Raw genomic sequence first — 57,671 nt, 5'->3', positions numbered from 1 at the left:
ATCTAGCATTTTATCGTCACTCTGTGGTGAACAATAACGAGCGTAATACCAGCTTGATTCCATGAAGGTATCAAAAGTATCAGTTTCATGCGTAGCAGGTTGGCCGTTATAGGTTGTTTTTGCCCACTCTAAATCAGCTTTGATAGGGGAAGTTATGCCATTCATTGTTACATCTTCAGGAAGAACAACAGGTAATTGATCTTCTGGTACAGGTACAACCGTACCATCTTCTAATGTTAGCGTTGGGATTGGTGCACCCCAATAACGTTGACGAGAAACACCCCAGTCACGTAAGCGGAAATTAACTTGGCGTTTACCTTTATTTTCAGCAACTAATCTAGCTTCAACAGCATCAAATGCAGCATCAAACTCCAAACCTTCAAGTGCAACAAAGTTGCCTGAATTAAAACAAACCCCTTTTTCTGTATAAGCTTCTGCAGAAACATCTACGTCTGCATCAGTAGGTTTGATAACGGCTTTAATATGTAGGCCGTACTCTTTCGCAAATTCATAATCACGTTGGTCATGTGCAGGTACTGACATAACAGCACCAGAGCCGTAACCCATTAATACAAAGTTAGCTGTCCAAATAGGTACTTCTTCACCGGTAATTGGGTGGATAGCTTTAAGACCAGTATCAACACCTTCTTTTGCCATTGTTGCTAACTCAGCTTCAGCTAATTTAACATTTTTGCACTTTTCACAAAAAGCAGCGAGTGTAGGGTTAGATTTAGCGGCTTCTAATGCTAATGGATGTTGTGCTGCAACGGCAACATAAGTCACCCCCATTACTGTATCTGGACGAGTAGTATAAACAGAGAAAGTTTCATCACTGTTTGCTACTTTAAAGTCCATCTCAATACCTTCTGAGCGACCAATCCAATTACGCTGCATGGTACGTACTTGTTCAGGCCATTCATCTAACTGGTCTAAATCATCTAATAGTTCTTGAGCATAAGCAGATATTTTAATAAACCATTGTGGAATTTCTTTTTGCTCAACAACAGCACCTGAACGCCAACCGCGACCATCAATCACTTGCTCATTGGCTAATACTGTTTGATCTACAGGATCCCAGTTAACCGTCGCCATTTTTTTATAGACTAAATCTTTTTCTAATAGCTTAGTGAAGAACCATTGTTCCCAGCGGTAGTATTCAGGTTGGCAAGTCGCTAATTCGCGATCCCAATCGTAACCAAAACCTAATTGCTTAAGTTGGGTTTTCATATAAGCAATGTTTTCATAAGTCCAACCAGCAGGTGCGGTTTTGTTTTTAATCGCTGCATTTTCAGCGGGTAAACCAAATGCATCCCAACCCATTGGTTGCATTACGTTTTTACCTTGCATACGTTGGAAACGAGAAACCACATCACCGATGGTGTAATTTCTAACATGTCCCATGTGTAATTTACCGCTCGGATAAGGGAACATAGATAGGCAGTAATACTTTTCTTTTGTTGGATCTTCTGTGGCTTTAAATGATTGATTGTCATCCCAATGTTTTTGGAATTTAGCTTCAATTTCTTTAGGGTTGTATAACTCTTGCATATTCGGTCTGCCTGCAATGAAAAATAAAATAATAATAAGGCAGTAGGATACAGTAGCAGCTCCTTTGCAACAATATTTATGAGATATGAAGCGAAAGTTTATTGAATATTAAGGCACATTTTTATATGAAATAGATAAAAATGTTCATTAAAAGCGGGAAAATGAATAAATCATGCGTAACTGAGCTCTAAAATACTGTGACCTTTAATTTTTGTACGATAGAAAGTTTGAAAGTTATTTGCTCTATTTTCTTACCATAAGGGATACAAATGAGTAGTTCATTCTTTGCATCTAAGTTCAATCATTGAGAGATTATTTTATTCATTTAAGTAGTCTTATTAAATATAGTCTTAGCTACTTTAATAGAATCATAAAATTTTGGCGGTATACCTTAAGATTATTTAAGTAATTGTTTTGTTTGAAAGTTAATCTGAATGTTGTTTATTTAAACTGTTTGTTCGTTTATTCGGCATATGAATTTTTTTATTCAAAATAAACTTTACAATCGCGAGGGTGGTTCTGTATTATTCGCCTTGTTCTGCGGAGGGGTGGCAGAGCGGCTGAATGCACTGGTCTTGAAAACCAGCGAGGGTTAATAGCTCTCCGAGAGTTCAAATCTCTCCTCCTCCGCCACATTTGAAAGGCCTGAATATCTCATGATATTCAGGCCTTTTGCTTTCTAGAATACCAATTTAACATTCTCCTACTATCTTCCATCCATTATTGACTGTATTGCAATTTTTATTGCCTACTGCAGATATTAACTTTTACTCAAATTACACCTTAAGCTAAGTCATTTTTCAGTGTGAAATTTGGATAATTTATTTAATATAATCGCTATAAGCATATATATCAGGGCAGTAGTTATTAAGAAGATAAGGGTAATTGAATTATACCCTTATTTTATTGCTTGTAGGTGAGTTTGTGTTGGTAGATGAGTTCGGAAATTTAGTCATCGAGACAATAACAATCGTATTGAAGTTGCTTCAATCTTAGCTTGATGATAATAGCGTCGGGATCAATTCACTCAATTTATTAGCAAGCTTTTGATGTTGCTCCGCATGCCAATGTATTCCCTCTTTAGCGCAAGGTTCAATAAACTCAGCGGCATCTAAAAAATGACACTCAAGTTCTTGAGCACGTAATTCATAGTAATAAGCAAACTGTTCAGATTTAGCTTGAGCACCATCCCAACCTTCTTTGCCATTATCTAGCTCTAATACATGTGCAGGGGAAATCAATAATACTTCTGGAGGTTTTTCCATAAAATTATTTTTAAAGTTTTTCACAACTTCAACTAAACGTGCTGCACCCTTAGAGATATCGCTAGCGGTAACATGATATCTAGACTTTAAATCATTAGTACCAAGCATTATAAGTACTAAATCAGGGTGATGGCTTCCTAAACAAGGAAGTAAATAATCTAACCCATTTTTACCTGCTTCAAATGGGTCATCAAATACCGTAGTACGGCTATTTAATCCTTCTTCAATAATTCGATACTTATTCATTAGTTGAGACTGCAGCAGCATAGTCCAACGTTCATATTCATTATAACGTCGTTCTAAATCTGGAGAGTAACCCCAAGTATTAGAATCGCCAAAACATAGAATAGTTTTCATTTATCAATATTCCTTTAATAAAACAGATTAATCTATTTCAGAGTATCTATTAATTGACAATAAAACAATGTAAATCAAATTCTTATGGTTATTACATGAGATCAGATAAGAAGTGCTTTTTTAGTAAATAGTGATCAAAAATCACTCCAAATGTGTGCTCGAAATTACATTAATCGGTGAACGCTACCAATTATTTTAAAGCGTTCACCTTGTTTTATTTAAAGCTTATTAGCTGCAGCTTGCTTTAACTTTGCGCGGTTTGCATCGCTTGCTTTAGGCTCTGATTCTCCAAAAATACTTGCCATCCAATGCCCATCAGTTGGGTTAGGGAACAATACATATTTCTGACCATATAATGCACGATCTTCTTGCATTTTTGCTTTACGGCCTGCCACATCGCCTTTTACATAATATTTACGGCGGAAATCATTCAAACTATCCCCAAGAAAAACTACAACATTGTGATCTTTCATAATTTCATTTTGGCGTGTCTCTTTGTTTGATGTATCACGTAAAACAGTCAGGTGGCTTTTGTCCTTCAATGGAAAACCTAAATTTTTAATATTGCCTAGCGCATACTCATAGGTTTTTTCACCTTGCTCTCGGCTAGTGATATAAAAAATTTCAACGTTATTTTCTTGGCAGAATGCTAAAAACTCTTTTGCACCAGGTGATGGCACCATTTTATTTTTTGGTATCCAATCGTCCCAAATTGCATCATCAAAAAAGTCGATATTTTTATTAATTAATGTTGCCCAATAATCGAGTGGTAGTACTAGTGTGTCATCAAAGTCAGAAACAATAGCTAACGGTTTGTCGCCTTTTTTATGTTTTGCTAATGCCATTTCCACATGCATACGAGCAATATTGAAACCTTGATAATAAAGTGCTTCGTATTCAGCTGATGTTTGTTTCCAAGCAACTGCATAGGATAATGGATTTGTATTAACAGGTTCATTAGCGAAGGTGAGTGGACTCGTTAATACACTACATAGTGTTAATGTCGGTACTAATTTTTTAAAGAATGAAGTCATAAAATGATTAATCCATAAAGATGCGATGTTAATAAAAATGTTTGTTATCGTTAGTTCTATAACAACCCAGGAAAGTTTAAAAAAACTATCTAAATATTGGATGCAATAAGAAGACCAGAAAATAGTACTCGATTATTTAAAAAATTAATATGCTATTTATAGTGACCAGTACAAACAGGTGCTATATACAATTTTATTTTAAATTACGTATTTATAGCGTACTTAATCTTCCCTAAAAACCTCCAATAACTGCTTTATCATGGAATGGGCAGCCTAATGATGTCATTCATATCATCTTTATTAGCGCACTGAACAAACCTTATATATAGCTGGTTGGATAAAGCCATAAGGCTTTTTATATTATGTGCGAGGGCTTGATGGTATTTTTTATGTGGTAAATGCAATTTCATTTACATCATTGCACCAAAATTGGGCGAGGTTTACTTCTTTTTATGCAGTAATAGGTAGAAAAACTTCAAAATACGAGTAAATGATAATGAGTATCGATTTTATTGTTTGTTGCTGCTAAGTGTTATATTATAACAAAATGAAGTTTGGTGATTAGATCTTCGATTTGTTATTGAAGATAGACTTTATGTTTAATTATCAGCCACCCATCGGCATTAATAAATATTAGGAAAATAGAATGAAATCAATACAAGCCTTCACAGATAAACTATCTATCGGTTTATCCATGTTATGCGCCATCCACTGTTTGCTGTTACCTTTTTTGTTGGTTTTAGTGCCTAGTACGATAGCTGTCCAGTTAGGAAACGAGGCTTTCCATGCTTGGATGGTGTTTGCCGTGTTACCAACCAGTATTTATGCATTGACATTAGGTTGTAAAAAACACAAAAATTATCGTTTAATTGCTTTAGGGATCAGTGGGTTGTTATTATTAGTATTAGCTGTTGTGTTGGGGGAATATTTATTTGGCCATTTAGGTGAAAAAATAATGACTTTAGCTGGTGCAACGCTTTTAGCCATTGGGCATTGTTGGAATTTTCGTTTATGCCGTGAACATGAGGACAAACACAAAGATGATAGCTGTGATTGTTCAGAGCATTAATAATAAAGAAGATATAAATGAACAAAGAGATGATTCAAGGTGTGCCTACTAATATCATTACTGGCTTTTTAGGCTCAGGTAAAACATCGGCAATTTTACATCTATTAAAAAATAAACCTGCTGATGAAAGGTGGGCTGTTTTAGTTAATGAATTTGGCGAAATAGGTGTTGATGGTAGTTTTTTAACGGGCAAGCATACCAAAGAGCAGGGCATATTTATTCGAGAAGTGCCGGGGGGGTGTATGTGCTGTGCTGCTGGTTTGCCGATGCAAGTTGCGTTGAATCAGCTTTTGAAAAATGCAAAACCAGATCGTTTGTTAATTGAACCAACTGGGCTAGGTCACCCTAAAGAAATTTTACAGGTATTGTCAGCAGAGCATTATCAACAAACGCTTTCTTTACAAAAAACATTGACCTTAATAGATGCTCGGAATTTACATGATACTCGATATACCGAGCATGCTACATTTAATCAGCAAATAGCGATTGCTGATACGTTGGTGGGTAGTAAAGCAGATTTATATCAAGAAGCAGATAAAACATGCTTAATGGCCTATGCCAAGGCGCAAGGAAAAGAAAATGTGTCGGTTATTTTTGCAGAATATGGCAACATCGCGTATTCACAGTTAATAGGTAAAAGTGCCATTAAGGTTGCTGCTCCACATTCCCATCATCATGAAGTAAAAAAATCATTAGCAACAGAGATCGTTATCCCTGCATGTGGTTTTATTAAATCGGCCAATCAAGGTGAAGGATTTAATAGTGTGGGGTGGCGTTTTTCTCCGCAGATTGAGTTTAATTACAAAAAATTATTTATCTTTTTAAACTCTTTAAAAGTAGAACGCATGAAAGGTGTTTTTATTACTGATAAAGGTATGTTTGCTTACAACGCCACGCATGAATCTTTACAAGAAATGGCATTAGATAGCGTGAAAGAGAGTCGAATTGAGATTATCAGTCAACAATTAGATAATAAGCTTGAAGCACACTTGATGGCTTGTTATCTATCTCAGTAAAAAACTGCTAATTAGTTATTTAAATAAAGATGCATTTCGCGATACATTTATAATATAAATATCTAGCGAAGAAATTCTCTATAATATCTATTCTCTTTAACTTGCGGTTTAACAGTTACTCTGGGTAATATATTATTTAATTATTATGATAAGAAGGAATTAAACAATGAGTGATGATAAGCAAGCGATTCAAAGTGCAGATTTAATCGCATTAGCTAATGCACAGTTACCTGAGCATGAAGATTTTATCGAAGGTATTAAGGTAGAAAGTGTTGCTACTCAACATGGTGTAATTACCTTTAAAGGTGAATCATTTTTAGATGAAAATGGATTACCTACAGCAAGGAGTATGACTGCTTTCAATTTATATAAATGGCTTTGTCACCATTTTTCTAATAAATACACATTAATTGATTGAAAGTAGCCTTTATAAAATATTTTCTAATCAATCATCTTACCAATACTTCAATTAAACTCTATTCTAGTAACAACTAATAATAGAGTTTTTTATTCCAATTTAGATTTTTCTACTTTCAATCTGGAACTGGGTTACGGGGATTTAATATGAAAATGATATACACCAATGAAAATATCTTTATAACCAATAACTTAAAAAATATTCTCGAAGCACAAGGAATCAATACTTTTATCAAAAATGAGTTTTCACAAGGAGCCATAGGAGGAGTTTCTGTTTTTGATGCTTGGCCTGAAGTGTGGGTTTTTGATAATGCTGATTTTGAGCGAGCACAAGTCATTGCAAATTCATTACAAAGCAGTAAGGGAGACATTGATTGGGTTTGTGAGCATTGCTCTGAACATAATGAGTCTGTATTTGAAATCTGTTGGAATTGTCAGAGTGAAAACTAATGATTAACGTGATCATGGTTTTATATTGAAGCTTATTTCTGCTCTATTGGTGGTTTATTCGGCAGTTGAACTTTTTTCAGCGTGTATTGTTTTACACTCGAAATATTTTACTATATTATTCGTTTCGTTCTGCGGAGGGGTGGCAGAGCGGCTGAATGCACTGGTCTTGAAAACCAGCGAGGGTTAATAGCTCTCCGAGAGTTCAAATCTCTCCTCCTCCGCCACATTAAGAAAAAAGGCTTCTCATTTGAGAAGCCTTTTTTCGTTCAAGCTGTTTTATATGGTAACAGACGTAAATAAGTGGGTAGTTATGATTCAATTATTGATTGGTGGTGTTCGCAGTGGAAAAAGTGATGCTGCTGAAAATTTACTTATTCAACAACTTGCCGATAATCCTTCATTACATCCTGCTTATATAGCAACCAGTGTTGCCTTTGGCGAAGAAACTATTTCTCGAATACAGCAACATCAAAAAACTCGTCAGTCTCGTTTTCCTCAAGTTTTATCTACTTATGAGCTGGATTATAAAAATACTGACTTACTTTCTGTTTTAAACCTTCTAAATACACCCAACCATATTTTATTAATCGAATGCCTTTCAACTTGGGTTGGTTGGTATTTATCAGTTAATAAATCATTGCATGAGAATCTACTGTCTTTTGAGCAGCAAAAAGAATCTTTTCTCTCATTTTTACAAAGCGCTACATGTGATGTCATTATTGTCAGTGGGGAAGTCGGTTGTGGGTTGATCGGTGAAACACCTTTGCAGCGACGTTATGCAGATCAATTAGGTGAATTAAACCAACAAGTAGCCACTTTAGCGGATCGTGTTTTTGTTGTAACTGCTGGCATTAAGCAACTCATTAAATAACTTGCCCTTTAAGTCCAGCTTCATTATTTCAAAATAAGATTATTTGGTGACCTCATTCACAGTAAATGACCTGTTAAATTTTATTTCAATAAAATTTAATTTTTTCTAAATTATCCCTTTAAATTCTATTTTTGCTCCCCATATAAATAATTAACATAAGTGGGGAAACCCAAAATTCATTAGATTAAGAGAAAAAATATGTCTGAATATACTACTCAAGAGCAACAAGCAAGTTACGGTATTGGTTTACAAATGGGTGAGCAACTTGCTTCTAACCCGTTTGATGGTTTAGATATCTCTGCAGTATCTGCAGGTATTGCTGATGCATTTGCTGGTGCAGAAAGCAAAGTTTCTCAACAAGATCTACAAGCTGCATTCCAAGTTATCTCTGAGCGTATGCAAGCTGCGGCTGCTGAACAAGCTAAAATCTTAGGTGCTGCTGGCGAAGAGTTTTTAGCTGAAAATGCTAAAAAAGACGGCGTTGTTGTTACTGAGTCAGGTCTTCAATATGAAGTTATTACTGAAGGTTCTGGTGAAAAACCAACTGCTGAATCTACAGTAAGTGTTCATTACCACGGTTCTTTAATCGACGGTACTGTATTTGATAGTTCTGTTGAACGTGGTCAACCTGCTGAATTCCCAGTGGGTGGTGTTATCGCTGGTTGGACTGAAGCATTACAACTAATGTCTCCAGGCGGTAAAATGAAATTAGCTATTCCAGCTAACTTAGCATATGGCGAACGTGGTGCTGGCGCTGCAATTGGCCCGCACGCAACATTAGTATTTGAAGTTGAATTACTAGAAGTTAAATAATAATTAAAACTATTAATTAAAAAGGCCCTTATCTGTCATCAGGTAAGGGCCTTTTTTGCTTATCATTTAGTCATAAGATTAATACCCATCGCACTAATTAACTGATCTATTTTACTTATTAAAATCACTTATTTAATGCAATGGCTATAAAAATCTAAAAGCTAGTTTAATCGATCCACAATTGCTTCTACTAAAATAGATGCATTTTTCGCTGCAACAGGCAAAAACTCTTCAAATGAAAGTTCTGACTTCTTACCTGCAATATCTGATAACGAACGAATAATCACAAAAGGTACTGAAAATTGGAAACAAACTTGTGCAATCGCTGCTGCTTCCATTTCACAGGCTGCCATCTCAGGAAAGTTAGTACGTGCAATTTCAGTTTTAGCAGGATCTGCCATGAAAATATCACCTGTACAAATCAAACCTTTTACTATGTTTAAATTAGGTAATGTTTGCGCTGCTTGTTGTGCAATATCAATCAGTGCTGGTGTCGCTTCAAATGCCGCTGGTAATTGCGCCATTTGACCAATTTCATAACCAAATGCAGTTAAGTCAACGTCATGAAATCTCACTTCTGTTGAGATAACAATATCACCTACGTTGAGATCGCTATTAAAACCACCAGCAGAGCCGGTGTTAATAATGGTATCGGGAGTGAACTTTTCTAGTAAAAGCGTTGTTGCAACGGCTGCAGCGACTTTACCAATACCTGATTTAGTTAAAATAACTTGTTTATCATTAAGGTCACCTTGATAAAATTCACAACCTGCAATTTTAGTCGTAGTCACGTTATTCATCGCTGATTTTAGGATATTTACTTCTTCATCCATTGCACCAATAATGCCTATTTTCATATGATTTTCTCTTTGTTAACTTAATAAAGTCGCAATGCTAACATATTATGTCTTATATCTTCACTCTAAGGTTTTTTTGTGGCAATTTACTGTGTAAAATCGTGAATAATTATTACGTTATCGGTAGCAAACTAGGAACAAGCAAATGAATGCCTTACTTGAAGATTTAAAAGCGCGTGGTCTAATCGCCCAAACAACTGCAGATGAAGAGTTACATGAACATCTATCTAGTGCGAGCCGTACATTATATTGTGGTTTTGATCCAACGGCTGATAGTTTACATATCGGCAGCTTAGTGCCTCTATTAATTTTAAAACGTTTTCAAGAAGCGGGGCACAAGCCACTTGCTTTAGTTGGTGGTGCTACAGGTTTAATTGGCGATCCAAGTTTTAAAGCCGCTGAGCGTAAATTAAATAGCGATGATGTGGTTGCAAATTGGGTTGATTCAATTAAAAAGCAAGTGAGTGCTTTTGTTGAGTTTGGTGACCAAGAAAATGCAGCAGAAGTGGTTAATAACCTAGACTGGATTGGTCAAATGGATACCATTTCATTCTTACGTGATGTAGGTAAACATTTCAGTGTTAATGCCATGATCCAGAAAGAATCTGTAAAGCAGCGTATTGACCGTGAAGGTTCTGGTATTTCATTTACAGAATTTAGCTACATGCTATTACAATCTTACGACTTTGCTGCACTAAATAAAGAGAAAGCTTGTACGTTGCAAATTGGTGGCTCTGACCAGTGGGGAAATATTACAGGCGGTATCGATTTAACTCGTCGTATGAACCAAGAAAAAGTATTTGGTATTACTATGCCTTTGGTGACAAAAGCTGACGGTACTAAATTTGGTAAAACTGAATCAGGTACGATTTGGTTAGATCCTACTAAGACATCACCTTATGCCTTTTTCCAATTTTGGATCACGACTTTAGATGCAGATGTTTACAAATTCTTACGTTACTTTACTTTCTTATCAGTTGCAGAAATTGCAGAAATTGAAGAAACAGATAAAAACATTAAAGGCCGCCCTCAAGGACAGGCTATTCTTGCTCGTGAAGTAACACGTTTAGTACATGGTGAAGAAGGCTTAGCTTCTGCGGAACGTATTACAGAAGCGCTGTTTTCAGGAAACTTAAGTAGTTTAAGTGAGTCTGACTTAGCTCAGTTAGCACAAGATGGTCTACCAGCAACAGAAGTCACAACAGAAAGTGCTTCAATTGTTGAATTATTAACAAGTTGTGAATTAGCGGCTTCAAACAAAATGGCGCGTGAGTTTGTTAAGAATGGTGCTGTGATGGTTAATGGTGAGAAAGTTACTGAGTCTGAAGTGATTATTAATAAAGCAGATGCTTTATTCGCTCGTTACACATTAATTAAACGTGGTAAGCGTTTATTTAATCTATTTATTTGGAAGTAAATATGAAGAACACGATGTTCAAAAATTACATAATGAAAGCGTCTATTATCTCTTTACTAGGTTTGTTTACTGTTTCAGCCTTGGCTGCTGAAAGCGATGATAAAAAAGTAAGTACATGGAACGACATGAGTGATCCTACTGCTATCTACTCCAATGCAAGTATTGGTGGTGGAACAGAAGGCGTTGATCTATCTGGCACTTATGGCGGTTATTTAAGTGGCGTCTATAAACAGCGTTTCACTGTTGCTGCAAAACATGACTTAGATTATTACGAAGCTAATTACCTTTTATTAAATTCTGCATCTGAATCAGGCCTTACGTTTAATAGTACTTGGGATAGAGATTTACGTTTAGATCATGTTGACTATCGTGGTATTGACGACCTGAATGTTGGTTTTTTTGCTAAGTTAGGTTTTTTAGATAAACACCTTAACTTTTACCCGCAAGTGAGTATTGGTTATATGTGGGCTGATGAGATGAGTGATACCACTTATGTCAAATTGGACGCAACAACCAGATATACTTTTAATCATATGTTTTGGGTTGGTATCACACCAACTTTTAAACATAGTATGAAAGGTGTTGATATTGATGAATGGGCAACTTCAATTGACGCTGGTATGCAGTTGTCTGACGCATTTGGTCTTAGTGTAAGTGCTAATAATGATCATGAATATTGGGGGCAAATAACTTTTGCTTTCTAATGATACATAATTGAGTTCTAGCCTGGTTCAGTAGCAATATATAAACCGATGTTTAATCACATCGGTTTTTTTATGACTAATATTTCTTTGCTCAAAAATTTAACCTAAATTTTACTCTTCACTATTTTAATATTTCAACAAGTTCATTAATCCAACACTTATTCATCTTTTTATACTATTCAGTAAAAATAAATACCTCTAAGTAAATGGTAATGATAGTTATTATTGATTATATTGTTTTATTACTTTATGATGTGCAATGTTAATAAAGTTAACAAAATTAACAATTTTGACGAAGTTGATAGGGTAAACCTGTTTTTTTAATCAGATATGTGGATATTTTTAATGAAATTTTTACGTCATTTTTTCCTTTCTTCTTTTATCGCTGTTATGGCGGTTAATTCCTTTGCTTCAACAACTGAAGTTTCAACGAGTGCTCAAAAAGACACCGATGGTTTTAGCATGGAGTTTAAAGACCCTCGTTATAGCAAATTAAAAACCTACCTAGTTGAAATGAAAGATGGTGTTTTAATTCCTGCTGAATTGGTTGTACCAGAGAAAACAAAATTTCGTATTGTCATTCGCAATATTGGTAATAAACCCGCTGAATTTGAAAGTAATCAATTGCGCCAAGAAAAAGTATTGTTTATGGGGGCTGAAACGAGTGTTGTTATTATCCCTTTAGATGCTGGTACTTATGATTATTTTGATGACTTTGCACCAACAACACGTGGAAAGATTATCGTGAAGGGCAAGGAATAAAGTCATGGGACAAACTATTTTTGTTGTATGCAGAGAGAGTATCGAAGCTCTCTTAGTGCTCGGTATTTTGTATGCTTGGATGAATGATAGAGAAGATGCGCAAACAGGAAAAAAGTGGTTATTTGCAGGAATACTCGCAGGATTTGGCTTAGCAACATTATTAACGTTAACTTTGATTGGCGTAACAGATATTTTAGGTGGGGAAGCACGTACTTGGTTTGAAATTGGTATGTTGGCTTTTGCTAGTGCATTAATTGTGCAAATGGTTATGTGGATGCGTGTCCATGGGCGAACGTTAAAACAAGAAATTGAAAATGGATTAGCTACAAACCTCGCAGGTGAAAAGAATTGGTGGGGAGTCTTTTTTCTGGCCATGATTGCCGTTGGACGAGAAGGCTCTGAAACAGTGATGTTTCTTTATGGCTCACTATTACAACTTGATTCTTTTGCTTCTTACATGAGCTTTTTTATGGCTGCAGGTATTGGTTTAGCACTGGCGATGATTCTTTTTTATGCTTTGCAATTGGGTGGTCGTTTTATCTCATGGAAGTGGTTTTTCCGAGTCACTGAAATTATGTTGTTATTTTTAGGATCCGCCTTGTTTTTATCTGCATCTGAAAAATTACTAGGAGGGCCTTTAGCGGCTATTGATTTACCTGGTTGGCTTTATAGTAATGTGTGGGATATGACCAGTGTATTAAGTGATAGTTCGGTATTAGGTAATTTAATGGCTTCATTATTTGCCTATCGTTCACAGCCAATTGGCTGGGATTTAGCCGTTTTAAGTACTTTTTGGATTGCTGTAATAGTGTTACTTAAATGGCAGTCTACTAAAAAGAATGAGCAACTTGCTCGCACGGGTGTTAACAAAAATTAATTAAATTGCAGGAAGCAGAAAATACAAGTTTTCTTAATTTATTAATATAAAACTTATAATTTTTTATGTATCTAGGAGTAATGGAAGTGAATAAGACAATATTAAGCACGATGATTGCAGGAGCACTATTAGTTTCAGCTTGTAATTCAACAGGTGGAAAAACGGCTGTATCAAAAAATGAAGTTGCCGCTGTAGAAACTACATCAAATACTAATGTTACAGCAGGGATCTCTAAGGGTGATAAATTAGCCACTTTATCAACTTATGCAAGTATTGCTTCTGCCAACTATTCAGACACTTTAAAAGATGCAAAAGCGTTACAAGTCGCTATTACTGACTTTTCAAAAAATCCAACTGAAAAAACGTTACAAGTAGCTAAAGATGCTTGGTTAGTTTCTCGTGAGAGCTACGGTACAACAGAAATTTTCCGTCTTTCAAATGGCCCAATCGATGCTGAAGATGGTTGGGTTGCTGAAACTTACGGTGGTGTCGAAGGTGAACTTAATTCTTGGCCGCTAGACGAGAACATGATTGATTACACTATTGATGCAAATAATAAGCGCACTAGTGGCAATATTATCGATACAACTGGCATGTTTACACCTGGTGGTGAAGATGTGACTGCTGTTGATGTAACAACACTGACTCCTGAAGTACTGGGAGAGTTAAATACTAATGGTGGTGATGCAAACGTTGCGGCAGGTTATCATGCAATAGAGTTTATGCTGTGGGGACAAGATCAAGACTATAACAACATGATCGAAGATACTATTACTAACGGAGCAATGACAGCAGGTCAACGTCCAGTAACAGATTTTACTACGGATAAATTTGCCAAACGTCGTCTTGATTACCTAAATGCAGTGGCAGATAAAATGGTTGAAGATTTAACCGTTGTTGCCAGTGCTTGGGATGATAAAGTGAATGGAGATAAAGGCCTTTATCGTGCGGCATTATTAGATCAACTAACGGGTGAGCAAGCATCTAAAAATATTGATCCTGCTGTTTCTCTAAAACAAATTTTTGCTGGTGTTGGTGTATTCTCTAAATCAGAATTAGCTAACGAACGAATTGCTGTTGCAGTATTAACGCCAAGTGAAGAAGATGAGCATTCATGTTTCTCTGATAATACGCACCGTGATATTGCCTTAAACTATCAAGGTATTAAAAACGTATTATTAGGTGAATATAAAGGTAAAAAAGTCGGTCCTGCTTTCATTGACAATTTATCAACAGAAGAACAGGCTGCAATCAGCAAATTAATGGCAGATATCGAAACTCGCATCGAAAAAATCAATACATTAGCAACGACAACAATGCATTTTGATTATCAAATTCGCCCAGAAAACAAAGACAGTGTACAAAATATCGTCACACTTAAAAATCAATTACGCCGCTTAGGTGATCAAATGGTCATTGTTTCTAAAGCTTACGGTATTTCATTAACAACAAATGATGTGACTGACGCTGAAGAAACACAAATCTAACGCGGTTTAAAGTGATAAGACTTTAATATAATAAAGGTCATTGTTATAAACGCCATTAGCCAAATTAGGCTGGTGGCGTTTCTCGTTCCATATGACGGTTATCACTAAAGTATAAAGTTTAGCCAGTTGTGAAGTAATAGACTTTAGGCAGAAAGATAAATATCTAATGGATATAGGTGTAATTTATTTTGAAAATGATTTATGAAAAACAATTGTAATCAGGCGACAAAGCATCTTTTTAGTGGGATTTTTTTATTGTTAGCCTCTAGTCATTTTGTCCATAGTAAAACAAATGATGTTAATACAGATGAATTTACTGATGCTGGTGGCAGTAAACCTTTCTCCCATGCTATTAAGATGAATGATTCAGCGTTTGATCAATACATTCTTGGTCGTTCTTTTTTCACTATCCCATGGGTTGAAGCGCCTAGTGCAACAACTGCACGAGATGGCTTAGGCCCGCATTTTAGTTCAAATACTTGTGTGAGTTGCCATATTAATAACGGCAGTGCACCAACGATTAGTAATGAAAACCAACCATTACGTAGTTTGGTTTTTAAATTAACTCAGCCAAGTAAACACTCATCACGTTGGTCTATGAATAATATTGAAACACCTATGCATGATAGTGTGCCCGATCCCGTTTACGGTGCTCAAGTTTCAATAAGAGGTAATGGTAAGGTTCAACCTGAAGCGCAGACAAGATTAAAAGTTGAATCAATTCCTTTTACTTACCCTGATGGTGAGGTATTGACTTTAACAAGATTTATCCCTTATTTAGAAAAATTAGCTTATGGTCCTTTAGCTGAAGAAACGGTGATTTCTTTAAGACAACCTCCTATTTTGGCTGGTTTGCGATTAATTGAACAAGTGTCAGTAGCAGATATTATTGCTTGGGAAGATGCAAATGATGACAATGCAGATGGTATTAGTGGTCGAGTAAATTGGTTGCATTCACCAACACAAGATAAAAAAATATTAGGGCGTTTAAATTGGAAAGCTAGCGCACCTAGTATCATTGGACAAACTGCCAATGCTGCAGCGTTTGACCTTGGTTTAACGAATCCATTTTTTCCAGAAGAGCTTTGCCAACCGGCACAAGCAGATTGTCTTGCTGCACCTAAAGGAGATAACACAAGAGTGGGAAGTTTAGATCTTCCTATGTTGCGTTTACAAGCAATTGCCTCTTTTATTCGTGACCATAAAGCACCACAAACTCGTCATTTAGATGCTCAAGCGATTAAAGGTAAAAAACTCTTTGAATCAATTGGTTGTGTTAGCTGCCATCGTCCTACATTAACAACAACTGAAGGCGTTGAATTTCGTCCTTATTCTGATTTGTTGTTGCATGATATGGGGGAGGAATTAAAAGATGGGCGTCCAGAGTTTCTAGCAACTGAACGAGAATTTCGTACTGCGCCTTTATGGGGTGTTGGCGCTCGTGTTCGTGCACAACATCGTTTTTTACATGATGCGCGAGCCAAAACACCGGAAGAGGCGATTCTTTGGCACGGTGGAGAAGCTGAAAAATCAAAATCAATATTTATTAAATTAGAGCAAGCCGAACGTTTGGCCTTGTTACATTTTTTGGAGCAATTATGAAAATTTTTACACCTTTGTCATTCATTTGTTTATTGAGTGTTCCACTGTTCAGTTATGCGCAGGAAAAAGATCCTTATGCTTCTATCTATGACAATGTTATTCAGCATAATGCAGATAACGCAGTAACGTCTTGTCTGAATTTACAAACCGCATTAAGTAGTAAGTCGGATGATGTGCGCCACCAAGCATTTGTAACATTGGCTAAAAGCTGGGGGAAAGTACAAGCGAGTTATATTCTGGGTGATTATGATATGAATGCAATGGATTACCCATTGATGATTGATTATTTCCATAGTGGAAATGAAAATATTCATGAAAGTATTGAGCGTTTAGTTAGCCGTGATTCAAAGCCATCAACAGCACTTTATAAAAACTCATACAAAACCATGGGGGCAATCGATTCGGTGATGTTCAGTGCTGATTGGACTGAGCGCAGAAAAGAGTTTGCTAAAGTGATGGTGGCAAATGTGTGTGAACGCTTTACACAAATTAGTGATGGTTATAAAGCTAATCGAGATGCTTTTCTTTTTGATGTTGATAGAGGGCTCTCTTTAGTTGTTAATGCTGAAATAGAACATATTTATAAAACTCGTGATTGGCGTATCGCACAAGTCAGTGGATTAACAAAAGCTAATCTTGGCATCACTAAACCTGAACTTCAGCAATATCCTTATAGTCAGGCGTCTTGGGCCTTTATTGGTGGCATCTTAGAAACAAATGAACAGTTGTTAGGGGAAAAAAAGCAACCGAATGTGGCAACAATCGCTTATGAAAAGCATGGCAAAGATGGAATTAATGCAGTACAAACGGCGTTAAAAGCTTCCTTGCTCGCCTATAAAAATACACCTGTTGATCATAATTTTAAATTAAATGAGATGATCCCTGTTTATCAGGGGTTATTAGATGTACAAAAAGCATTTTATAGACATTTAGTAAGTGAAATTGGTGTGTCAGCAAATTTAATCGATGCAGATGGTGATTGATACTCCCTTATCGCTATTCTTAGAGGGTAGCAATCGTATATTTTGGGGATACCTTATTGTCAGTGCCATCATTGCTGCTGTTTGGCATATTTATAATGTTGGCACCATTTCATTCTCAAAATTAAAAGATTATTGGCTAAATGCTGATGCAAAATTAGATTATCGTTACTTTTTAGTTAATTGGTTATTTAAAGTGTTATTTATTTTGCCGGTTTTACTTTCAGCCAATACTGTTGCCTTGTGGATTTTGAACGGATTAAATTCATTCTCCAACCCATTATTTTTATCTTGGTATTATCGAGATATAGTTTTGGCGTATACGCTGAGTTTGTTTGTATTGGGTGATTTAAGTCGTTATTGGTTACATCGTTGGATGCATACAAACCGTTGGTTATGGAAGTTTCATCAAGTTCATCACAGTGCTGAATCGTTGAATCCATTCACGTTTTATCGCTTGCATCCCGTGGAAATAATACTGTTTGCATTGCGTAATGCGCTTGTTGCTGGAGTGGTAACCGGAGTGTTTATTTTTTGTTTTGGAGCAAGACTTAATCTTTATACAGTATTAGGTGGGAATCTGTTTATTGTCATTTTATTTTCTTTTACAGGAAACTTGAGGCATAGCCATATCCGTCTTAGTTATGGGCCTTGGTTAGAGCGTTTATTAATATCGCCTGCACAGCATCAAGTGCATCATCAGCAGGAAAATATGCACAAAAATTTTGGTAGTGTATTTGCGTTATGGGATTGGTTTTTTGGCTCATTACGATTATCTAAAGATGCGTCTAGACACCAACAATTTGGATTAGGTAGTGGTAAAAGAGAAAAGTTTGATGGTGTTATAAAAATTATGATGCAACCATTTTTTGATATTTACAAAAATTTTAACCGGAATTGAAATGAAAAATATATTTTATTATTTATTGTTATTGTTAGCTTTTTCTAATACAACCAATGCTGCAGAACAACTAACTGAAGCACAATTAGGACAGATATTATTCTTAGACACAGCATTTTCTGTTAATCGGACAATGTCTTGTGCTACTTGTCATGAGCCTGTAAACAGCTTTACTGACCACCGAGAAAACACTGGGCGTAAAATGGTCTCTTTAGGAGATGATAAGTCATCTTTAGGATCTCGTAATACACCGATGGCAGCTTACGCAAATACCTCTCCATCATTTCATTATGATGATTTGTTAAAAGAATATGTGGGGGGGCAATTTTTAGATGGCCGTGCTAATACATTAGCTGATCAAGCAATGGGACCACCATTAAACCCTGTGGAAATGGGGTTGCCTGATGCTGAAACTTTAGTTAAACGACTTCAAGAAAATCCGTTTTATGTTGCTACTTTTAAGCGTCTATACGGAGAAAAGGTCTTTGAAGCATCTCCTCAGGAGGGTATTTTGCCGGCTTTTCAAGGTTTTGCTAATGCAATCCAAGCGTTTGAAAATACTGAGCAGTTTGCTAGTTATGATAGTAAATATGATCGCTTTCTAAAAGGGGAGTATGAGTTGACGGTATTAGAAGATTTAGGGAGAACATTATTTTTCTCAAACAATAACGTTAATTGTAATAGTTGTCATTTATTGAAAACAGAAGATAGCCCCAAAGAGCCTTTTACTAACCATCAATACCGTAATATCGGTGTGCCTTCTAATGCAGAATTAATTAGTTTAGGTCACTTGAAAGCAGATTTTATTGATCATGGTTTATTAGAAAATCCTGCAGTTAGCGCCCCTAAATATGATGGTAAATTTAAGAATCCATCATTACGTAATGTCGCAGTAACAGGACCTTATATGCATAATGGTGTCTTTAAAGATTTACGTACAGTGATGGAGTTCTACGACCATTATAATAACCCCGAACGTACTATTAACCCTGAAACAGGGAAACCTTGGCAAGCGCCAGAAGTACCTCAAACAGTAGACAAAGCAGACCTTAAAGCACAAGCCTTAACAGATCGTAAAATAGATGCTTTAGTTGCTTTTATGAAAACATTAACTGATAAACGTTATGAGCCACTTTTAGAGGCGTCACAAAAATAACCGTTATTAATTTTCACAAACAAAAAGCCCATTCACTTCATAATTTGATAGTGAATGGGCTTTTTAGTATTCGTTTTTGTGTTGATTAACTGCTGATGAAATTATCCAATACGTTTGTATTTAATACGTGTTGGCTCTACAGCTGCTGCGCCGTAAGTCTTCTTCATCCATGCTTCGTAATCACTGTAGTTACCTTCATAGAAGTTAACTTTACCTTCATCGCGGTAATCAATAATATGTGTTGCAATACGATCTAAGAACCAACGGTCATGTGAAATCACCATGGCACAACCAGCAAAACCAAGTAGGGCATCTTCAAGTGCTCGCAATGTTTCGATATCTAAATCATTGGTTGGTTCATCGAGTAACAATAAGTTACCACCTGATTTAAGCAGTTTAGCTAAATGTAAACGACCACGTTCACCACCCGATAAATCACCGACGATTTTAGATTGGTCTGAGCCTTTGAAGTTAAAACGTCCTAAATAAGCACGGCTTGGAATTTCAATATTACCCACTTGAATAATATCACTGCCGCCTGACACTTCTTCAAACACACTTAATTTGTCATCCATGTGGTCACGGAACTGATCAACACTGGCCATTTGTACTGATTCACCAATGATGATTTCACCAGAGTCTGGTTTTTCTGTGCCATCTAACATTTTAAATAAGGTTGATTTACCTGCACCATTGGCACCGATAATGCCTACGATTGCACCTTTAGGAATTTTGAAGCTTAAATCATCGATTAAAACACGGCCATCAAATGATTTAGAGAGGTTATTTACATCAATTACTTGATCACCTAAACGTTGACCAGTTGGAATAAATAATTCATTTGTTTCATTACGTTTTTGAAAGTCTTGATTATTAAGCTCTTCAAAACGAGATAAACGCGCTTTACTTTTAGATTGACGACCTTTTGCATTTGAACGAACCCATTCAAGCTCTTGTTCAATTTGACGTTGGCGTGCTTTTTCCTGTGATGCTTCTTGTTTTAAACGTTCATCTTTTTGTTCTAACCAAGAAGAGTAGTTACCTTCCCATGGAATACCGTAACCACGGTCAAGCTCAAGGATCCAACCTGCAACATTATCTAGGAAGTAACGGTCATGGGTAATCGCAACCACAGTACCCTCGTAGTCATGTAAGAAACGTTCTAACCATGCCACTGATTCTGCATCCAAGTGATTGGTTGGTTCATCAAGTAATAACATATCAGGTTTTTCAAGCAATAAACGGCATAATGCAACACGACGACGCTCACCACCAGATAGGACTTTCACCGGTTGATCCCAAGCTGGTAAACGTAAAGCATCAGCTGCACGCTCAAGTTGGTTATCAAGGTTATGTCCATCATGTGCTTGAATAATATCTTCAAGCTGACCTTGACGTTTAGCTAGTGCATCAAAATCTGCATCTTCTTCTGCGTAAGCCGCATAAACAGCATCTAATTCAGTGAGTGCAGACTTCACTTCAACAACTGCTTCTTCAATCACTTCTCGTACATTCTTTTCAAGATCTAAAACAGGTTCTTGCGGTAAGTAACCAATTTTTGTCCCTGTTAAAGCGCGCGCTTCACCATCAAATTCTTTATCAACGCCTGCCATGATGCGTAATAGTGTTGATTTACCTGAACCATTTAAACCTAACACGCCAATTTTTGCGCCAGGGAAAAAGCTTAATGAGATGTCTTTTAAAATAGTGCGCTTAGGCGGAACTACCTTGCTCACTCGGTTCATTGAGAAAATAAACTTATCTGGAAGAGCCATTACAATACCTTTTTAATCAATATGAATTTAATTGCAGCCTATTGTATTGAGTTGTAAATGGCTGCGCAATGAAATGGGCTGGATATATGTGAAATAGTATGGAGAAGAAAGGCTTTAATTTCTGTAAGTATTTTATTGAAATTAAGAATAAAAATAGTAATACCCCTAAAAATATTGTGAATAATATGCTATAAATCAGAGCTCGGTGACTTGTCCTCTATTCATTCCTTGAATATCAGTCTGAGCCATTTAGTTAAGAAGAGGAATTCATGAGTTCAACCCCTTATCAATCTGTTAATCGGCAGCGTTATCGATTAGTAGCAAATCAAACTATTCAGACATCTCTAAGCGAAGATGCAGTTATCCGTGAAGAACCATTAAACATAGTCTTACATTGGATCTGTAAAAAAACGTTACAAAACCAAGAAAAAAACTTCATGGTGACCATGAGAACACCGGGAGAAGATTCATTTTTAGTGACGGGATTATTATTATCTTATGCCATTATTCAAGATCAGACACAAATTAAAAGGATAGAAACCGAAGAGTTCAACCAATGTGATGTGTATTTACGTAAAGATATTGAGTTTGATTGGCAATCCTTAACTCGTCAATTTGTTAGTCATTCAGGATGCGGTATTTGTGGCGCGAGTGATATAAAAAAATTAGTACTTTCTTTTGCTATGGATATTGATCAAACGACGCAGTGGTTAACCTTAGATAAAATCCTATCTTTTCAATCACAACTCAGAGAAAAACAGTCTTTATTTTCTATTACAGGCGGCGTTCACAGTGCGGGACTTTTTACATTGGATGCGTGTCTATCGGTACATGAAGATGTAGGGCGACATAATGCTGTTGATAAAGTGATTGGCGATGCCCTCAGCCAAGATCTTTTAGGTAAACAAAATATATTAATGTTAAGTGGGCGAGTGAGTTTTGAATTAATGCAAAAAGCCGTTGCTGCTAAAATTGCAGTGGTGGTTGCGATCGGTGCCCCTTCAAGTTTAGCTGTTGCCGTCGCAAAACAATTTAATATCACTTTAATTGGATTTGTGAGTGAGCATACTTGCAATGTATACCATGGTGATTTTCGTTTAATGAAAGTCTAAATATAAATAGGTAGGCAGTAATGACAGTAAAAAAATATAAAGGTGCAGCAGGTGGTTGGGGTTCACTTGTCAGCACAGGGAAACATTTATTCCACAGTGAAAATGTAGCCAAAAATGTATTAAATTTATTGAAAACAAATCAAGACCATGGTTTTGATTGTCCCGGATGTGCATGGGGGGAAGAAAAGAAAAGCGACCGTTTTAAATTTTGTGAAAATGGTGCCAAAGCGGTGAATTGGGAAGCAACTTCTCGTCGTTTAACGGCTGATTTTTTTGAACAATATACTGTCAGCATGCTACGTACCCAAAGTGATTATTTCTTAGAAGATCAAGGTCGCCTTTCTGTACCACTCTTATATCAAGCTGACTTAGATAAGTATGTTGAAGTTACGTGGGAAGACGCTTTTAAACTGACTGCAACGCATCTAAATGCCTTAGAGGATCCTAATCAAGCCGAATTCTATACATCAGGGCGAGCAAGTAACGAGGCTGCATTTTTATATCAACTTTTTGTTAGAAAATTTGGCTCTAATAACTTTCCTGATTGTTCTAATATGTGCCATGAAGCAAGTGGTGTTGGATTAAAGAAAACCATTGGTGTCGGTAAAGGCACGGTAACTTTAGAAGACTTTGACCACGCAGATGCTATTTTTGTGTTTGGACAAAATCCTGGGACAAACCATCCTCGTATGTTACATACGTTAAATCATGCCGTTAATCGTGGCGCCAATATTGTTACCTTTAATACTTTAAAAGAACGTGGGTTAGAACGTTTTGCGAACCCACAATCTCCAGCAAATATGGTATTAGGCACCTCAACCAAGTTAAGTAGCCTGTATTTTACACCTAATCTAGGTGGTGATATGGCAGCGGTACGCGGTATGGTTAAAATATTATTAGCCCGCCATGAAATCGCACAAGAATCTGGACAACAAGTTTTTGATGTCAGCTTTATCGAAGAAAATACAACAGGTTTAGAAGATTACTTAGCACAAGTAAAAGCGACCACATGGGAGCAAATCATTGATCAATCTGGCTTATCTAAAGAACAGATAACCAAGGCTGCAGATGTCTATCAGCAAGCCGAAAGAGTTATAGTGACATGGGCAATGGGAGTGACTCAGCATAGACATTCGGTAGCAACCGTTACTGAACTCGCTAACTTACAGCTTTTGTTTGGACAAATTGGTAAAAAAGGGGGCGGCGTTTGCCCTGTACGTGGTCATTCTAATGTACAAGGTGATCGCACCATGGGTATTGACGAAAAACCAACTGAAGCACTATTAAATAGCATAGAAAAAGCCTTCAACTTTACACCTCCAAAAACGCGTGGGCATAATGCAGTACAAGCGGTAGAAGCAATGTTACGTGGTGAAAGCAAAGTGTTTATGGCCTTAGGCGGGAACTTTGCAGCCGCAATGCCAGATACAGAAGTAACACGCCAAGCAATGAGTCGATGTGAATTAACCGTTAATATCGCCACTAAGCTTAATCGAACACATCTTTATCCGGGCAAAAACGCATTAATCTTACCGTGTTTAGGGCGAACCGATATCGACTTACAACAGGGCAACGCACAAAAGATCACAGTGGAAGATTCATTTTCCATGGTGCACGCTTCACAAGGTGTTGTAAAAAGTGATATTAGAGAAATGCGTTCTGAACCCGCTATTATTGCGGGCATCGCACAGGCAACATTAGGTGACTCTCCCGTAAAATGGTTAGACTTAATAAAAGATTACGACCAAATTCGTGATTTAATTAGTCAAACCATCCCGGGTTTTAGCAACATGAATGAACGATTAAAAGAGCCCGGTGGTTTTTACTTGGGTAATGCTGCGGCAGAACATCAATGGAATACTGAAACTAAAAAGGCACAATTTCAGCATAAGCCTTTACCTGAATCAATTGTCTCAGCAACACAGCGAGCATTAACTAAAAACCCTGTTTTTGTATTGCAAACATTAAGATCACACGACCAATACAACACGACAATATACGGATTCAGTGATAGATACCGAGGTTTAAGTGGTGACCGTCATATCATTTTACTTAACGAAAGTGATATTACTGCACTAGGCTTAACTTCTGGTGATAAGGTGGATATTGAAGCGTTATGGGGAGATCAAATAGTAAGGAAAGTAACTAACTTTACTGTGCTTGGATATGATATTCCTGTCGGTAATGCAGCAGCTTATTATCCAGAAACGAATCCGTTAGTAGCATTAGCAAACTATGGAGATGAAACTTTTACACCTAATGCAAAATCCATTGCTATTGTTATCTCTGCGGCTAAAAAACCAGAACCAGAACGTATCGTATAGCTTGTTTTTTGTTGTAATGAAGTAGCGAATAATTGATTATTCAAATGGTTAATTATTTGCTGCATTACTTTCTGGTTTTGTATTATTTTCCTTCAAGTTTATTTCAGATAACTTTCACGCGATTTGTTCTATGCAATAGCCTAAAGATTGCGTAAAATGCGCCATATCAAATTTTAATTGAATACTTACCATTCTTAGCAGGAGATGCACATGTTTAACCGCGATATGAATATTGCTGATTACGATCCAGAATTATGGCAGTCAATGACTGATGAAGTTGCACGTCAAGAAGCTCACATCGAGCTAATTGCGTCAGAAAACTACACTAGTCCACGTGTGATGGAAGCACAAGGTAGTCAATTAACAAATAAATACGCGGAAGGTTACCCGGGTAAACGTTACTACGGCGGTTGTGAATATGTTGACGTTGCTGAATCTTTAGCAATTGAACGTGCTAAATCATTATTTGGTGCAGATTACGCAAACGTACAACCACATGCTGGTTCTCAAGCAAACAGTGCTGTTTATGCTGCACTTTGTGAAGCGGGTGATACGGTTCTAGGTATGAGTCTTGCTCACGGTGGTCACTTAACTCACGGTGCATCAGTAAGCTTCTCTGGTAAAATGTACAATGCAGTTCAATACGGTATCAACCCAGATACAGGTATTTTAGATTACGCTGAAGTTGAGCGTTTAGCTGTTGAACACAAACCAAAAATGATTGTTGCTGGTTTTTCTGCATACTCAGGTATTGTTGATTGGGCTAAATTCCGTGAAATCGCTGACAAAGTAGGTGCTTACCTGTTTGTTGATATGGCACACGTTGCAGGTCTTGTGGCTGCGGGGCTTTACCCTAACCCTGTACCATTTGCAGACGTTGTAACTACAACAACGCATAAAACATTAGGCGGTCCTCGTGGTGGTCTTATCCTTGCTAAAGCTAACGAAGCAATTGAGAAAAAATTAAACTCAGCTGTATTCCCTGGCGGTCAAGGTGGCCCATTAATGCACGTTATCGCTGCTAAAGCGGTTGCATTTAAAGAATGTGCTGAGCCTGCATTTAAAGTTTACCAGCAAGGTGTGTTAGATAACGCTAAAGCAATGGTTAAAGTTTTCCAAGACCGTGGTTACAAAATCGTATCTAACGGTACTGAAAACCACTTATTCTTATTAGATTTAATTGCACAAGATATTACTGGTAAAGAAGCTGATGCTGCATTAGGTCTTGCTCATATCACTGTAAACAAAAACTCAGTACCTAACGATCCACGCTCTCCATTTGTTACATCTGGTTTACGTATTGGTACACCTGCATTCACTCGTCGTGGCGCAAACGCTGCTGACGCTGCTGAATTAGCTGTTTGGATTTGTGACATTCTTGATGCTATTAAAGATGAAGAAAAATTAGCGGCTACTATTGAAGCGGTTAAAGTTAAAGTTGCTAAATTCTGTGAAGCAAACCCTGTATACGCATAATATTTTTACTAACAATATTTGTTAGTGAGTTAATGCTTATATAAAAATTCGAATCCACTTTTGTTAACCAAAAGTGGATTTTTTTTAGCTTGAATTTATTGATTAACGAAGTAGTTCGCTATTAAATAACGAGCATTTTATTTATCTAAACTCCTTACTTAACATTTTCATCATGATTAAGAATATTAATTATTTTCAGCATAGATATATGTAAATAAAACACATAAGATAATCTTCTGCTCATGAGCATTTGTTTCACAGAGAAAGGATATAAATAGTGTTTAAGGTATATCATTCTAATCAAATAAGTCTCCTTAAAGATCTCGTCGTTGCATTGATGCAACAAAACCCCTTAAGCCATGCCTTTGAAAATGAAACTGTCTTGGTACAAAGTCCGGGGATGGCACAATGGTTGCAACTAGAAATTGCACAATCTACCGGTATTGCTGCAAACATTGATTTTCCGTTACCTGCGAGTTTTATTTGGCAGCAATTTAAACATATCTTAGAGGACGTGCCGGAGAAAAGTCCTTTTAATAAACAATCAATGACTTGGCAGATAATGAAACTGTTACCTGATTGTTTAGAAGATGAAGACTTTGCGGCATTAAAAGATTATTTAAAAGATGATGAACATCTTCGTAAACGTTTTCAGTTAAGCGGAAAAATAGCCGATATTTTTGACCAATATTTAGTGTATCGACCAGAATGGATTGATAATTGGGAAAGCTTACAAGGATCGGAAATTAGCCTAGAACAACTTGAGCCAAGTTGGTTAGATGCGCATATTTGGCAAGCTAAATTATGGCGTTTATTGGTTGAAAGTATTAAACAAGGTTTTCAATCTCAAGGTAAGGCTTATCATCGTGCAGGTTTATATAAAGATTTTTTAAGTACACTGTCTACTAAAACAACAGAGCAACTTACTCATTTACCTAAACGTATTTTTGTATTTGGTATCTCCTCATTACCCGAGTCTTATCTACAAGCATTATTAGGATTAGGGGAGCACTGTGATGTGCACTTTTTATTAACCAATCCTTGTCGTTATTATTGGGGGGACATTGTTGATCCTAAATTATTAGCGAAGCGTTTTGCTTTGTCTCGTCCTAAGGTTGAGGTTCAACAAGGTGCTGTTGCTGAATTACCTCCTACAAGCTGGCAAAAAGATGAAGCGCATTTAGCTTGGGCAAGTAGTGGTGATGAAGAAAGTGAAGTCGGCAATCCATTATTAGCCTCAATGGGGAAAATGGGACGAGACTTTTTATACCAATTATATAGCCTTGAACAACAAGAGATTGATGCTTTTGTGGATATTGACCGTGATAGTTTATTACATCATCTACAAGCTGATATTTTAGACTTAACGGATAGTTCTTTGCAGACTTTACATGATGCCTCGTTACGTATTCCTGTTGATGCCAACGATAACTCGCTTAGTTTCCATGCGTGTCATAGTGTGATGCGTGAAGTGGAAGTATTACATGACAATTTATTAGCCATGTTTGAACAGGATAAAGCATTAACGCCTAAAGATATTATTGTGATGGTGCCTAATATTGATGCCTATGCGCCTTATGTTGAAGCTGTTTTTAGTCGTGTTAATCACGATGTTGCAATTCCATTTTCAATCTCAGATGTCAGTGCGCAACAAGAAAATCCAATATTAGCCAGCTTTTTACAATTATTAAATCTGCAACAAAGTCGTTATACAAGAGAAGATATTTTATCCCTGCTGGAAGTACCTGCGATCCTCAATCGTTTTTCCATTAAACAATCGGAATTTGATTTATTACAACATTGGATAACTGAGAGTGGTATTCGTTGGGGACTTAATAGAGAATCCGCTACGCAATGGGATTTACCTGCGTTAGAACAAAATAGTTGGTTATTTGGTTTGAAACGTATGTTGCTCGGTTACGCCATGAGTGATGAACTATTTGAAGGAATCTCTCCCTATGATGAAGTGCAAGGGTTACAAGGTGATTTATTAGGTCGATTTATTGAGTTTGTTGATACCTTAATTAAGTTAGAAAGTAAGCTTAATCAAGAGGTGAGTTGCATTGAATGGCAAATATTTATTAATCAATTGATTGATGATTTCTATCTTGAAGATGAAGACAATAGTGTTTTATTTACTCAAATACGCCAACAAATGCAGATGTTGACAGAGCAAACTGAACAAGCCAAATTTGAGCAACCATTATCATTACTGATTTTAATCGAATACTTACAAACCTACCTTTCTAGCCAGTCAAATAGCCAGCGTTTTTTAGCTGGCCAAGTTAATTTTTGTACCTTGATGCCGATGCGTTCGATCCCCTTTAAAGTGGTGTGTTTGTTAGGTATGAATGATGGTTTATATCCTCGCTCATTATTACCCATGGGATTTGATTTGATGGTCGGTCATCGTAAACGGGGCGATCGCTCTCGTCGTGACGAGGATCGTTATCTATTTTTAGAAGCTATGCTCTCGGCACAATCAAATTTTTATGTCAGTTATATCGGTAAAGATATTAGTGATAATAGTGAAAAGATGCCGAGCGTATTAGTCAGTGAGTTGCTTAATTATATCCAGCAAAGCTTTAGATTAAATAACCAAGAGTTAACTGATATTACACAAGTTGAAAAAGAGTTACTCGCTTCCTTAACACACCATTATCCGATGCAGAGTTTTAGTGAGCAATATTTTCAAGGTAAGCAACATAGTTATCAGCAAACTTGGTGGCAAGCCATTAATCAAGAGGCATCAAGTGATAATGAATTGGCTTTGCCTTTATTACAAAATAATGACATTGAATTAACGGCATTAATTCGTTTTTTACAAAACCCTTGCAAAGCTTTTTTTAATCAAGGTTTAAATGTCTATTTTGAAATTGATGAGATAGTGCAAGAAAATGATGAACCTTTTGCCTTAGATAATTTACAACAATATATGCTAAAAAAACAACAGTTCGAAAATGGCTTGGATGATCATGCTTTAACTGATTTATATATTGGTTTACAAGCGCAGGGCAAGTTACCTGTTGGCGAGTTTGCACCACTCATTTTTAATAAAGACCTGCAGATCATGGTTGATTTGGCGACGATTTATAGCAGTTATTTTATTGGTGATATAGAGCAAATACAGGTTGATATTCCTTTTGCCGATAAACGACTCATTGGCGCTTTAGATGATCATTGTGAAAATGGCTTGGTGCGAATTAAACCAGGCAATATCAAAGGTAAAGATTTATTGAAATTGTGGGTTGAACATTTAAGTTATTGCATTGCTCACGGGCAACATCTTAATGCCACTTTATTTGGTCAAACTAAAGGCCATTACTTTGAAGAAATTCCGGCTGATTATGCACACCAGCGTTTATCCGAACTAATTGCTTTATATCTGCAAGGGTTACAGCAACCGATTCCATTTTTTATAGAAAGTGCTTATCAGTGGTGTGAAGCTGTGTGTAAATTACAGGCAAACGTTTTTATTTTAGAAGAGTTAAGCTTTGAAACAAGAGCTGCAGGGCAAAAAGCCGCATTAACTGTCTTTAATAACTCTCGAGGATATGCAGAAGCTAATGACCCATATATTAATCGATTATTTGATAATATCGAAGATCACTGGCAAGAATTTGAGTTGATCGCATTGCAGATATTCATGCCGTTATTATGTAATTTGAATGATTTAATTTATGACACTTGGGGAGAGGAGTAATCATGACTGAAGAAACACGATTGAGTTCAGCTATGAGTCATAGCCCAATTCCTGCTATAGATATAGATGAAAAAATACAAGTGACACCTTTACAAGCGCTCACTTTTCCCTTATTTGGTCGACGCTTAATTGAAGCGTCTGCTGGTACTGGTAAAACCTATACTATTGCCAGTTTGTTTATTCGTTTACTTTTAGGCCACGGAGAGTCATCAGATAAAAAAGAAACGGCAACGGCACATCAATCGCCATTAACCGTTGATAAAATATTAGTAGTAACCTTTACCGAAGCTGCCACTGCTGAATTAAGAAGTCGTATTCGTGAGCGTATTCGAGAAACACGTTTAGCATTTATTAAAGGTGAGAGTAAGGATGATTTTTGCCAGCAACTCATTTCTGATAGTAGCAATTTAGAGCATGATATTCGTTTATTACGTTTTGCGGAATTACAAATGGATGAAGCCTCCATTTTTACTATTCATGGATTTTGTCAGCGTATGTTGCAACAGAATGCTTTTGAATCGGGAAGCTTATTTCAGCAAACATTATTAGAAGATGATTCTGATATTTTAAGTCAAGCTTGTAATGATTTTTGGCGTTCACACTTTTATCAATTATCAGCACCACTGACTGCAATTATTTATCACTATTGGGCAAACCCTGAAGCATTAAAAAAAGAGTTGTTGCAATGGTTATCTAGAAACGATCTTACGTTTATTCCTACGATTATTGACTTTGATTTTGAAGCTAAATATGAATCAAGTTCAGCGGCGATTAAGAAAGTAAAACAAGCTTGGCTAGCTGATATGGCTGATTACCAAGATATCATTACTCATTCGGGTGTTGATAAACGCAGTTACAGCAAAAAGAATCTCCCCAATTGGTTTGAACAGGTGAGTGCTTGGGCTGCGTCAAATAGTTTAGATCTAACTTTACCTACAAACTTAGTTAAATTTTCGCAGGAAGAGTTACACACTAAAACTAAAAAAGGTGAAGCCCCAACACATACGACCTTTGTATTAATTGAATCATTATTAAAAGAAGATATCTCGCTTAAAAATACCTTATTAATTAAAGCGACAGCTTGGATCAAAGATAATTTACAAAAGACTAAACAACAGCACATGTTATTAGGTTTTGATGACCTGTTAACTCGTTTAGATACTGCTTTACAACATTCTACGGAAGGGCATTTAGGCGAACAAATTAAGCAACAATATCCCATTGCTTTGATAGATGAATTTCAAGATACGGATCCGGTTCAGTACAGAATATTTGATACGATTTACGGACAAGTTGAAGACAAAGCGGGGGATGAGAATAAAAATCAGGCATTTAATCAATCTGGTTTATTTATGATTGGTGATCCTAAGCAAGCGATCTATAGCTTCCGTGGCGCTGATATATTTACTTACATGCGAGCGCGTAATGCAGTGACTGCACATTACAGTCTTGATTTTAATTATCGTTCTAGCCCTGACATGATTAATGCCGTTAATGGGTTTTTTGAACATAGAAACGCACCTTTTATTTACGATCAAGATATTCCTTTTCATCCCGTTCAAGCACCAGCGATTAAACGTAAAAAGTTGGTGGTGAATAACCCCGATGATGATCAGCAAACCGCATTACAATTTTTACATATTAAGGGTGGATTAAGCAGCGATGCTTTCAGGTATACCAGTGCACAAGCAACGGTCAATGAAATTAAAGCATTATTGTTATTAGCGCAGCAGGGACAAGCTTATTTAGAAGACCGCGATGGTAATCAATCACCTATTTTAGCAAGTAACATTTCAGTGTTAGTACGAACCGGCAATGAAGCGAATATTATCCGTAAGGCCTTATTAGAAGAGAATATTAATAGTGTTTATCTATCTCTAAAAGAAAGTGTCTTTGCAAGTACGCTTGCGCAAGATTTATTACGACTATTAACTGCTTGTTTGTATCCAACTAATGAGCGCTATTTGCGCTCAGCGATCGCTTGTAAGTTGTTCTCCCTTAGTCCATTTGAAATACACAGTGTTTTCTCAGAGACTCAACGCTGGGAAGGCAAAATAGCTGACTTTGCTCGCTATAAACAAGTTTGGGAAGAAAGTGGTATTTTAGTTATGTTGCACCAATGTTTTCATGAGCAAGGTATTAATGCGCATTTATTAGCTCAGAATAACGGTAATAACCAAGGTGAGCGCCTATTAACGGATCTGTTGCATTTATCTGAGTTATTACAAAAAAATAGCATGGTTTATGAAGGTGCATTTGCATTGTTACGTTGGTTTAGTGAGCAGATAACACATGCAAAAAGCGAGCAAGGTGAACAGAAGCAGCGTCTTGAGAGTGAAAAAGAGTTGGTACAAGTGAGCACTTTACATAAATCAAAAGGATTGGAATACGATATCGTATTTATTCCATTTAGTGGTTTATATCGAGAACCTAAAGAATGTTTATTTCATGATAATCAGCAACGATTAGTATTTGATTTAAAAGCTGATAAAGCAAATAAAGAAAGTGCGGAAAAAGAGTTGTTAGCGGAAGATATTCGTTTGTTATACGTAGGTTTGACGCGCAGTGTTTATCGCTGTTATTTAGGGATTGGTCCTTATAAAAAAGGAAATTCAAAGGCCTCTCCATTAGTGAAAAGTGCCTTAGGTTATTTGTGCATTAAAGCAGGAGAAGCATTACAGGCAGGCGATGATCAACATTTATTGAAATTGTTACAAAGCCTATCTCAGGAAGCTCCTCATATTGGTGTCCGTAGCGAGCCTAAAGTATTGGATCAAGAATATAATGCAATCAATACTTCAGCTGAGCAATTAATTGCACCGAAACAATTCTCTGGTGTGATTGAGAAAAATTGGTGGGTAACCAGTTACTCTGCATTATCTCGTTTTCATAGCGCACCAACGATTGAAGATAAACAGACGAAAAAAATTCCAGAAAAAAGTGTGCTTATTACTTTGGAGGCAGATCGTATTACTAATGGTTTATCTCATGAGCCAGTAATGGATATATTTAGTTTTCCAAGAGGGGCGAAGCACGGTACATTTTTACATGAACTATTTGAAGAAGTGGATTTTCAAGATAGCAACTTAGCACAATTAACACCTTGGTTGGAAGATCGCCTTAGCGTTAATAATTATGAACAAGCGGAACAATGGGCGCCAATCGTTGCTGAATGGATTTTGCAAATTTTAGCGCATCCTTTGGCCCAAAATAGTTATCCAGAATTATCTCTTTCACAGTTAAGTGTTGAGCAAAAGAAAGTAGAAATGCAGTTCTTTATTCCAATGCAACCTATTGTATCCTCTTCAATCAATAAGTTAATTTCTTTTTACGACCCATTATCGGCTCGAGCAGGTGAATTACAGTTCAATAAAGTACAAGGCATGCTAAAAGGTTTTATTGATTTAACTTTTGAATACCAAGGGCAATATTTTGTTCTAGATTATAAGTCGAATTATCTTGGTGATAAGTTAACGGATTATAGTGAAGAAGCGATGGCTGATGCCATTGTAGAGCACCGTTACGACTTCCAATATCAGCTTTATACATTAGCTTTACATCGTTTATTAAGATCTCGTTTAGCTGATGATTATGATTATGATCAGCATATAGGTGGTGTCTTTTATACTTTCTTACGTGGTATGCAAGGAGAGGAAAGTGCTGGCTCTTATTTTATTAAACCTAAGTTCGAATTAATTGATAAATTAGATAGGTTATTAAGCGGTGAATTAAGTGCGGATAAAATGCTAGAGGAGTTATGTTAATGAATTCAACGCTAATGAACACAAATAATTCAGACACACACAGTATGTTGGATTTATTAAAACAATGGCAAATAAATCAACAAATTCGTCCTATCGATTACCATTTTGCTAAATTTATGGCTGAATTAGGCGCGGATAATATGGTGCAATTAGCATCAGCTTTATCTAGCCAACAACTTGGTGAAGGGCATATTTGTTTGCCCATTGAAAAAATAGGTAGCTTATTTCATCAACACTGCTGTCAATTAGGTTCGGATTCACAACAGGAAAGTGAACGATTACAGGTTTCTTCTATTTTTCACGACATTCAACAAACCCATGCATTATTACATGACAGTATTTGTTGCGGCGATGGTGCGCCATTGCGTTTGCAGTACAACGCTTTATTTATGGCGCGTTATGCCGAATTTGAACAACTGATTGCCGATAAACTATTAATACCAATTGAAACAATGGTTAGTGCAGAAAGCCAAGCTTATTTAGAGGCCTTGTTTAAACCACAATATAGTTATTTATGGCAGGCTTGGCAATCTGAACCAACACAATCGGTAAAAGCCTTGTGTGAAAAATTTTTAGATGTGATTGAGAATGCTAATGTTGATTGGGGCGCTGTTGAAAGTGTTTTTAAACAAGCTCAAAGTGCCGATGACTTATTTTCGCTTGATACATTTATTACTGATAAAGATCGCTGTGATTGGCAAAAAATAAGTGCAGCAGTCGCGCTGACTTCTGCTCGTTGCATTATTTCTGGTGGACCAGGCACGGGTAAAACCACTACTGTGGTGAAATTGTTAGCATTATTATTACATGCTCAGCCCGATTTAATGATCAAGATGGTTGCACCTACAGGGAAAGCTGCTGCTCGATTAACAGAGTCTATTAGCAGTGCATTAATTGATCTTAATTTAGATAAAGTTGTTGCGGAAATTATCCCTACAGAAGCGAGCACTATTCATCGTTTATTAGGTGTGCGTAATAACAGTGCGCATTTTCGTCATAATCAAAATAATAAATTAATTTTAGATCTGTTGCTGGTGGATGAAGCCTCGATGGTTGATTTACCTTTAATGGCAAAATTATTAAGTGCGTTACCTGATCATGCTCGACTCATTTTATTAGGCGATAAAGATCAACTTGCTTCTGTGGAAGCGGGGGCAGTGTTAGGTGATATCTGTTCATTTATTGAATTAGGTTATAGCCAAGCTAAAACCCAACAATTAGCTGAATTAACTGGGTTTACATCTTTATTAGGGCAAGTAGCGAACCATGCTTCTGGCATGTCTGATAATTTATGCTTATTGAGAAAAAGTTATCGATTTGACCAATTATCAGGCATTGGTTATTTAGCAAGTGCAGTGAATAAAGGGGGGATTAATGCCTCGCAATTATTAGCGCTGTGTGAGCGCTATAATGATTTAAATTTTTATCAGAATGATGACCAAAATGATGCAGTTTTTGAACAATTAGTAGAAGCTGGATATGGCCCTTATTTATCGCAGTTATGTGTTATAAATAAAGATAACAGAGATCATGCCAAGCAGTTATTACAGCTGTTTAATCATTTTAAAATTCTTTGTGCAACACGAGAGCAAGAGTGGGGCGTTGATAATCTGAATCATCGTTGTGAGAAAATTTTACAAAAAGCAGGTTTATTAGCTCGTCGTTTTGATGCCACTCAAACATGGTATGTTGGGCGTCCTGTGATGGTCACTGAAAATAGTTATCACCTAAAATTATTCAACGGTGATATCGGTTTATGCTTAGAAGATGAAAGTGGTCAGTTAAGAGTTTATTTTGTGATGACTGATGGCTGTGTTGCTGATTATCAGCCAAGTCGTTTACCAACGCATCAAACTGTATTTGCGATGACGGTACATAAAAGTCAGGGCTCTGAATTTAAACATACAGTACTGGCATTACCTGATTATGCTTTACCGGTGATGAACAGAGAGTTAATTTATACGGGGATTACGCGTGCTAAAAGTCAGTTAACCTTGATTGCTGATTTATCATTAGTTGCAAGTTCAATTAGAAATAGAGCAAGTCGAAATAGTCGCTTAGCAGAACGATTAATGGTAAATGAATATTAAATTAGAGGTTAATTATGCATGATATCGAAGATTTAGAAATGATGCGTAAAGCTATCGGTGAAGAAAGTCCGATGGCACGTAAAAAAATATATAACCATCTTAATGTTCGCATGCAAAAATTTATTGAACAATCACCTCTATTAATGCTTTCTAGTGTAGACGAATTAGGTTTTCCGACTATTTCACCTAAAGGAGATAAGCCTGGTTTTGTTGACGTTATAGATAATAAAAAATTGTTAATACCTGAGCGTAAAGGAAATAAACTCGCCTTTTCGCTGACAAATATATTAAGCAACAACAAAGTATCACTTATATTTATTGTACCGGGCAGTAATGAAACATTACGAGTGGCAGGAGAATGCCGTTTATTAGGTGGTGAATTGCTATGTAAAAAGCTTGCTTCAGATTCTCATGATGCTTTGCTAGTGATGGAAGTTTCGATTATTAATGCTTATTTTCATTGTAATAAAGCATTTTTACGAAGTCAGATATGGTCAGCTAGTTCTTGGCCTGAGCCTATCAAAATCTCTTTTGGAAAAGAGATTGCCGAGAATACGGGGGCAGATGATTCTTTTATTAAGCAAGTCGATACAGCTGTAGAAGATCGCGCATTAACTGATTTATAAATGAATAAGTAGAATATTATGACACCTGCAATTAAAGTTGCTGAAAAGCACAAAATAAAGTTTCAAGTTCATCAATATAAGCATGATAAAAAACATGCGTCTTACGGATTGGAAGCGGCAGAAAAATTAAATGTAGATGCATTGCAAGTATTCAAAACTTTAGTGGTGGATATTGATAAGCAACTTATTGTCGCTGTTTTGCCTGTTACTGAACAATTAAACCTAAAATCAGTGGCGTATACACTACAAGCAAAAAAAGCACATATGGCGGATAAGAATGATGTTTTACGCTCCTCTGGTTATGTCTTGGGGGGAGTGAGCCCATTAGGTCAAAAGAAACAGCTAACTACCTTGATTGATAAAAGTGCTTTGTTACATGGATCTATTTATGTAAGTGCTGGCAAACGAGGTTTAGAAATTCAATTAGCCGCACAGGATCTTGCGGATTTATTGTCTGCTCGTTTTACTCAATTAACCTGAGACTTGCTAGTTTTTTAAATTATTTTAAAGCTTTCAAGGATCGGGGTTAATAACTCCCTTAACCATTTATTCTTTTGTGAATTTTTTTGAGAGGTTTTAAATATAAGCGCTAAAGACAAATGCGGTTTAATATTTTGAGCGCTTCTTGTTATAGGAATATGTCGATAGCATTGATAATTCTCCATTAATTGATCTAACAATCCACAATGATCGATAAAAATACTCGCATGTGCATTACTATCCATTTGCTTAAAATAATCAATATGATCATTAATACCTGGGCTGACATACTTGATTAATTCTGAATCTTTTTTGCCAACTAATTCACCAGAAACGCCAACTAAAGGTATTTGCGAATAAATTTGTGGACGGTCTTTTAATACATGAAAGCCGACATCTACTTTTTCATCTTCAATCAAACCTTCACTATTATGCGCCCAGCATTTTAATTCAATTTCTGCATCGGTGAATTGTCTAATCGTATTGATAACCTCTTTACCCACACCAAGTATATATGGCTCAATCATATGAATAGATATTCTGCTGATATTAGCAGGATCAAAATCCTGAGGTTGTAATGAGTAATTTACTAAATTTAATGCTTCTTGAAGTTTAGGCGCGATTTCATCTGCATAACTGGTTGGCGATAAACTCACACTGGTGCGAATGAATAAGGGATCATTTAAATCTTCACGTAATTGAGCTAGTACTTTTGATACATAAGATTGAGAACGACCTAAGCGCGTTGCTGCTCGAAGTGTTGAGCCAGTTTGATAAATCGCGATAAAAACATGCAAGGCATTAAGATCTTTCATCATTTCTCTTTTTGTTCATTTACATTCAATAATATAAAAACTAAGCGTTTGTATGGAATATCTATTATTCCATTTTTCCATTGAAAATAGCATATCTTTCTTTTGTCGCATTAATTTATCAAATAAATAATAAAAATAAACTCATATACATAATTAACTGCAATGCATTAATAAAAAATAAATTATAAAGAGAAGCTATTTATGACACAGCAAGATACAAAAATAATAGAAAAAGAAGTATTGGATGGAGGAGATTCAAACATGGCAATTTCTGAACAAAAAATGTTGCAAATGAAAGCGCCGTTATATCAACGAATAGCTATCAATCTTATGAAAATGTCACTTTATGTAGCGGTGTTTGTTGGGATCTCTGCAATATTTGGTGCGATGTCAACCGTGCATGGACAAGACATTCCTGAAAGTTATTTTGCTAACGGATATCCGACTATTTTAGGGTTAATGAATTCTGAATTCTTTATGGGCTTTATTTTTACCATCACACTGAGTGTGGTTGTGTATGTACTTTATCTCATGTGGACCTTACATGAAGTGGCTGTGCATAAAGCACAAAAGGTAGCGAGTCAGCATGTACAAGTTGTGTTTGCTTTATCTTTGTGTGGTTTGTTTATCGATAAAGTGTGGTGGGTGTTAGCCATTATTATTGCTTTTACACGTTGGGATTTGATCGCTTATAAACTATCAGAAATTATTAACCTAGGTGTTAATGGCCGACCTAGTGATATCAATAAAAACACTGATAAAAAGCAAGGGGAAAAATAATGAAAGAGATAATGCTACCGTATATTTTTATCATTTGGTTATTAGTTAAAATGGGGATTATTCAATGGACTCTGCGTAATGCGGTTATTTATGTGGGTTTAGGCGCTTTTATTTCGTTTATGCTTTTTACGGCGCACCGTTTTTGGTCTCCAGCTGATTTAACTGATAGCTCTACTGTGAAAGCCCCACATGCGGTATTAAGCCCATTAATAGGACAGGAAGTATTGGACGTTAACGTTATCCATAACCAATTTGTTAAAAAAGGGGATTTACTTTATAGCTTAGTATCAGTGGACAGTGGTGAGAAAGTGCAAGCAATCAAAGCACAATTGATTGCAAAAGAATCAGAGATTAAAGCATTGCAAACTCAAGTATCCAATGACCAAAGACATTTACAACGTTTAGCTAAATTGAATGATTTTGCGAGTCAGTCTAGTCGAGATGATTTACTTACTGATATTGATGTCACTAATGCGCATATCGAAATGAGAAAAGCGGAAATAGATAAATTAAATTCTGATATCAATACTGCTAAATGGGAAGATGGACGCAAAGAAATACGTGCTCCTTTTGATGGTCAAATGTCAGTGACAACATTAGCGAATGGTACGCGCTTGGGTAATATGCATATTTATAATACCAATAAAAAGTTTGTTGAAATGCGTATTCCCGATCAAGCTTATCGTTATATCAAAAAAGGGCAGTTATCAGAGTTTTATGTTGATGCTTATCCAGGTGAAATATTCCGTGGGCGTGTGCATAGTTTAACCTCGGGCACTGGTGAAGCGATGCTTAATAATAGAGCAAGTGATCAGCAAGTTCGTCAGCATGTATCTCAAAACTCTGGGACACATGGACGTACTGTCATCATCGAGTTTGAAGAACCTGAAGGTTATAACGTACCAATTGGTGCAACGGGTTCAGCTTGGATATCTGCTGAAAAGCCACACCCAATACTCGGTTTTATGGATATCATTGGTGCGGCTACCGTTAGGTTAAAAGCACTTAAAGCTTATATGAGCGCGTTATAGTTATAAACAATATATAATTTAGGTTCTTTATCACATTAATGAAAGCCCTGCTATTGTTGTAAAAACAATAGCAGGGCTTTTTTGTTCGCTTTATAAAATAGTTACAGACCTGATAAAAGACTCTGTGTTAGCATCGCGGCAAATTACATTGAGATCGGGTTAATGACCGACTTACTCTCAAATTATATTATGACCTAATCATGAGCGAGATGATAAATGGAACAGTTTGTTACCCTATATATGAAACTATTTTTTATGATGACACCTTTCTTTGTGTTATCTGTTTTTTTGGTTCTTAGTAAAAATTTAATTAAATCAGAAAAGAAAAAAATAATTTTAAAATTAGGCATCACAGTCGCGATTACAAGTTTAATTTTCTTACTCTTTGGTAAATACATTTTTAGTTTATTTGGTATTACCTTAGATGCATTTAAAATTGGTGCGGGTACTGTTTTATTTCTGAGTGCATTAGATATGATAAAAGGTGGTGGGGAAGTGCCTGATACGGATAATAAACGAGGTACTGATTTTGCTATTGTCCCCCTGGCCATTCCAATTACTGTTGGTCCGGGAATGATTGGTATATTAATGGTTATTGGTGCCGAGTTAAGTGCTCCTAAAGATATATTGATTGTATGTCTGTCATTAATTGCAGCAGTAATATCAGTGATGGGAGTGTTGTTAATTTCGGATAGAATTCAGCGCTTATTAGGTCAGCAAGGGTTGGAGATTTTACCTAAAATAGCAGGTTTATTTGTATCGGCTATTGGCGCACAAATTGTCTTTTCGGGGATCAGTGGTTTTATTACAACTTCTCTTGCAGGTTAATTATTTTTATACTTGTTAACAGTAAACTGAAAATTCGTTTCCATTAGAGACAGTAAAGTGGAAATGAACATCTTCTGTGAATTCAAACAATGCTTTTTAATGATTTTATCCCGCCGATTTTAGCTGCATTAGAGTGAATAATTAATCTCATTAATATTATTATATGTACAAACTTCCAACAAATTATAAAAATAATGAGTGTTCAACCAAAAAACTGACTTCCATGCTGCGTTTTACTATGGGCTACCTATCGACTATCCAGTAAACAGTGTCTATAATGGCGCGTCTTAAATTTCACCATAGAAATTAGAACATGATTTTTAATTAAGGTGTGATTTTATCATGCGGTTAGTCTAAGCAAATACACCTTAGTGGTGAAAGTAAATAAAATGTTACTTTTACCAATAAATACAAATTTTAACGAAAAGATAAAGGAAATAACATGCAAGTTTCTGTTGAATCTACACAAGGCCTAGAGCGCGTATTAACGATTACTGTTGCTGCTGAAGCATTTGATAAAGAATTTGATGGTCGTATCCGTCATCTTTCTAAAACACAACGTGTTGATGGCTTCCGTCCAGGTAAAGTTCCAGCTTCTGTAATTGCTAAGCGTTTCGGTGCTGCTGTTGAACAAGAAGTTGGTGGTGAACTTATGCAACGTAACTTCTATGAAGCGATTGTTGCTGAAAAATTAAACCCAGCTGGTGCTCCTGCTGTTGCTCCACTTGCTCGTAAAAAAGGTGAAGACTTTGTTTTCACTGCTACGTTTGAAGTTTATCCTGAAGTTGCATTAAATGCTTTAGAAGAGTTAGCAGTAGAAACTGTAGCAACAGAAATTGCTGATACAGATTTAGATAACATGTTAGTAACGCTACAAAAGCAACACGCTGAGTGGAACACTGTTGAACGTGAATCTAAAAATGATGACCAAGTAACTGTTGATTTCGAAGGTTCTATCGACGGTGAAGTTTTTGAAGGCGGTAAAGCTGAAGGTTTCCAAATCGTATTAGGTAGTGACCGTATGATCCCAGGTTTTGAATCTGGTATTGTTGGCCATAAAGCTGGCGAAACATTCAACATTGACGTGACTTTCCCTGAAGAATACCATGCAGAACAACTTAAAGGTAAAGTTGCACAGTTTGCGATCACTTTAACTAAAGTTGAAGAGCAAATTTTACCAGAATTAACTGAAGAATTTGTTAAAAAATTCGGTGTTGAGAGCGGTGATGTTGAAGCGCTTAAAGTAGACGTTAAGAAAAACATGCAACGTGAACTTGACCAAGTATTAAAAAATACTGCAAAAGATAACGTATTAACAGCATTAGTTGAAAGTAACAACGTTGAAGTGCCTAAAGCATTAGTAGATGGCGAAGTTAACGTATTACGTAAACAAGCTATGGAGCGTTACGGTAAGCAAATGGATCCTAATAACATGCCTGAGCTACCAGCTGAATTATTCACTGAACAAGCTGAAAAGCGTGTTAAAGTAGGTCTATTACTAGGTGAAGTAATCAAAACTAATGAGTTAACTGTTGATCAAGATAAAGTAACTGCATTGATTGACAATGCTGCATCAGCTTACGAAAACCCATCTGAAGTTGTTGAATATTACAAAAACAACAAAGAACTAATGCAAAACATGGAAAATGTTGCATTAGAAGAGCAAGCTGTTGACTTCATCATTGAAAAAGCTAACGTTACTACTGTGAACAAGTCGTTCGATGAAGTAATGAATAAACCAGCTGCTTAATAGGCTTCAAACTATTAATTCAGTTAGTTAGATTTTTCAATGGCTCGGGTGATATCACTCGGGCCATTTTCATTTTTGCTAAAAATATTAAACCAAATAATTAGGATGGAATATGACAAACCCATTTGCTGGAAATACGGATCAAATCAGTAACGCGCTTATCCCTATGGTTGTGGAACAAACCGCAAAAGGTGAGCGTTCATATGATATCTATTCTCGATTATTAAAAGAGCGAGTTATCTTTTTAACTGGCCCTGTTGAAGATCACATGGCTAACGTGATCACTGCACAATTACTTTTTTTAGAGTCTGAAAGTACTGAAAAAGATATCTACATTTATATCAATTCACCTGGTGGTTCTATTAGTGCAGGTATGGCTATTTACGATACGATGCAATTTATTAAACCCGATGTAAGTACTATTTGTATGGGAATGGCGGCGAGTATGGGCGCTTTCTTATTAGCAAGTGGTGCTGAAGGCAAACGCCATTGTTTACCTAATGCAAAAGTAATGATCCATCAACCATTAGGTGGATTCCAAGGTCAAGCATCTGATTTTGAAATACATGCTAAAGAAATATTAGCCACTAAACATCGTATGAATGAACTATTAGCATTCCATACGGGTAAAGATATCGAAGTTATTGCACAAGATACTGATCGTGATAACTTTATGCGTGCTCAAGAAGCAGTTGATTACGGACTTGTTGATTCAGTATTAGCGCACAGAAAATAATTAAGGAATAACTATGTCGGATAAAAACAACAATGATGCTAGCAACAATAGCCTATTGTATTGTTCGTTCTGTGGCAAAAGTCAGCATGAAGTAAAAAAACTGATTGCAGGACCTTCGGTGTATATTTGTAATGAGTGTGTTGATCTTTGTGACGATATCATCAAAGAAGAGATTGCTGAACTTACTAATGCAACTGAAACGGATGAAAGTAATAAAAAATTACCTACACCACATGAAATACGTGCGTCTTTAGATGATTATGTTATTGGTCAAGATCTTGCTAAAAAAGTACTTTCTGTTGCAGTTTATAATCACTATAAACGTTTAAAGCATGGTGATGTTGCAGACGGTGTTGAACTAAGTAAATCTAATATCTTATTAATTGGTCCAACAGGTAGTGGTAAAACATTATTAGCTGAAACCATGGCGCGATTATTAGATGTACCATTTACAATGGCTGATGCAACTACATTAACAGAAGCAGGTTATGTGGGTGAAGACGTAGAAAACATCATTCAAAAACTATTACAGAAATGTGATTATGACCCTGAAAAAGCACAACGTGGCATTATCTACATCGATGAAATTGACAAAATAACACGTAAATCTGAAAACCCATCTATTACTCGTGATGTATCAGGTGAAGGTGTACAGCAAGCGTTATTGAAATTAATTGAAGGTACTGTTGCTTCTATTCCTCCTCAAGGTGGACGTAAGCATCCTAACCAAGAATTTATTCAAGTTGATACGTCTAAAATATTGTTTATTTGTGGCGGGGCATTTTCTGGTCTAGATAATATCATTGAGCAACGTATGAACACGGGTGCTGGTATTGGTTTTGGTGCAACGGTTAAAGACAAAGATAACAAAGAATCATTAAGCGATACTTTCAAAAAAGTTGAACCTCAAGATTTAGCTAAATACGGTTTAATTCCAGAATTTATTGGACGTTTACCTGTTATTGCAACATTAACTGAGTTAGATGAAGAAGCATTAGTTGAAATATTAACAGCACCTAAAAATGCGATTACTAAACAATATGCTGCTTTATTTGGCCTAGAAAACGTAGAGCTTGAGTTCCGTCCTGAAGCATTAACTGCAATGGCGAAAAAAGCAATGAGTCGCAAAACTGGGGCTCGTGGTTTACGTTCAATTGTTGAAGCTGTGTTATTAGATACTATGTATGACTTGCCTTCAGTTGAAAATGTAAGCAAAGTTGTTGTTGATGAAAATGTTATTAAAGGGGATGCAACTCCATTATTAATTTATTCAGATGACGAAAACAAACTTGTATCGTCTGATAAGTAATCAATTAGTAACAATATAATAAAAAAAGAGAGCATTATGCTCTCTTTTTTTGTTTATGTGCTTGAAAAAATTCTTAATATCCCCAGTATTAAACTTACTTAAAATATTTTTACTCATGTATTCATTTCCGTATATTTATTTTCAATCCTTTTTCTGGAGACAATATGAAATTAGAAACAGATCAGCTGTTGACGCTACCTGTCTTACCACTCCGTGATGTTGTAGTTTACCCACACATGGTTATTCCATTATTTGTCGGCAGAAAAAAATCGATTAGCTGTTTAGAAGCTGCGATGGAGCAAGGCAAAAAAGTATTATTAGTTGCACAAACAGAAGCGTCTTTAGATGATCCTAAAATAGAAGAGCTTTATTCGATTGGTACTGTTGCTAATATTTTACAATTATTAAAATTACCTGATGGTACGGTTAAAGTGTTAGTGGAAGGCGTACAGCGCGCTAACATTATGCGTAATATTGAGCACGAAGAATACTTTTTTGCAGAAGCTGAATTGTTAGAAAGTGAATCGGTTGATGAGCAAGAAGAAGAAGCGCTTATTCGTAGTGTGCTTGGTCAATTTGAGTCTTATATCAAACTAAATAAAAAAATACCGCCAGAAGTATTAGCATCAGTTAATGGTATTGATGAGCCTGAACGCCTTGCAGATACGATTGCTGCACATATGCCATTAAATTTAGAAGATAAACAAGCTGCTTTAGAACTAACTAGTGTGACTGAACGTTTTGAGTTCCTTATGGGAATGATGGAAAACGAAGAAGATATTTTGAAAGTTGAAAAACGCATTCGTAGCCGTGTTAAAAAACAGATGGAACGAAGCCAACGTGAGTATTACCTAAACGAACAAATGAAAGCGATTCAAAAAGAGTTAGGTGATAGTGAAGATGGGCAAAGTGACCTTGACCAACTTGCTGACAAAATTGAAGCCGCTGGTATGTCAGATGAAGCAAAAGAGAAAGCATTATCAGAATTTAAAAAATTAAAAATGATGTCACCAATGTCATCAGAAGCAAGCGTGATTCGCACCTACATTGAAAGTTTAGTTAATGTACCGTGGAAAAAACGTAGCCCGGTTAAAAAGAACTTAGCACGAGCACAAGAAATATTAGATGAAGATCATTACGGTTTAGAAAAAGTTAAAGAACGGATTTTAGAATATCTAGCAGTTCAAACTCGTATCAATAAACTAAAAGGGCCTATTTTATGTTTAGTTGGTCCTCCAGGTGTTGGTAAAACCTCATTAGGGCAGTCTATTGCTCGCTCTACTGGACGTAAATACGTTCGTATGGCGTTAGGTGGTGTTCGTGATGAAGCTGAGATCCGTGGTCATAGACGTACTTACATCGGCTCTTTACCGGGTAAGTTAATTCAGAAAATGACTAAAGTTGGCGTTAAGAACCCATTATTTTTATTAGATGAAATTGATAAAATGGCGTCTGATATGCGAGGTGATCCTGCATCCGCTTTATTAGAGGTGTTAGATCCAGAGCAAAATAATAGCTTTAATGATCATTACCTTGAAGTTGATTATGATTTATCGGATGTTATGTTTGTTGCTACCTCTAACTCAATGAATATTCCAGGTCCTTTATTAGACCGAATGGAAGTAATTAATTTATCTGGCTATACGGAAGATGAAAAACTAAATATTGCTAATCATCACTTGCTAAGTAAGCAAGTAAAACGTAATGGTTTAAAAGCATCTGAAATTTCAATTGATGACAGCGCAATTATTGGCATCGTTCGTTATTACACGCGTGAAGCGGGTGTACGTGCATTAGAGCGAGAAATCTCTAAAATCTGCCGTAAAGTGGTTAAAGATATTTTATTAGACAAAAAACTGACAAAAGTAGAAGTCACGATAGATAACTTAAAAGATTACTTAGGTGTGCGTCGTTACGATTTTGGTAAAGCTGATTCAGAAAATCAAGTTGGACAAGTAACAGGTCTTGCATGGACATCAGTTGGTGGTGATTTACTGACCATTGAAGCAACCTCTGTACCAGGTAAAGGTAAATTAACCTATACAGGTTCATTAGGTGATGTCATGAAGGAGTCGATTCAAGCTGCAATGACAGTGGTACGTGCTAAAGCTGAAGAGTGGCGTATTAATAGTGATTTTCATGAAAAACGTGATATTCATGTACATGTACCAGAAGGGGCTACGCCAAAAGATGGACCAAGTGCTGGTGCCGCAATGTGTACGGTATTAATTTCTAGCTTAACAGGCATTCCTGTTCGCGCAGATGTTGCTATGACCGGAGAAATTACATTACGCGGTGAAGTATTGCCTATCGGTGGCTTAAAAGAAAAATTATTAGCTGCTCGCCGTGGTGGAATTAAAACGGTATTAATACCATTTGAAAATACTCGAGACCTAGAAGAAATCCCAGATAACATCAAAGGACAGTTGGAAATTAAACCAGTCCGTTGGATTGATGAAGTATTAGAGATTGCTTTACAAGATAGCATCAAAGGCTTTTCTGTTGAAAAAGTCGACAAATAGGTGATAAACCGCATAAAATAAGGGCTACGTAGCTAATTTTATTCAAATTTACTTGCTTGAATTTAAATAGAGAAGTAGCCTAGAGGCAGAATTTTTTACAATGTGCCATTCAACATTAAATAGCACCAATTTATTATAGACAGGGGATTTACAAATGAATAAAGGACAATTAATCGATAACATCGCTGAAAGCGCAGATATTTCTAAAGCTGCTGCTGGTCGTGCATTAGACGCATTTATTGATAGTGTGACGACTGCTTTGGTTGAAGGTGACAGCGTATCTCTAATCGGTTTTGGTGCTTTCTCAGTTAAAGAACGTGCTGCTCGTACTGGTCGTAACCCACAGACTAATGAACCAATCCAAATTGCTGCAGCAAAAGTGCCTGCATTTAAAGCGGGTAAATCATTAAAAGATGCTATCAACGTTTAAAACTTGTTAGTTGAAGTTATGCATTAAGCGCGTCCTATGATGCGCTTTTTTGTTTTAAGTATTAAAGAGTAAATATTATGTTAGAAAGAATGCGCGAAGGCTCACAAGGTATTGTCGCTAAATCAATTTTAGTTGTGATAATCCTTTCTTTTGCCTTGGCTGGTGTGAGTGGTTATTTAGGTTCTACTTCAGAAAATGCTGCCGTAACCGTAAATGGCGAAGCGATTTCACAACAAAGTGTTGATCAAGCTTATCAAAACGAAAGAGCTAATCTGCAACAACAATATGGCGAACAATTTGATTTAATCGCTTCAAATCCAAACTTTGCACAACAAGTACGTGCACAAGCGACACAAACACTGATTACTGAACGTTTAATTGCACAAGCAGTTGAAAACATGGGATTACGTGTGAGTGATGATCAAGTTAAAGAAGCGATTAGAGCAATGCCTGAATTTCAGGTTGATGGCAAATTTAATAATGACGTGTATCTTTCTTTATTACGTAATAATAATTTATCGCCAGCACAATTTAGTGAAAACTTTAAACGCGATTTAGTACGTATTCAGTTATTACAATCATTAGTTGGTAGTGAATTCATTTTGCCGTTTGAAGTTGAGCAAGCTGATCAATTACAAGGCCAAAAACGTGTAGCTCGTATTTTAAATATTAAAAGTAGCAAATTTAATTCTGAACAACCTGCAACGGAAGATGAGCTTAAAGCATTTTACAATGATAATAGCCAATTATTCCAAGAACCTGAAAAAGTAAGTGTTAATTACATTTTATTAGATTCTACGGCACTAAGTGCAGATGTGAAAATAAGTGATGAAGATATTCAACATTATTACGAATTACATGAAAGTGATTATCAACGTGTTGAACGTCGTAAAGTGGCGCATATTTTCATTCAAGGTGATAGCGCAAAAGCTAAAGCTAAGGCAGAAGCTATTTTAGCTGAAGTTAATGAAGGAGCTGATTTTGCTAAATTAGCAAAAACTAAGTCTGATGATGCTTACTCTGCAAAAAATAACGGTGAGTTAGACTGGTTTGAGCGTGGGGTAATGGATCCTTCATTTGATGAAAGTGCATTTGCATTAACTAAAGATGCACCTATTTCTGGTGTTGTTCAGTCTGAGTTTGGTTACCATATTATTAAGTTACTTGATGTTCAAGAAAGTACGATACAACCATTAAGCGAAGTAAAATCTCAAGTTGCTGAAACTCTACAACAAGAGAAAGTACGAGACGTTTACGATGAGTTATATCAACGTTTAAGTGAAGTAGCATTTGAATCGCCAGATAATCTTGAAGAAGCATCTGCTGAAGTTGGTCTCGAGATTCAAAAAACCGATCTATTCTCTGCTGAGAACGTACCAAGTGAATTAAACAATAATGCTGTATTAAGCAAAGTATTTGATCATAACTTCCGTCAAGATGGCCTAAATTCAGAGATTATTGAATTAAGTGATTCACAAGCGGTTGTAGTACGTGTAAACGATTATAAAGCAGCAGCAACTAAACCCTTAGCAGATGTTTCTGAACAAATCTCATTGCAATTAAAAGAGCAAAAAGCGGCTAATGCAGCAAAGGAATTTGTTGATTCATTAATGGCTAAATTAGCGGCTGGTGAATCTGTTTCTAGTGAATTAGCAGCTAAAAAAATTAGCTTTGATTCGCCATTAACATTTACTCGTTATACTCGTGACCATGATAGTCAAATCGTTCAACGATTATTCGAGCTAGCTAAACCTGCAGAGAACAAAGTAACTCGAGATTATGTTGTGACAGCACAAGGTGATTTTGCAGTTATCGAGTTAACTAAAGTGATTGAACTTGATGCAAGTAAAGCTGATAAAGAGACAACTGCTCAATTAGCAACAATGCTAGAGCGAAGTTCTTCTGAAGCAACTTACCAAGCATTAGTGACTTTATTATTAAGCAATGCAGAAATTACTTACCCTAATGCAGGCTAATTAAATAAAAGGTAGTTAATTTTTATAAGCGACTCACAGAGTCGCTTTTTTTTACTCTTAATTTAATGTTTTAAATGTAAAATAAATATTACTTTTCTACTGATTTGTGATTATTTATGATTATAGCAGCGACTCATGCTCAATTAAAAAGGGATCACAATTTACTGTTGTCTAATAAAACTACTAGTGAATCTCTTCAGAATGGATTTACCTTAATTGAATTAGTGATTGTGATTGTTATTTTGGCTGTTTTAGCGAGCACTGCATTTGCTAAATTTAATAATTTAGCAACGGAAGCCCGTATTGCCACGGTACATGCAATGCAAGGTGCAATGAGCTCAACGGCTTCATTAGTACAAATGAAGTTAAACATTGAAAATGTTAAAGATGGATTTATTACTTTAAATGGGAACCCAATAGCAGTGAATGATGGATACATTACCGGTCATTGGAATAATGCATGGCGTTATGCACTAGATGTGGGACAAGAGATTACTTTTACTAAAATTGCTGATGAATGTACTGTGAATGAAATCTGTGGAGTGGGTAATCAAAGAACGGCTGATGGTATTCCTATCTCGACAAATGGCAGCAAAGGTTTAGTACTAATTTGGTTGAAAGGGATGAAATTAGAGGATTTATGTTATGCCTTTTATTACAACCCTAATAATGGTGATGCCCCTACAACTGGCTCAGTGACCACTGGTTGTTGAATCTATTGTTATTATGAATTGAATAGGGTAGTTGATTGACCCTATCATTTTATTGTTATTGTTTATTACTCTTGGTTATCCCAAAAGACTTCTCTAAAGTGTTTACGACAAACTGAGACATAACTTTCATTGCCACCTATTTCAACCTGTGCACCTTTATGTATTGCTTGACCATGTTTATCTAATCGTAAGATCATATTTGCCTTGCGCCCACAATGACAGATGGTTTTTAATTCAACTAATTTATCTGCCCAAGCTAATAAATATTGGCTACCTGGAAATAGTTCACCTTGAAAGTCTGTTTTGATGCCGTAACATAATACGGGAATATCTAAAATATCGACTACATAGGTTAATTGTTTGACCTGTTCTTTGCTTAAAAATTGTGATTCATCGATTAAAATACAATGTTGCTTTTGTTGCAGATCTACTGCCGTGATCATTTCCGCTAAATTATCCGTATCATTAAAAATATGAGCAGCACTTTCTATCCCAATACGAGATGACACTTTCCCAACACCAGAGCGGTTATCGATAGCAGCGGTCAATACAAATGTATTCATACCACGCTCTTGATAGTTGTAAGAGGATTGTAATAATGATGTTGATTTACCGGCATTCATCGCTGAATAATAAAAATAGAGTTGTGCCACCATGAATTCCTGTTATTGATAGATTAATAAAAAACTTTGCTTATAGTACCATCAACTTAATATTTTACATTCTGATCCGTATCAAGATGCTTCAAAGAGGAAGTTACCCATGAGTAAACCTATTTTATATTATGTTTATGACCCTATGTGTAGTTGGTGTTGGGGTTATCGAGATACTTGGCTTAAATTATCAGAGGTTTTATCCGATAAAGTATCTATACATTATCAGCTAGGTGGTTTAGCGCCTGATTCTGACGTGGAGATGCCACTTGATTTACAGCAATCGTTACAAAGTATTTGGCACAATATTCATGTTCAATTAGGCACGCAATTTAATTTTGATTTTTGGAGTAAATGCACTCCGCAACGTTCAACTTATCCAGCTTGTCGACTTTGTTTAATTGCCCGTAAAAATAATAAAGAAAAGGAAATATTATTTGCTATTCAGCAGGCTTATTATTTACAAGCTAAAAATCCATCAATAACTAATGTGTTAATTAATTTAGCAGAAGAGGTGGGCTTAAATAGAAAAGATGTTGAGCAACAACTTCATGATGAGAAGCTGAATACAGAATTGATGCAAGAAATCTCTAATAGCCGACAATTCCCGATTCAAGGATTTCCATCATTAGTCTTAGCTATTAATGGACAAAATATTCCAGTGGATATCGATTATAGGGATTGGAAAAAAACGTATTCTCAAATAATGAATCTAATGTAATAAAATACAAACAACTTCATAAAAAAGCCCGCTAAGTATGAGAAATAACTTAACGGGATTTGTCGTATTTAATGGTATTAGTGTTTATGCTGCACTTTCACGTGCTTCAATAAATGCAATAGCACGAGAGATACGCTCTACGCTTCTTTTTTTACCGATTAATGCTAAAGTCACATCAAGAGAAGGGGACTGACCTGCACCTGTAATAGCAACACGTAATGGCATGCCGACTTTACCCATGCCTACTTCTAATTCAGTTGCAGTGTCTTCAATAATTTGATGTAAATTTTCAATAGCCCAATCATCAGTTGCTTGTAGTTTCGCTTGCACAAGTACTAATGCTTCTTTTGCTACTGGACGTAAATGTTTTTTCGCAGCAGTTGCATCAAATTCCTTATATTCTTCATAAAAGTAACGACTAGAATTTGCTAATTCAACTAATGTTTTTGCTCGTTCAGCTAATGCAGTAACCACTTCAGTTAAAGCGGGACCATTAGTTGTGTCGATATTTTGTTGATCCATATGCCATTGCAAATGACCTGCAACATATTCTGGATCTGACGTTTTAATGTAATGGTTATTTAACCACAATAATTTATCAGTATTAAATGCAGAAGCTGATTTACTAACATGATCAAGACTAAATAAATCAATCATTTCTTGTTGAGAGAAAACTTCTTGATCACCGTGAGACCAACCTAAACGTACTAAATAGTTGTTTAATGCATTTGGTAAGTAACCTTCGTCGCGATATTGCATAACTGATACTGCACCGTGACGTTTAGATAATTTTGCACCATCATCACCTAGGATCATTGAGCAATGTGCAAAAGAAGGAACTGGAGCACCTAGTGCTTCATAAATATTAATTTGACGAGGTGTATTATTGATGTGGTCTTCACCGCGTACTACATTGGTGATCCCCATATCCCAATCATCAACGACAACACAGAAATTGTAAGTAGGTGAGCCGTCGCTACGGCGAATAATAAGGTCATCTAATTGATCATTTGCAATTTCGATATTACCGCGGATCTCATCATTAAAAACAACTGAGCCATCTTTAGGATTACGAAAACGGATAACACAAGGTTGATCTTCAGTAGCAGCTTGATTAACAGCAATAATTTTTGGATGGTTAGCATCATAACGAGCCATCTCTTTATTCGCTTCTTGTTCAGCACGTATTTCATCTAATAGCTCTTTTGGTGCGTAACATTTATAAGCTTTATCTTCTGCTAATAGTTGCTCAACCATTTCGTTGTAACGATCAAAACGTTTAGTTTGGTAATAAGGACCTTCATCCCAGTCCAACCCTAACCATTTCATGCCTTCTAAAATCGCATCAACCGCTTCTTGAGTAGAACGTTCTATATCGGTATCTTCAATACGTAATACGAATTGACCACCTTTACTTTTTGCATGTAACCATGAATAAAGTGCAGTACGCGCACCACCAACGTGTAAATAGCCTGTTGGGCTAGGGGCAAAACGAGTTTTAACTGTCATGAAAAAGCTTCCTTATAATACAGCTTGAAGAGTAATGTGTTTATTTTAACGGAACGCCACCTAATTACATTAACTATTTACATAGAAGCCATATTTGCTTCAGAAAAAACAAATAATTGTAAATAATAACCGTTTATTGATTACCCTTTGAGCAGTCAGCCATAAAAGCACAATTTTATTAAAAAATGGCTTGACTGAAAAAAGGCGATCCCTATAATACGCCCCACAAACAACGGCAATCAATTTTATGTTTTAGTTTGTTTTTAAGTAATATGGGCGATTAGCTCAGTTGGGAGAGCATCGCCCTTACAAGGCGAGGGTCACTGGTTCGAACCCAGTATCGCCCACCATATTGCTGAATTCTTCAAAAGAATTAAAAGATTGAACTTTGAAAGTGGGCGATTAGCTCAGTTGGGAGAGCATCGCCCTTACAAGGCGAGGGTCACTGGTTCGAACCCAGTATCGCCCACCACTTTCGAAGATTGTTAATAGTAAATAAAGATGGGCGATTAGCTCAGTTGGGAGAGCATCGCCCTTACAAGGCGAGGGTCACTGGTTCGAACCCAGTATCGCCCACCATCTTTAATTACATTATTATTAACAGCAATAAATATCATGGGCGATTAGCTCAGTTGGGAGAGCATCGCCCTTACAAGGCGAGGGTCACTGGTTCGAACCCAGTATCGCCCACCATGATATTTATAAAAGATTTAAAGATGGGCGATTAGCTCAGTTGGGAGAGCATCGCCCTTACAAGGCGAGGGTCACTGGTTCGAACCCAGTATCGCCCACCATCTTTAATCACATTTCTATTGTTTTTTTCTAGTTTTTCTTTCATTTATAAATCCCCTTTAAACATTTTTAATAAATATTTCCGGCTTCTTTTACATTATTTAAAATTAATTTGTTGTATATCTTGAATATTCTCATCTATTAAACCTCTATTTTTTCAATCTTATTATTTCTGTTTTTCACGCATTTTTCTGAATCGTATAAAAGGTCAAATACAGCTTTTCTTTATTTGACTAATGCCTTTGATTTATTTGACTAAAATGCATGTTTCTATTACTTTAGATAGGTATTTATATTTTTTTGCTTAATGTTTTTTGGGAATGATCAAACTGCATTAAATAAGTAATTAAAATGACAAATTTTTTCTAAAATATTGAATAGAAAATGTCTTAATTGTGACGACATGGTGTTGGGGTAGATAGATGGATAAGCAAAACAATTTAAGTGACAAAGCTGAATTAGCGTCGACCGAAGAACAGCTTAATTTAAATGATGAGAAACTTGATGAAGCTAAAGAAACTATCGCCTCAGCGACAGAAAAAGTCGAAACCGTAGATAACGATGAAGATACAGCTGTAGTTGACGTTGAAGATATTGATGCTCTATTAGCTATAGAGGAAGATGTTTTTGATTTAGATATCGATACTGCTGCCGGTGAGTTATCAAATGGAGGTAGTTCTTCTGCTGTTCAGTTTGAGCGGGATGGACAAGAAACAATTGTTACTACTGAATTTAATACTACTTCTTTCAGCCTATCTTTTGCACCGATTGAAAAATTTTCTGATTCAAATTTTGCGAGACCATCATTTTCATTATTAGATGATTCAGCATCACCTTCTCCAAGTGATAGCCCTTTTTCAGTGCAGTTAACCGATAATTTTGTAAATGGGGTGAGTTATTCAACTTCATCTGGTTTATCTGGGATAACTGGCGACTCAGGTGTATCAGGGGAATTGAAATATATGGCGGGTGATGTAATTACATTAACCGTTGGGAATGTGATTGTCGCTGAATTTAGTGCTGATGTCATACAAGGTGATATTTTGTTCTTACAAGATATTGCAGGTACTGAACTGTCAGATAATAATAGCCAATATGTAGAGAATATGGCTATTTTCCTACAAGCGTTAGATAGTGATCTAACTGATTCAACGCCTTCAGATGAACTATTGCAAACAAATCAATTAGCGAATACTGATTCAAGTTATGCGTCTAACATCACTATTACTGAAGAGGTTCGTGATGCATTAAGTAATTACATCGATAAAACCACTGGAGAGCCTTTATTGCTTTCTACTTCAGGTAAAGAGATGCTTTCTCAGGTATTGGCTGAGCTTGGTATTGAATTTACTCGTGAATCAGAATTAGATAAATCAGGTGAAGGGAATAATGTTTTTGAAAGTATTGCGATGGAGCATGTTGCAGATACGATCCAAGACTTGGCTGGTGATCGAACTCCTGATAGCGCAGATGAACGAATAGTTGATACTTTAGATGTGCCTGGCGCATTAATTACCTATCATTTTGATGATGCCAATGGTGTTATCAATTTTACTAGTGATGATCTATTAGTTGGGGCTGTTGGCCAACAGGTAGTCACTGAAAATTTAGTTGTTGATAATGTGAAATTGTCAGCCGATTTTTCTCATATTGGTGAGTTAGTTGATAATGGTGATGGTCAATACTCAGTTGTTTTATTCGAAGGAATTACAGGAAAAGACCTCGAAGGTTTATCGATAGATTATAGAGTCGAAGACTGGACTGTAAGCCGTGATGTTACATCCGAAAGTTTAGATCTTTACAAATCTCATCTATCAAGTGATATCGCAGATGTAAATGAAGGCGATGGATATAATCAATTTACATTAAACAGTTCATTAGTTTTTGATGAAGATAGTGCATTAACAATTAACTTTACCAGTGAGTTATTAAGCGAACAGTTAACGGAACAAGTTTTATCTGAATTAACAGCCTTAGGCAAAGAGGCTCAATTTGAAAATGGTGTTTTAAACATTGCAGAATACGCAGACGATTATACCGTTCCAGTAGAGTATTCAAATGATGGTGGAGAAACATGGAATACTATGACAGTGGTATCTCTTGATACATCTAGTGATATCCCTCGTCCTATTTTCGGTTTTGAACTAGCCACCGGCAATCAAAGTATTGAAATTCGTATTCCTATTTTCGATGATGTTGAAATAGAAGCGACAGAGTACTTCAGAGCAGAAGTATCAGGTGATAATTTCTATGACGAAACGTTAATATTTGCTATAGAAGATAACGACTCGACACCGAGTCAATTACCAACACTTGATATTGATTATGTATTGGCATCAGAAGGGCAAAGTGAAGCTGTTTTTACTGTTACGTTAAGTGAAGTCAGCAGTGAAATAGTCACTGTCAAATATAGTACACAAGAGCTTTCTGCGTTATTTGGTGAAGATTTTACTGCGGTGGAAGGAACAATTACTTTCTTACCTGGTGAAACGACAGCGACAATTTCTATTCCAATTATCGATGACTTTATAATTGAAGATTCACCTGAATTTGCTTTGGTTAATTTATCGGATGCGACTAATGCGATTATTACTGATGGACAAGGTACATTGCGTATCTTTGATAATGACTTACCTGTCAACCTATCTGTTTCTGATGCTCAAATTAATGAAGGGGATGTAGCAAGCTTTATTATCGATTTAGATAAACATGAAGACATTAGTAGCTTTATCTTATTAAACATTTCATTAAGTTCAGAACAAGCTGATTTAAGTGACTATGACCCATCAAGTATTAAAGCTTTTTATGGTGATCCAAGTTCCCCTCAATATTTAGCATTTGCTCAAAGCGGTCATGTCATCATTCCTATCAATGTTGATTCAATAACAGTTGTTGTTAATACCCTTGATGATGGACTTGTTGAGAGTACTGAACAATTAACCCTAACTGCGAAAATTGGTGATAATCAAGCAAGTGGTACTGTAACTATTGTCGATAATGATACTCCTCCTAATGTTGGTGAAGTAACGGTAGGCAATGTAATCGATAGTATTGTAGAAGGTACTACGAATAACACCACTGTTATTGGTATTGCCAATGTGACGAACCCCGATGACCTGAGTATTACTTATGTAATTAGCGATACAGATAACTACAGTATTGATCCGTCAACGGGTGTCATTACTTTAACTGATGCAGGTGTGCTACTAGTTAATAGTGGTAACGATCTACCAGACTTTACCGTAGAAGCGACGAGTCCAAATGCTATTAGTGGAACGTCAGATGTTGTTAACCCTGCAGATACAACAGACGTAGATGATGGCTTAACGGTATCGGTTGATAACGTTATTAGCAGCATCACAGAAGGCACGGCTGATAACAACACCGTGATTGCTCAAGCGAGCTCTACGAACCCTGATAACTCTGATATTACTTACGCTATCAGTGATGAAACCAACTACGTTATTGATCCTGTTAGTGGACAAGTTACCTTAACGCCAGCGGGTATTGCGTTGATGAATACAGGTCAAGATTTACCTGACTTCACTGTGACAGCGACAAGCTCAACGGGTGATACGGGTACCTCAGGCATTATTGATCCTGCTGATACTACTAATGTCAACGATGGTCCGACACTTACAGCTGCGAATGGCAGTCTGGATGAAGACAGTGGCTCAGTGACAGTGGCATTTACGGCAGCAGATGTTGATGGCACAGTTACGACGACTGCAACGGTGCCTGCTGAGCAAGGTACGGTTGTCGTTGATAACGAAAATGGGACTTATACCTTCACACCAGCCGAGAACTTCAATGGTGATGCAACTATTACCTTAGTGACCACCGATGATGACGGCGCGACGGCGAGTACTATCTCAACCGTGACAGTCAATGACGTTAACGACGGTCCGACATTTACTGCTGCGAATGGCAGTCTGGATGAAGACAGTGGCTCAGTGACGGTTGCGTTCACGGCCGCAGATGTTGATGGCACGGTTACGACGACTGCAACGGTGCCTGCTGAGCAAGGTACGGTTGTCGTTGATAATGAAAATGGGACTTATACCTTCACACCAGCCGAGAACTTCAATGGTGATGCGACTATTACGCTAGTGACTACCGATGATGATGGCGCTACGGCAACGACTACATCAATCGTGGCAGTCGGTGATGTGA

General features: G+C 36.5%; 43 protein-coding genes and 7 tRNA genes (1 of these 50 running past the window's edge). 42 read left to right on the top strand and 8 right to left on the bottom strand.

Annotated elements, in window-relative coordinates; genetic code table 11:
- Positions 1 to 1,548, bottom strand: the 5' portion of a protein-coding gene (leuS, locus tag E2R68_RS06715; RefSeq protein ID WP_134276728.1) for a leucine--tRNA ligase. It extends 1,041 nt beyond the left edge of the window; 1,548 of the gene's 2,589 nt are visible here — the first part of the coding sequence; the start codon lies at positions 1,546 to 1,548; the stop codon falls past the left edge of the window.
- A gap of 542 nt (positions 1,549 to 2,090) precedes the next feature.
- On the opposite strand from leuS, the gene E2R68_RS06710 reads away from it, so the two are divergent.
- Positions 2,091 to 2,181: transfer RNA gene (locus tag E2R68_RS06710), tRNA-Ser, on the top strand.
- A gap of 359 nt (positions 2,182 to 2,540) precedes the next feature.
- Here E2R68_RS06710 and E2R68_RS06705 read toward each other — a convergent pair.
- Together E2R68_RS06705 and E2R68_RS06700 are read right to left on the bottom strand one after the other, a co-directional pair.
- Positions 2,541 to 3,170 carry an SGNH/GDSL hydrolase family protein gene (locus E2R68_RS06705; RefSeq protein WP_134276727.1) on the bottom strand — a complete coding sequence of 210 codons (630 nt, stop codon included), beginning with the start codon at positions 3,168 to 3,170 and terminating at the stop codon, positions 2,541 to 2,543.
- Positions 3,171 to 3,388: 218 nt separating this feature from the next.
- The gene (locus E2R68_RS06700; protein WP_134276726.1) at positions 3,389 to 4,204 is read right to left on the bottom strand and encodes an HAD family acid phosphatase; all 816 of its coding nucleotides are present in this window, start codon (positions 4,202 to 4,204) and stop codon (positions 3,389 to 3,391) included.
- A gap of 646 nt (positions 4,205 to 4,850) precedes the next feature.
- On the opposite strand from E2R68_RS06700, the gene E2R68_RS06695 reads away from it, so the two are divergent.
- From E2R68_RS06695 to bamJ, 7 genes are all read left to right on the top strand, one after another.
- Entirely contained in the window at positions 4,851 to 5,273 is a 423-nt protein-coding gene (locus tag E2R68_RS06695; RefSeq protein ID WP_134276725.1) for a MerC domain-containing protein, read from the top strand.
- 17 nt (positions 5,274 to 5,290) lie between these two features.
- Positions 5,291 to 6,289 (top strand): CobW family GTP-binding protein, encoded by a 999-nt coding sequence (locus tag E2R68_RS06690; RefSeq protein WP_134276724.1) that lies wholly within the window; start codon positions 5,291 to 5,293, stop codon positions 6,287 to 6,289.
- Positions 6,290 to 6,455: 166 nt separating this feature from the next.
- Entirely contained in the window at positions 6,456 to 6,707 is a 252-nt protein-coding gene (locus E2R68_RS06685; protein ID WP_134276723.1) for a DUF2498 family protein, read from the top strand.
- A gap of 146 nt (positions 6,708 to 6,853) precedes the next feature.
- A complete protein-coding gene (locus E2R68_RS06680; protein ID WP_134276722.1) occupies positions 6,854 to 7,156 on the top strand; it encodes a putative signal transducing protein in 303 nt (100 codons plus the stop codon).
- Positions 7,157 to 7,289: 133 nt separating this feature from the next.
- Positions 7,290 to 7,380: transfer RNA gene (locus E2R68_RS06675), tRNA-Ser, on the top strand.
- Between the two features lie 86 nt (positions 7,381 to 7,466).
- Complete coding sequence (locus tag E2R68_RS06670) at positions 7,467 to 8,027, top strand: bifunctional adenosylcobinamide kinase/adenosylcobinamide-phosphate guanylyltransferase (protein ID WP_166738823.1); 561 nt, start codon at positions 7,467 to 7,469, stop codon at positions 8,025 to 8,027.
- A 198-nt stretch (positions 8,028 to 8,225) separates the two neighbouring features.
- Positions 8,226 to 8,840, top strand: coding sequence for a BamJ family beta-barrel-assembly machinery protein (bamJ, locus tag E2R68_RS06665; RefSeq protein ID WP_134276720.1), 615 nt, complete (start codon positions 8,226 to 8,228; stop codon positions 8,838 to 8,840).
- A 161-nt stretch (positions 8,841 to 9,001) separates the two neighbouring features.
- Here the strand turns inward: bamJ and mtnN are convergent, their stop codons facing one another.
- Complete coding sequence (mtnN, locus tag E2R68_RS06660) at positions 9,002 to 9,697, bottom strand: 5'-methylthioadenosine/S-adenosylhomocysteine nucleosidase (protein WP_134276719.1); 696 nt, start codon at positions 9,695 to 9,697, stop codon at positions 9,002 to 9,004.
- Positions 9,698 to 9,842: 145 nt separating this feature from the next.
- Here mtnN and tyrS point away from each other — a divergent pair, with 145 nt between their 5' ends.
- The 9 genes from tyrS (at position 9,843) to E2R68_RS06615 (ending at position 19,583) form a co-directional block, all read left to right on the top strand.
- Complete coding sequence (gene tyrS, locus E2R68_RS06655) at positions 9,843 to 11,114, top strand: tyrosine--tRNA ligase (RefSeq protein ID WP_134276718.1); 1,272 nt, start codon at positions 9,843 to 9,845, stop codon at positions 11,112 to 11,114.
- A 2-nt stretch (positions 11,115 to 11,116) separates the two neighbouring features.
- On the top strand, positions 11,117 to 11,818 hold the full coding sequence (locus E2R68_RS06650; RefSeq protein ID WP_134276717.1) for a hypothetical protein: 702 nt from the start codon (positions 11,117 to 11,119) through the stop codon (positions 11,816 to 11,818).
- A 345-nt stretch (positions 11,819 to 12,163) separates the two neighbouring features.
- Positions 12,164 to 12,580 (top strand): cupredoxin domain-containing protein, encoded by a 417-nt coding sequence (locus tag E2R68_RS06645; protein WP_208380148.1) that lies wholly within the window; start codon positions 12,164 to 12,166, stop codon positions 12,578 to 12,580.
- Positions 12,581 to 12,584: 4 nt separating this feature from the next.
- Positions 12,585 to 13,457, top strand: coding sequence for an FTR1 family iron permease (locus E2R68_RS06640; RefSeq protein ID WP_134276716.1), 873 nt, complete (start codon positions 12,585 to 12,587; stop codon positions 13,455 to 13,457).
- An 86-nt stretch (positions 13,458 to 13,543) separates the two neighbouring features.
- Complete coding sequence (locus E2R68_RS06635) at positions 13,544 to 14,944, top strand: imelysin family protein (protein ID WP_208380145.1); 1,401 nt, start codon at positions 13,544 to 13,546, stop codon at positions 14,942 to 14,944.
- 255 nt (positions 14,945 to 15,199) lie between these two features.
- Positions 15,200 to 16,546: a di-heme oxidoredictase family protein gene (locus tag E2R68_RS06630; RefSeq protein ID WP_166738822.1), complete on the top strand. Its 1,347-nt coding sequence runs from the start codon at positions 15,200 to 15,202 to the stop codon at positions 16,544 to 16,546.
- Entirely contained in the window at positions 16,543 to 17,529 is a 987-nt protein-coding gene (locus E2R68_RS06625) for an imelysin family protein (protein WP_134276713.1), read from the top strand. Before E2R68_RS06630 ends, E2R68_RS06625 begins: the two co-directional genes overlap by 4 nt.
- Complete coding sequence (locus E2R68_RS06620) at positions 17,513 to 18,427, top strand: sterol desaturase family protein (protein WP_134276712.1); 915 nt, start codon at positions 17,513 to 17,515, stop codon at positions 18,425 to 18,427. Before E2R68_RS06625 ends, E2R68_RS06620 begins: the two co-directional genes overlap by 17 nt.
- Position 18,428: 1 nt before the next feature.
- Entirely contained in the window at positions 18,429 to 19,583 is a 1,155-nt protein-coding gene (locus E2R68_RS06615; protein WP_134276711.1) for a cytochrome-c peroxidase, read from the top strand.
- Between the two features lie 101 nt (positions 19,584 to 19,684).
- Here the strand turns inward: E2R68_RS06615 and ettA are convergent, their stop codons facing one another.
- Positions 19,685 to 21,358, bottom strand: a complete 1,674-nt coding sequence (gene ettA, locus E2R68_RS06610) for an energy-dependent translational throttle protein EttA (protein ID WP_134276710.1) — start codon at positions 21,356 to 21,358, stop codon at positions 19,685 to 19,687.
- A gap of 269 nt (positions 21,359 to 21,627) precedes the next feature.
- Here ettA and fdhD point away from each other — a divergent pair, with 269 nt between their 5' ends.
- From fdhD to ybaK, 8 genes are all read left to right on the top strand, one after another.
- Entirely contained in the window at positions 21,628 to 22,470 is an 843-nt protein-coding gene (gene fdhD / locus E2R68_RS06605; protein ID WP_134276709.1) for a formate dehydrogenase accessory sulfurtransferase FdhD, read from the top strand.
- A 20-nt stretch (positions 22,471 to 22,490) separates the two neighbouring features.
- Positions 22,491 to 24,794 (top strand): FdhF/YdeP family oxidoreductase, encoded by a 2,304-nt coding sequence (locus tag E2R68_RS06600; RefSeq protein ID WP_134276708.1) that lies wholly within the window; start codon positions 22,491 to 22,493, stop codon positions 24,792 to 24,794.
- A gap of 210 nt (positions 24,795 to 25,004) precedes the next feature.
- Positions 25,005 to 26,270, top strand: a complete 1,266-nt coding sequence (gene glyA, locus E2R68_RS06595; RefSeq protein ID WP_134276707.1) for a serine hydroxymethyltransferase — start codon at positions 25,005 to 25,007, stop codon at positions 26,268 to 26,270.
- Between the two features lie 277 nt (positions 26,271 to 26,547).
- Positions 26,548 to 29,973 (top strand): exodeoxyribonuclease V subunit gamma, encoded by a 3,426-nt coding sequence (recC, locus tag E2R68_RS06590; RefSeq protein ID WP_134276706.1) that lies wholly within the window; start codon positions 26,548 to 26,550, stop codon positions 29,971 to 29,973.
- A 2-nt stretch (positions 29,974 to 29,975) separates the two neighbouring features.
- Positions 29,976 to 33,737 carry an exodeoxyribonuclease V subunit beta gene (gene recB / locus E2R68_RS06585; RefSeq protein ID WP_243834623.1) on the top strand — a complete coding sequence of 1,254 codons (3,762 nt, stop codon included), beginning with the start codon at positions 29,976 to 29,978 and terminating at the stop codon, positions 33,735 to 33,737.
- The gene (gene recD, locus E2R68_RS06580; protein WP_243834622.1) at positions 33,737 to 35,827 is read left to right on the top strand and encodes an exodeoxyribonuclease V subunit alpha; all 2,091 of its coding nucleotides are present in this window, start codon (positions 33,737 to 33,739) and stop codon (positions 35,825 to 35,827) included. The genes recB and recD overlap by 1 nt, the downstream gene beginning before the upstream one ends.
- Positions 35,828 to 35,841: 14 nt before the next feature.
- Positions 35,842 to 36,453, top strand: coding sequence for an MSMEG_1061 family FMN-dependent PPOX-type flavoprotein (locus tag E2R68_RS06575; protein WP_134276705.1), 612 nt, complete (start codon positions 35,842 to 35,844; stop codon positions 36,451 to 36,453).
- An 18-nt stretch (positions 36,454 to 36,471) separates the two neighbouring features.
- Complete coding sequence (gene ybaK / locus E2R68_RS06570; protein WP_134276704.1) at positions 36,472 to 36,933, top strand: Cys-tRNA(Pro) deacylase; 462 nt, start codon at positions 36,472 to 36,474, stop codon at positions 36,931 to 36,933.
- A 14-nt stretch (positions 36,934 to 36,947) separates the two neighbouring features.
- Here ybaK and E2R68_RS06565 read toward each other — a convergent pair whose 3' ends face one another.
- The gene (locus E2R68_RS06565) at positions 36,948 to 37,748 is read right to left on the bottom strand and encodes a LysR family transcriptional regulator (protein WP_134276703.1); all 801 of its coding nucleotides are present in this window, start codon (positions 37,746 to 37,748) and stop codon (positions 36,948 to 36,950) included.
- Between the two features lie 201 nt (positions 37,749 to 37,949).
- Between E2R68_RS06565 and E2R68_RS06560 the strand changes: the two genes are divergently transcribed.
- The 10 genes from E2R68_RS06560 to E2R68_RS06515 all read left to right on the top strand — a co-directional run bounded on the left by E2R68_RS06560 (position 37,950) and on the right by E2R68_RS06515 (position 49,823).
- Positions 37,950 to 38,528: a CrcB family protein gene (locus E2R68_RS06560; protein ID WP_208380143.1), complete on the top strand. Its 579-nt coding sequence runs from the start codon at positions 37,950 to 37,952 to the stop codon at positions 38,526 to 38,528.
- A complete protein-coding gene (locus E2R68_RS06555; RefSeq protein ID WP_134276702.1) occupies positions 38,528 to 39,559 on the top strand; it encodes an HlyD family secretion protein in 1,032 nt (343 codons plus the stop codon). The genes E2R68_RS06560 and E2R68_RS06555 overlap by 1 nt, the downstream gene beginning before the upstream one ends.
- Positions 39,560 to 39,775: 216 nt before the next feature.
- Complete coding sequence (locus tag E2R68_RS06550) at positions 39,776 to 40,387, top strand: MarC family protein (protein WP_134276701.1); 612 nt, start codon at positions 39,776 to 39,778, stop codon at positions 40,385 to 40,387.
- A 442-nt stretch (positions 40,388 to 40,829) separates the two neighbouring features.
- Positions 40,830 to 42,137: a trigger factor gene (tig, locus tag E2R68_RS06545; protein WP_134276700.1), complete on the top strand. Its 1,308-nt coding sequence runs from the start codon at positions 40,830 to 40,832 to the stop codon at positions 42,135 to 42,137.
- A 112-nt stretch (positions 42,138 to 42,249) separates the two neighbouring features.
- Entirely contained in the window at positions 42,250 to 42,873 is a 624-nt protein-coding gene (gene clpP / locus E2R68_RS06540) for an ATP-dependent Clp endopeptidase proteolytic subunit ClpP (protein WP_134276699.1), read from the top strand.
- Between the two features lie 13 nt (positions 42,874 to 42,886).
- Complete coding sequence (clpX, locus tag E2R68_RS06535; protein WP_134276698.1) at positions 42,887 to 44,182, top strand: ATP-dependent protease ATP-binding subunit ClpX; 1,296 nt, start codon at positions 42,887 to 42,889, stop codon at positions 44,180 to 44,182.
- Between the two features lie 164 nt (positions 44,183 to 44,346).
- On the top strand, positions 44,347 to 46,704 hold the full coding sequence (gene lon / locus E2R68_RS06530) for an endopeptidase La (protein ID WP_134276697.1): 2,358 nt from the start codon (positions 44,347 to 44,349) through the stop codon (positions 46,702 to 46,704).
- A 154-nt stretch (positions 46,705 to 46,858) separates the two neighbouring features.
- The gene (locus tag E2R68_RS06525; RefSeq protein WP_025565236.1) at positions 46,859 to 47,134 is read left to right on the top strand and encodes an HU family DNA-binding protein; all 276 of its coding nucleotides are present in this window, start codon (positions 46,859 to 46,861) and stop codon (positions 47,132 to 47,134) included.
- A 77-nt stretch (positions 47,135 to 47,211) separates the two neighbouring features.
- Complete coding sequence (locus tag E2R68_RS06520) at positions 47,212 to 49,110, top strand: SurA N-terminal domain-containing protein (RefSeq protein ID WP_134276696.1); 1,899 nt, start codon at positions 47,212 to 47,214, stop codon at positions 49,108 to 49,110.
- A 167-nt stretch (positions 49,111 to 49,277) separates the two neighbouring features.
- Positions 49,278 to 49,823, top strand: coding sequence for a type II secretion system protein (locus tag E2R68_RS06515; protein ID WP_166738821.1), 546 nt, complete (start codon positions 49,278 to 49,280; stop codon positions 49,821 to 49,823).
- Positions 49,824 to 49,888: 65 nt separating this feature from the next.
- Here the strand turns inward: E2R68_RS06515 and E2R68_RS06510 are convergent, their stop codons facing one another.
- On the bottom strand, positions 49,889 to 50,476 hold the full coding sequence (locus tag E2R68_RS06510; RefSeq protein WP_134276694.1) for a thymidine kinase: 588 nt from the start codon (positions 50,474 to 50,476) through the stop codon (positions 49,889 to 49,891).
- Positions 50,477 to 50,585: 109 nt separating this feature from the next.
- Between E2R68_RS06510 and E2R68_RS06505 the strand changes: the two genes are divergently transcribed.
- On the top strand, positions 50,586 to 51,197 hold the full coding sequence (locus E2R68_RS06505) for a DsbA family protein (protein WP_134276693.1): 612 nt from the start codon (positions 50,586 to 50,588) through the stop codon (positions 51,195 to 51,197).
- Positions 51,198 to 51,281: 84 nt separating this feature from the next.
- Here E2R68_RS06505 and gltX read toward each other — a convergent pair whose 3' ends face one another.
- Entirely contained in the window at positions 51,282 to 52,706 is a 1,425-nt protein-coding gene (gene gltX / locus E2R68_RS06500; RefSeq protein WP_134276692.1) for a glutamate--tRNA ligase, read from the bottom strand.
- A gap of 274 nt (positions 52,707 to 52,980) precedes the next feature.
- Between gltX and E2R68_RS06495 the strand changes: the two genes are divergently transcribed.
- The 6 genes from E2R68_RS06495 to E2R68_RS06470 all read left to right on the top strand — a co-directional run.
- Positions 52,981 to 53,056, top strand: a tRNA-Val gene (locus tag E2R68_RS06495).
- Between the two features lie 46 nt (positions 53,057 to 53,102).
- Positions 53,103 to 53,178 (top strand) — tRNA-Val (locus E2R68_RS06490).
- A gap of 31 nt (positions 53,179 to 53,209) precedes the next feature.
- Positions 53,210 to 53,285, top strand: a tRNA-Val gene (locus tag E2R68_RS06485).
- Positions 53,286 to 53,323: 38 nt separating this feature from the next.
- Positions 53,324 to 53,399: transfer RNA gene (locus E2R68_RS06480), tRNA-Val, on the top strand.
- Positions 53,400 to 53,424: 25 nt separating this feature from the next.
- Positions 53,425 to 53,500 (top strand) — tRNA-Val (locus E2R68_RS06475).
- Between the two features lie 420 nt (positions 53,501 to 53,920).
- Positions 53,921 to 57,671 (top strand): cadherin-like domain-containing protein (locus E2R68_RS06470; protein WP_134276691.1); only part of this gene is annotated, 3,751 nt, incomplete at its 3' end.

Origin of the sequence: Psychromonas algarum, from assembly GCF_004376845.1 — a bacterium.
Classification (GTDB): Bacteria; Pseudomonadota; Gammaproteobacteria; order Enterobacterales; family Psychromonadaceae; genus Psychromonas.
This window is presented reverse-complemented; position numbering and strand designations above follow the sequence as displayed.

Bases quoted from the DNA above. Each gene is read 5' to 3' on its own strand.
- E2R68_RS06700 (WP_134276726.1), bottom strand. From the start codon at position 4,204: ATGACTTCATTCTTTAAAAAATTAGTACCGACATTAACACTATGTAGT.
- E2R68_RS06565 (WP_134276703.1), bottom strand. From the start codon at position 37,748: ATGAAAGATCTTAATGCCTTGCATGTTTTTATCGCGATTTATCAAACT.
- recD (WP_243834622.1), top strand. From the start codon at position 33,737: ATGAATTCAACGCTAATGAACACAAATAATTCAGACACACACAGTATG.
- E2R68_RS06625 (WP_134276713.1), top strand. From the start codon at position 16,543: ATGAAAATTTTTACACCTTTGTCATTCATTTGTTTATTGAGTGTTCCA.
- E2R68_RS06650 (WP_134276717.1), top strand. From the start codon at position 11,117: ATGAAGAACACGATGTTCAAAAATTACATAATGAAAGCGTCTATTATC.
- E2R68_RS06670 (WP_166738823.1), top strand. From the start codon at position 7,467: ATGATTCAATTATTGATTGGTGGTGTTCGCAGTGGAAAAAGTGATGCT.
- E2R68_RS06505 (WP_134276693.1), top strand. From the start codon at position 50,586: ATGAGTAAACCTATTTTATATTATGTTTATGACCCTATGTGTAGTTGG.
- glyA (WP_134276707.1), top strand. From the start codon at position 25,005: ATGTTTAACCGCGATATGAATATTGCTGATTACGATCCAGAATTATGG.
- clpP (WP_134276699.1), top strand. From the start codon at position 42,250: ATGACAAACCCATTTGCTGGAAATACGGATCAAATCAGTAACGCGCTT.
- tyrS (WP_134276718.1), top strand. From the start codon at position 9,843: ATGAATGCCTTACTTGAAGATTTAAAAGCGCGTGGTCTAATCGCCCAA.
- E2R68_RS06645 (WP_208380148.1), top strand. From the start codon at position 12,164: ATGAAATTTTTACGTCATTTTTTCCTTTCTTCTTTTATCGCTGTTATG.
- E2R68_RS06705 (WP_134276727.1), bottom strand. From the start codon at position 3,170: ATGAAAACTATTCTATGTTTTGGCGATTCTAATACTTGGGGTTACTCT.
- recB (WP_243834623.1), top strand. From the start codon at position 29,976: ATGACTGAAGAAACACGATTGAGTTCAGCTATGAGTCATAGCCCAATT.
- ybaK (WP_134276704.1), top strand. From the start codon at position 36,472: ATGACACCTGCAATTAAAGTTGCTGAAAAGCACAAAATAAAGTTTCAA.
- E2R68_RS06615 (WP_134276711.1), top strand. From the start codon at position 18,429: ATGAAAAATATATTTTATTATTTATTGTTATTGTTAGCTTTTTCTAAT.
- bamJ (WP_134276720.1), top strand. From the start codon at position 8,226: ATGTCTGAATATACTACTCAAGAGCAACAAGCAAGTTACGGTATTGGT.
- fdhD (WP_134276709.1), top strand. From the start codon at position 21,628: ATGAGTTCAACCCCTTATCAATCTGTTAATCGGCAGCGTTATCGATTA.
- E2R68_RS06575 (WP_134276705.1), top strand. From the start codon at position 35,842: ATGCATGATATCGAAGATTTAGAAATGATGCGTAAAGCTATCGGTGAA.
- E2R68_RS06620 (WP_134276712.1), top strand. From the start codon at position 17,513: ATGCAGATGGTGATTGATACTCCCTTATCGCTATTCTTAGAGGGTAGC.
- E2R68_RS06685 (WP_134276723.1), top strand. From the start codon at position 6,456: ATGAGTGATGATAAGCAAGCGATTCAAAGTGCAGATTTAATCGCATTA.
- E2R68_RS06560 (WP_208380143.1), top strand. From the start codon at position 37,950: ATGACACAGCAAGATACAAAAATAATAGAAAAAGAAGTATTGGATGGA.
- E2R68_RS06555 (WP_134276702.1), top strand. From the start codon at position 38,528: ATGAAAGAGATAATGCTACCGTATATTTTTATCATTTGGTTATTAGTT.
- E2R68_RS06525 (WP_025565236.1), top strand. From the start codon at position 46,859: ATGAATAAAGGACAATTAATCGATAACATCGCTGAAAGCGCAGATATT.
- E2R68_RS06695 (WP_134276725.1), top strand. From the start codon at position 4,851: ATGAAATCAATACAAGCCTTCACAGATAAACTATCTATCGGTTTATCC.
- lon (WP_134276697.1), top strand. From the start codon at position 44,347: ATGAAATTAGAAACAGATCAGCTGTTGACGCTACCTGTCTTACCACTC.
- E2R68_RS06600 (WP_134276708.1), top strand. From the start codon at position 22,491: ATGACAGTAAAAAAATATAAAGGTGCAGCAGGTGGTTGGGGTTCACTT.
- tig (WP_134276700.1), top strand. From the start codon at position 40,830: ATGCAAGTTTCTGTTGAATCTACACAAGGCCTAGAGCGCGTATTAACG.
- E2R68_RS06640 (WP_134276716.1), top strand. From the start codon at position 12,585: ATGGGACAAACTATTTTTGTTGTATGCAGAGAGAGTATCGAAGCTCTC.
- clpX (WP_134276698.1), top strand. From the start codon at position 42,887: ATGTCGGATAAAAACAACAATGATGCTAGCAACAATAGCCTATTGTAT.
- gltX (WP_134276692.1), bottom strand. From the start codon at position 52,706: ATGACAGTTAAAACTCGTTTTGCCCCTAGCCCAACAGGCTATTTACAC.
- E2R68_RS06680 (WP_134276722.1), top strand. From the start codon at position 6,854: ATGAAAATGATATACACCAATGAAAATATCTTTATAACCAATAACTTA.
- E2R68_RS06550 (WP_134276701.1), top strand. From the start codon at position 39,776: ATGGAACAGTTTGTTACCCTATATATGAAACTATTTTTTATGATGACA.
- E2R68_RS06520 (WP_134276696.1), top strand. From the start codon at position 47,212: ATGTTAGAAAGAATGCGCGAAGGCTCACAAGGTATTGTCGCTAAATCA.
- E2R68_RS06690 (WP_134276724.1), top strand. From the start codon at position 5,291: ATGAACAAAGAGATGATTCAAGGTGTGCCTACTAATATCATTACTGGC.
- mtnN (WP_134276719.1), bottom strand. From the start codon at position 9,697: ATGAAAATAGGCATTATTGGTGCAATGGATGAAGAAGTAAATATCCTA.
- ettA (WP_134276710.1), bottom strand. From the start codon at position 21,358: ATGGCTCTTCCAGATAAGTTTATTTTCTCAATGAACCGAGTGAGCAAG.